This is a genomic window from Pseudomonas sp. GYB4201, assembly GCF_056312595.1.
Map to the genome: position 1 here is coordinate 1 of NZ_JBWGIG010000036.1, position 55,913 is coordinate 55,913.

Genomic DNA, 55,913 nt, shown 5'->3' on the forward strand with positions numbered 1-55,913 from the left:
CGTTCAAGGCGCGCTACGAGGGGCTGCGCGATAAAGGCAAGAGCGCAAAAGTGGCGCTGGTGGCGTGCATGCGCGTGCTGCTGGTCCGGCTTAACGCCATGCTGCGCGACGGCACAGCATGGCGGACGTCATTAACTTGGCAAGACAGTTGCTAGGCGAATCTGTAGCCGCTGCCGCAGGCTGCGCAGGCCTTCACCCTCGCTGGAGATCTTCAGTGCACTCAGGGGCCAGCGCAGCCTGGCGGCAGCGGCTACGCGAAGTCCTGCGCACGGCGCACCTGTAGCAACGGCGGGGCGGCCATCCGCCGCAGGCCGCGTCCTGGAGCAACGCAGGACCGCCGCCGGACGCAGCCTTCGGCAGCTGCTACGCGAATGCGGATACCCCATAGACCGCGATGCAGACGACGCCATTTTCCAGACAGTTGCTGCTACGCGGGCCCCGTAGCAGCGGCCAAAGGCCGCGTCCGCAGGCGCCGCGGGACGCCAGCCATACCGCATCAAGGCCGGACGCCGCCTTCGGCAGCTGCTACGCGGGTCCCGTAGCAGCGGCTACAGGCCGCGTCCGCAGGCGCCGCGGGACGCCATCCCGACCGTGCCGGGGCCGGCCGCGTCAGTTGGCGCCCACGCCCAGGCGGATGCCGGGGCCGTAGGCGGCGGCGAAGGCCGGGCGGTCCTGCAGGCGGGCGTACCACTGGGCGACGTTGGGGCGTTGGTCCCACAGGCGGGCCAGGCCCAGGTCTTCCAGGCGCACGATGCTCGGCATCATGGCAATGTCGGCCAGGGTCAGCTGTTCATGGGCGATCCATGGCGTGTCGGCCAGCGCCTGTTCCATGCGGTCCAGGGACTGCACGATACGCTCCATGGCGGCGTCCAGCTTCTCCTGGGCGAAACCATCGGGCCCCACTTCCAGGGCAAAATGCTTGCGCAGCGGCAGGCGGTTGGCAAACCCCTGGCGCTGCTCGGCGCTCATGTTGCGCAAGCCACCGCCAAAGAACTGCTGGAACGAGGGGTAGCGAATGGCCGGGGTCATCACCTCGTCCAGGTACTGCACCCAGGCGCGCATGTGCGCCCGCTGCAGCGGGTTGGCGGGCACCAGCCGCGGCGCGGGGAACACCTCGTCGAGGTATTCGTTGATCACGCTGGAGTCCACCACCACCTGGCCGTCGTGGGTCAGCGCCGGCAACAGGCCGTTGGGGTTGATGGCCAGGTATTCGGGGGTCAGGTGCTGGCCCTGGTCCAGGCGCAGGCGCTGGTCGGTGTAGGCCAGGCCCTTTTCCGCCAGCACGAAGCGCACGCGCTGGCTGCAGGTGGACACGCCGGCGTTGAACAGTACGAGTTCAGTCATGGGAAATACTCAGTCAGTGATGATGGCCACGGCGCGGACGAAACCGGCCGAAGCGTGTTTGATCTTGTAGGGGAAGCACGACACCTCGAAGCCGCTGGCCGGCAGTTGCTCAAGGTTCGCCAGCTTTTCCATCTGCCCGTAACCGATGTCGCGGCCCGCCTTGTGCCCTTCCCAGATCAGCGCCGCATCGCCGTTGGCGGCGAAGCGCTCGCGGGTGTACTTGAACGGCGCGTCCCAGCTCCAGGCATCGGTGCCCACCACCCGCACGCCGCGGTCCAGCAGGTACAGGGTGGCCTCGCGGCCCATGCCCACACCGGCGTCCAGGTAGCCGGGCTGGCCGAACAGGCTGCCGGCGCGGGTGTTCACCAGCACGATGTCCAGCGGTTGCAGCACATGGCCGATGCGCGCCAGCTCGGCCTCGACCTCGGCGGCGGTGATCACGTGGCCATCGGCAAAGCCGCGAAAGTCCAGCTTCACCCCCGGCCGCAGGCACCATTCCAGCGGCAGCTCGTCGATGCCCCAGGCCGGCTTGCCGCCGTCGGTGGTGGAGGCGTAGTGCCAGGGCGCGTCCATGTGCGTGCCGCTGTGGGTGGTGATGAACAGCCGCTCGGCGGCCCAGGCCTCCTGGCCGGGCATGTCCTCAAGCGTCAGCCCCGGGAACATTGCGGCCATTTCCGGCCAGCCCTGCTGGTGGTCGGTGTACTCGATGCGCGGCAGCAACGGCGGCGGGTCGGTGTAGGGGTTGTTCTCCAGGGTCACGGACAGGTCGATCAGGCGGCGTTCAGGCTTCATGGCAGGGGCTTCCTTGTGCGGGGCGGCGCACCGCAGTGGTCAGTTCCAGGGCATTGCGCACCAGGGCGGTGGCGCTGCCGTCATGGCGCAGGCCCAGGGCCCGCGCCTGTGGGGTTTTAAGCGGTGGCTGGCGGCCGAACTGGGCCTCCAACTGAGGGTCGGGGTGGTAGCTGACCAGCGCGCGGCTGGCTTCGCCGAAGCGCTCGGCCAGGGCATCCACCACCTGGCCGATGGACAGGTGCAGCACCGGCAGCTGCCACACCCGGGGCGCGTCAGGGGCCAGGGGCAGCTCGGCGGCGCGCAGCAGGTTGTTGACGCAGCAGCGCGCCGACATCCACCAGGCCGTGGCCGCCGCCGACACCGGGCACTGGTACGCCTGGCCGGCCGCCACGCAGCGCATCAGCTCGCTCATGAACGCCGAGCGCAGGCCCTGGCCCGCCTGGGGCCGGGCGACAATGCCGGGCAGGCGCAGGGCGCGGCCGTCCACCTCGCCGCGGCGGGCCAGGTCGCTCAGGGCAATCTCGACCATGCGCTTGTGCGCGCCGTAGGACAGTTGCGGCTGCGCGGGCGCCTGCTCGTCCAGCCGCGGCGGCAGGTCCGCGCCGTACACCGCCACGCTGCTGGCGAACACCAGCACCGGCGGCCGCGCGCGGTTGCGCAGCTGCTGCAGCAACTCCAGGCTGGCTTGCAGGTTCACCTCGTAGCCCAGCTCGTACTGGCGCTCGGCGGCGCCCCCGGCGATGCTCACCAGGTGGAACACCACGTCGATGCCATCGGCCAGCACCCGCCGCAGCAGCGCCGGATCGGTGACACTACCGGGGTGCAGACGCAGGCGCGGATCCGCGGCGATGCCCTCCAGGTTCATGTCCAGCAACAGCAACGTGCCGATGGCCTGCCCGCGCAGGCTGCCCGCCGCCAGCAGGCGCTTGACCAGCAGTTGCCCCAGGAAGCCATTGGCGCCGGTGACCAGCACGCGCAGGCCGTTGCCGTCACTCATGGGCCGCTACCACGCGCTGGTCGATGGCGCCGAACACCGACTGGCCGTCCAGGCCGATGACGTCCATGCGCACCCGCTCGCCAAAGCGCAGGAAACCGGTGCGGGGGCTGCCGTGCTCGATCATCTCGATGGCCCGGCGCTCGGCGATGCAGGCCGAACCGACCGATCGGTCTTTATTCGACACGGTGCCCGATCCTACCAGGGTGCCCGCCCCCAGCCGGCGGGTCAGCGCAGCATGGGCGATCAACTGGCCGAAGCTGAAATTCATCTCGCCGCCATGGGGGTGGCCGAACCACTCGCCGTTGCGCTGCACCTGCAACGGCAGCTGCACCCGCCCTTGGGCCCAGGCGTCGCCGAGTTCATCGGGGGTGACCGCCACCGGGGCGAAGCTGGAGGATGGCTTGGCCTGCAGGAAACCAAACCCGGTAAGCATCTCCCGTGGCGCCAACGCCCGCAGGCTGACGTCGTTGACCTGCAGCACCAGCTTGATATGCGCTTCTGCCTGCTCGGCCGGGCAACCCAGCGGTACGTCGTCCACCAGCACCACGAACTCGCCTTCGAAGTCGATGCCCTGGGCTTCAGTGGGCAGGCGCAGGTCATCGCGCGCGCCGTGGAAGTCGTCCCCGGAACCTTGGTACATCAAGGGGATATGCTCCACACCTTCGATGGGGTCGAGGTTGAACGCTTTCTGCATCAGCGTGCCGTGGTTGAGGAACGCCGAGGCGTCGCACCACTGGTACGCACGCGGCAACGGCGCCATGGCCTGGCCCGGGTCGAACGGCTGCGCGCCAGGCGCGCGGCCCTCCTCCAGCAGCCAGGCCAGCGCTTGCAACTGCGGCGCGCAGCTGGCCCAGGCGTCCACCGCCTGCTGCAGGGTGGCGGCAATGGCGCTGGCGCACACGTAGCGGCTCAGGTCGCGGGACACCACCACCAGGCGGCCGTCGCGGCTGCCATTTTTCAGGGTTGCCAGCTTCATGGTGCGATTCCTTGTGCAAATTGCCCGTCCAACAGGATGAACACCATGCGCGCCATCTGCTCGGTGCGGTTGCTCCAGGCGTGGTTCGTGCCGCGCTGCACCACCACGTCGCCGCGGCTCAGGTGCACGTCCTGGTCATCGAGCACCAGCCACACCTCGCCCTCGGTGACGATGCCGTAGTCGACGGTTTCAGTGCGGTGCATCAGCCGGTGGCGGCTGTCGCCGTTGCCGGTACCTGCGTGGGCCTGGCCGATCTCGGCGAAGGCCTGGGCGGCGGCTTCGGCCGTCACGGCGTTCTGCACGCTGTCGGGCGGGATATCCACCACCCGGATCAGGCTGCCCAGGCCGCTGGGGCTCAGTTGCAGGGGCTTGAGGGTGGCGTCATCGCCGTTGTCGATCGGCGCGGGCGCAGCGCCGGTGTTCCAGATTTCATGGAACACCGTGCCGGGCACCGCCTGCAGCGCGAACACGCTGGGCGTAGGGCCGCTGATGGCCACGGTGGCCTTGCCGCTGGCGTCGTGGCCGGTGACCACGCGCTTGAAGGTGGGAAGCGTCTGCATGCACAAATTCCTTGTTCAGTTGCCGTCGCCGATGGTGGTGCCACCGTCGACAATCAGGTTCTGGCCGGTAATGAAGGCGCCGCCGGGGGCGGCCAGCAGCAGCGCCACAGCGGCAACTTCCTCGGGCCGGCCTACGCGGCGCAGGGGCGTCAGCGCCAGGCGCTTGTCCATCACCGCCGGCTGGTCGGTGAGCGGCCGGGCAAACGCGGTCTGCACCACCCCGGGACTGATGGCGTTGACCCGCACATTGCTTGGCCCCCACTCCACCGCCAGGTTGCGCGCCAGCTGGGCCAGCGCCGCCTTCGACAGGCCGTACAGGCCCAGGCCCCGGTTGCCGCGCACGCCGGCGATGCTGGCCATCAGCACCACGCTGCCACCGCCACGGGCCACCAGCGCCGGGATCAACGCCGAGGTGAGCCACACGGCGCTCTGCAGGTTCACCGTCAGGGTGGCCTGCCATTGGGCTTCGCTGGCACTGGCCAGCGGCCCCATGTGCGGGGCGATGCCGGCGTTGCACACGAGGATGTCCAACTGGCCGAAATGCTCCAGCACCGCCTCAGCCAAGGCCAGCACCTGGGCCTGTTGGCCCATGTCGGCGGGCAGGGGCCAGGCGTCGATGCCCTCCTCGGCCAGTTGCGCTGCCACCTGGCGGCAGTCCTCGGGGTTTTCGCTGCTGATGGCCAGCCGCGCGCCCGCCTGCCCATAGGCGCGGGCAACGGCCAGGCCAATGCCACGGGTGGCGCCGGTAATCAGGGCCACCTGGCCGCTGAGGTCGAACAGGTTCATGCATGCTCTCCTTGCAAACGCGCACCACTGAACCGCGGCACCGCCAGGCAGCCCAGCGCCACCAGCCCTTGCAGCAGCCCCACCAGCAGCACCGCCTGGGGCACCGCCGCCAGGTTGCCGCCACTGATGGCCAGCACCAGCAAGGGGCTGACGAACTCGCCGGCGAAGATCGCCGCCGTGAACAAGCCCGTCGCCCGCCCGCGCTGGCTGAAGCCCACCTGGGCCATGATCCAGGTGATCAGGGTGGGCAGCATCAGGCCGATGCCCAGGCCATTAATGACCACCGCCACCACCACGTGCAGGTGGCTGTTGGCGCTGCCCATCAACACGCCGCCGCAGCCGGCCAGCACGAACGCCAGCAGCAACAGCCGCGCCGGGGCAATACGACCGATCAGTCGGAAACTCAAGGCGCCGGCCACCACGCCCAGCTGGTTGCCGCCCATGGTCAGGCCGATCTGCTGCGGGGCGTCGATGCCCAGCAGGCTGAGGATGAAGCCGGCCTGCACCGGCACGATGAACAGGCTGGCACCGGCCAGCAGCGCCAGCAGGTACAACGGGCCCAGGGCGCGCCACGGCAGGCGCGCGGCGGTGCGCTGGGCCTGCGCCGGGGCCACGGGCTCCCACAGCAGCCTGGCCATCAGCGGCAGGAATACCAGCCCCACTGCGTACAGGGCGAACGGCGCGCGCCAGTTGTCCTGGCCCAGCTGCCCGCCCAGGCCCATGAACAGCGCCGCCGACAGCGAGGTGGCAACCATCTGCAAGGCGAACAGCCGCTCGCGGCGGGCGCCGCTGTAGTAGTCGCCCATCAGCGTGGTGCAGCCGGTCATGATCGCCGCTTCGGCCAGGCCGATGCCGGCGCGGCTGGCGACGATGGCCGGCAGCGACTGCAGCCATAGCGGCAGCGTGCCGCACAGCGTGTACAGGGCCATGGCCCACAGCAGCAGCGGCTTGCGCCCTACCCGGTCGGCAATGACCCCGGCGAACGGCGCCAGCAACGCCACCACCAGCGCCGGCAGGGTCAAGGCGATGGGCACCAGCACCGCAACCCCCGGGGTGTCGACGAAATGCGCCTGCATGCGCGGCAGCACCGGCGCCAGCAGCACCGCGCCCAGCACCGGCAGGCAACTGCCCAGCAGCAATAGCAGCGACTGCGGCAGACGCGGTTGGCGATCAGCGTTCATGCACCACCTCCAGGCTCAACGGGCGGGGTTTCTCGGCGCTTTCAGGCACCGGCCGGGGCACGGCCAGGGCTTGTGGCTGGCGCTTGTGGGGCAACAGGAAGTAGGCCAGCGCCGGCAGCAGGATCAACGCACCGGCCATGTTCCAGACGAACATGAACGCCAGCAGCACGCCCATGTCGGCCTGGAACTTGATGGGCGAGAACATCCAGGTACCCACGCCAATGGCCAGGGTCACGCCCGTGAGCATCACCACCTTGCCGGTGAACTGCAGGGCCTGGTAATAGGCCTGGGACAGGCTGGCGCCGGCGCGCATCTGCGCCAGCACGATGCTCATCACGTACAGCGCGTAGTCGACGCCGATGCCCACGCCCAGGGCAATCACCGGCAAGGTCGCGACCTTGACGCCGATGCCCAGGGCCACCATCAGCGCCTCGCACAGGATCGAGGTCAGCATCAGCGGCAGCACCGCACAGAGCACCGCGCGCCAGGAACGGAAGGTGATCAGGCACAGCAGCACCACGGCGCCGTACACCCACCAGAGCATTTCATGGCTGGCCTGCTTGACGACGATGTTGGTGGCCGCCTCGATACCGGCGCTGCCGGCCGCCAGCAGGAACTGCGCCTGGTCGCTGTCGTTGGCCTTGGCGAAGGCCTGCACGCTGTCCACCACGCGGCCGAGGGTGTCGGCCTTGTGGTCGGTGAGGTAGGCGTAGACGGTCAGCAGGCTGCAATCTTCGTTGTACAGGCCACGCGGCGCACCGGCGGTGACCATGTTCAGGGTGGCCTGGTTGTGCAGCAGCTCGTACCAGCGCGGGTTGCCTTCCGACAGGCCCACCAGCACCCGGCGGTTAAGCAACGCCAGGGAATTGGTCGAGTCCACACCCGCCAGGCCGCGCAGCTGCCAGTCGAGGTTGTCCACGCGCTGCAAGGTGTCGTAGCTGGAGCAGCCGCCCGGCGGCGTCTTGACCATCACCGCGAACACGTCGCTGCTGGCGCCGTAGTGCGCCGTCAGGTAGGCGTTGTCCTGGTTGTAGCGCGAGTCGGCGCGCAGCTCCGGCGCACCGGCGTCGAGGTCGCCGACCTTCAGGTGCAGGCTGACCAGGTAGCCGCCCACCGCCAGCACCGCGGCCATCAGCACGCAGGCGCTGGCCCAGCGGCGCTGGGTGAACAGGTCGAGGAAACGCCAGGCCGGGTGGCGCACCGCCCCCGCCGCATCGGCGGCTTCACCGCGCAGGCTGCGCGTGGCCGCCGTGGCGCTGACGCCCACATACGAGAGCAGCACCGGCAACAGGATCAGGTTGGTGAAGATCAGCACCGCCACGCCCAGGCTGGCGATCAGCGCCAGGTCCTGGATGACCTGGATCTTGATGATCATCAGCACCGCAAAGCCCACCGCGTCGCACAGCAGCGCCGTCAACCCGGCCATGAACAGCCGGCGGAAGGTGAAGCGCGCCGCCACCAGCCGGTGCATGCCGCGGCCGATGTCCTGCATGATGCCGTTCATCTTCTGCGCGCCGTGGCTCATGCCGATGGCGAACACCAGGAACGGCACCAGCACCGAGTAGGGGTCCAGCTCGAAGCCCAGCAGCGGCAGCAGCCCCAGCTGCCACACCACCGCCACCAGCGAACAGCTCATCACCAGCGCGGTGCTGCGCAAGCAGCGGGTGTAGCCATAGAGCACCACGGCGGTGATGACGATGGCGGCAGCGAAGAACAGCAGGATCTGGCGCAGGCCGTCGATCAGGTCACCCACCACCTTGGCAAAACCGGTGATGCGAATCTCGATGCCCTGGCCCTGGTACTTGGCGCGCAGGGCCTCCAGGCGCTTGGCCAGGGCGCTGTAGTCCAGGGCCTTGCCGTCGGCGGTGGTGGCCAGCAGCGGCACGTAGAGGATGCTCGACTGCTGGTCGAACGCCACCAGCTGGCCGATCTCGTTGCTGCGCTCGACGTTGCGCTTCAGCGCCTCGAGGCTGGCGGCGCTGCCGTCATAGTTGTCGGGAATCACCGGGCCGCCTTCCAGGCCTTCCTCGGTGACGCCCACCCAGCGCGTGGCCGGGGTCCACAGCGACTTCATGTAGGCGCGGTCGACGCCGGGCAGCAGGTACACCTCGTCGTTGAGCTGCTGCAGGGTGTGCAGGTAGTCCTTGTCGTACACACTGCCGCGGCGGTTGATCACCGCGATGCGCACGGCGTTGCCCAGCCCGGACAGCTCCTGGCGGTGGGCCAGGTAGTTGGCAATGAAGGGCTGGTCACTGGGGATCATCTTCTCGAAGCTGGCGTTCAGGGTCAGGCGCGTGGCCTGCCAGCCCAGCACAATGGTGGCCAGCAGGCACAACAGCAGCACGATGCGCCGGTGGTTGAACAGCGCGCGTTCCAGCAGCGAGCCGGAACGGCTGTCGAAATCGGCCAGGCGCCCGCTGTGCGGCGCCGCCTGGGAAGAGCTGGGGGCATGCATGGGCTTACTCCGCTAAAGACTGGGGGGGCGCTGCGCTCAGGCGCAACGGGCCGGCGAAACCAACGCCCACCAGGCTGCCGTCGCTGGCCTCGGCCACTGCCGCCAACGGCGCGCCGGCCGCCAGTGGCAAGGGCGCAAGGCCGCTGCCGTCGAGCTGGCCCTGCAGCACCGCGCCGGCCTGGTTGACCAGCAGCAGGCGCCGGTGACTGACCCAGGCAGCGTTGATGGACACCGGCAGCGGGTTGCTGATTGCGCTGAAGCTGTCGCCCTTGAGGCTGAACAGGTGGCCGCGCAGGCCGCCCAGCAACACCTCGCCACCGGGCAGCAGCGCCAGGCTGAAGAAGCTGCCGTCGTAGGGGCTGGGCAGCGCCGCGAAGCGCTCGCCGCCGTCGCCCGAGTGCAGCACCAGGCCCTGCTCACCGGCCAGCCACAGCTCGCCGCCGCGCTGGGCCACGGCGTACAGGTGCAGGCCTTGCGGGTTGGGCAGGCGCCCGGCCCAGCTGCTCCAGGTGGCGCCGCCGTCATCGGTGGCCAGGGCCAGGCCGTAGGCACCGACCACCAGGCCATGGCGCGCGTCGCTGAAGCTCAGGGCCAGCAGCGGCTTGTCGGCGCCGTCGGCCACCAGCCGTTGCGCGGCGGCCAGGCGCTGGGGGTTGCCGTCCTGCTGCGCCGCGGCCAGTTCCAGCGCCGCGGCCTTGTGGCCATCGAGCTGCAACTGCCAGTGCTCGCCGCCGTCCTGGCTGTGCAGCACCACGCCGCCGTGGCCCACGGCCCAGCCCTGCTGGCCGTCGACAAACTGCACGGCAGCCAGGCTGGTGCTCACCGGCACCTGGGCCTGGCGCCAGCTGGCGCCGTTGTTGTCCGACAGCAGCACGGTGCCGCGTTCGCCCACCGCCACCAGCCGCGCACCGGCCCGGGCGATGCCCAGCAGCACCGCGTGCAGCGCCTGCGCCGACTGCACGGCCGGCTGGGCCAGCACGTCGGCGGCGTGGGCGCCCTGCCCGGCCAGCGCCAGGCACATTGCGCTGATCAACAAGGTGCGGTTCATCTCAGCGCACACCTTCGCCGGCCAGGGCATCGGGGGTGAACACCGAGTCCTTGTAGGCCTGCACCACCCGGTACTGCTCGTTCTTGCCGGCGAAGATGTCACCGGTGAACCAGGCCCCGGACAGCAGGTCGTAGAAGCCGTTGGTCAGGGTCACCACGCCGGGCATGTCGGGCAGCACCACCGGGGTGGTCCACAGCGCCTTGGCCAGCTGGTTCTGGGCGTCGTAGCGCTCGCCGAGCACGGCGGCCCAGGTGTCCTCGTCCAGGTAGTAGGTGCTGCGTGGCATCACGTGGCGCTTGCCGGGCTTGAGCGTGGCTTCCACCACCCACACGCGGTGCAGTTCCCAGCGGATGTCCGCCGGGTTGAGGTGGTGCTCGCCCAGCAGGTCAGTGGGCTTGGCGGCGGTGAACACCTTGTTCGAGTTGTAGGGGATGTACAGCTCTTTCTTGCCCACCAGCTTCCAGTCGAAGCCGTCGATGCGGCCGTTGAACACATACAGCTCGTCAAAGCTCATGACGCCAGCGGTGGCCGGCGTCGGCGTGTCGCAGCAGGCGTTGGGCAGGCGCCGCACCCGGCGCTGGCCCGGCAGGTAGGTCCACACGCCGGCGTTGTTGGCGTTGAGGTTCTCGCGGCCGGTGATGGCCTCGCCGGCGCGCAGCGGTGGGCCGTCGTTGGTCATGCGGATGGTCCAGAACACCCCGTCCTTCTGGCCGCCGTCAGGCAGGTACCAGGGCATCTGCAGGTCGGCCTTGGAATCGTTGGTGAGCACATGCTTGCCGTCGGCGGTGGTCAGGTACTGGGTGAAGTCGGCGTGCCAGGACGCCCCGCGCCAGCGCAGCAGGTGGTTCCAGATGGCCTCGGCGCCGTTCTTGGGAATCGGGAACGGAATGCCGCCCGAGGCGTCCTGGGGCATGGGGCCGGCAGCGCCGTCCACCAGCTTGCCGTTGATGGCGTTCTTGTAGGTGGCGTCGTACACCGCTTGTGGCGCGGCGGCGGTGCGGTGGGTGGGGTACACGTCGAGGTGGTAGCTGTCAGGGTACTTCTTCAACATCGCCAGGGTGCCGGCCGAGAGCTTGTCGGCGTACTGGGCGGCGTTCTGCGCGGTGATGGTGAACAGCGGCTTTTCGGTGGCGAAGGGGTCGCCGCGCTTGCCGCCGTCCTTGTAGGCCGGGTCGGCCTGGGTCAGGCCGCCGTTCCAGGCCGGGATGCTGTTGTCGGCGTTGCCGGCGCGGGTGGCGCCCAGGGGCGTGAGGGTGGTCTTCAGGGTGTCGGCTTCGCTGGCGGGAACGGCGGCCATCACGCCCTGGGCCAGCAGCAACGACGACGCCAGGGCAGTAAGCAGCAAGGTCATGGGTTTCATCGACTGATCCTCGGTTCAGAAAGTACGGCTGACGCTGAAGGCCACGAAATCCCGGTCCTTGAGCGACTGTTCGAAGGTGTAGTTGTTGTTTTCATCGAGAAAGGTGTTGGCCGGCCCGTAGTAGTGGGTGTAGGTCAGGCCCAGGTTCCAGGTGTTGAGGTAGTTGCCCTTGATGCCGATGTTCATGTCGCCACCGCGGTTGGTGCCAAACTGCGTGCCCAGGGCCTCGGAGGCGCCGTGGGTGTAGCTGATGCCCACGGGGATGCTCACGTCCATGCCGGGGAAGAACTGCCGGTACATGGGCTCGTACACGGTGCGCAGGCTCCAGGCGTCGCGGGTGGCGTTGGGGTCCACGGCGTCGGGGTTGCGGGTGACGCTCAAGGTACGGTTCCACGCCAGCTCGCCGATGAAACTCGACTCCTGGGCCACCACGGTGGGCCCGAAGCTGGCCAGCCACGACAGGTTGGCGTGCAGGGTGTGGCCGGTGGCGTACAGGGCGTCGTCGGCGTCGTTGGAGATGCTTTCGCCGGCCAGCAGCGTGCGCTGGTTGGTGGACGCCAGCGGCTGATGCCAGCGGGTGGACAGTTCGCCGGCGATGTTGAACTGGTCGACGGTGGTGGAGAAGCTCGCGCCCAACGCCTCGATGCCTTCGGGGTACACCCAGTAGTACTCGCCGGCCTGGCCGGTGACCGGGTTGAGGTTGGCGAAGTCGGGGCGCACCAACAGCTGCGGGCTCTTGTCGTGGTAGCGGATGGCATAAAGGCCATAGTCCACGGTCTCGGTGCGCCACTTGATCTGCACGCCACCCTGCCCCGAGTCCTGGGCGTTCTTGTTGCCGCCGCTGTAGAACGCCAGCGGCTGGCCGCCGGGTATCACCGCGTCGCCTGCGAACAGGCGCTCGTTGCCGTTGCCGATGCTGTCGAAGCTGGAGAAGTAGCTACCGGCCGCCGGCAGGCGGTTGGCCTCCCACTCGAACTGGTAGTAGGCGCCCACCGACACGTCCGGGGTCAGCTGGAACTGCCCGGACATCTGCCGCACCGGGCGGATCAGCTCCTTGAACTGGGTATTGGGCACCGACAGGCCCTTGACCACGTCGATGGGCGCCATGCCGCCGGCGATGCCGTTCATGCCGTAGAACAGGCTTTCGCCCCACTGCATGGCGTACTGGCCGATGCGCCCGGACACCGGCATGTCGCCCCAGTCGGCCTTGCCGTAGATGAAGGCGTCGAGAATCTCGCCCTCGCGGCCGTGCAGCTTGCGGGTCTGGTCGGTGAAGTGGTCGTAGTCCACCGAGGTGCTGTTATTGGTGCCCGGCGAGTTGTTGTCGTTGCTCTTGTTGTAGACGTCGTCGTACCAGGCCGCGCCGCTCACCCGGGCGCCGACGTTCTGGTAGCTGATGTCGAACTCGGACAGCAGGTCTAGGCGGTCGGAGATCATGCCGCCGCTGAAGTTGCGGTCGCCGTCGTCGCCGTTCACCGCGGCGGTGCCGGTGGTGAGGCGGTCGCTGCGGCCCTCGGTGCGCCAGGCGGCGCTGTACTTCAGGGTGTTGTCCCAGCGGGTGGTGATGTCGGGGTTGCCGGTGTCGAACTGAAAGGCCTGGGCGTTGCCCGCCAGCAGGCCGAACATCATCAGGCTCAAGGCGAACGGCGGGTGCGCGCCGCGCGGCACGGTGAAGTGCAGACGTACCATGGGAAAACCTCATCTGTTGTTCTTGTTATCAGGTTCGCCGCGCCCAGCGTGGGGCGCGGTCGTGTCACAAGGCGGCGCTCAGATCTCTTCGGCGGTCAACGCCAGCATCGTGCGCACCAGGCCCACGCGGTCGAAGCCGTGGTCGTGCTCGATTTCCTTGTCGCCGGCCAGAATCGAGCTTTCGCTGATGAACTTGCAGCGCTCGTAGCGGCGCGCCATGAACTGCTGCAGCAAGGCCTCGACGCCCTGCCCGCCCTGGGCGCCCAGCAGCTCGCCCAGCACCACGGCGTCCTCGATGGCCATGCCGGCGCCCTGGCCCAGGTGCGGGGTGGTGGCGTGGGCGGCGTCGCCGATCAGCAGCACGCGGCCGCGGTACCAGGGCTCGCTGACGAACACCACCTCCATGGGCTTGTACACCACCTGGCTGCTGTCGGTGATCTGCTCGCGCAGCTCGCCGATCAGGCCATTGAAACCGGCCAGGCGCTTGCGCATCTCGGCGGCCAGGGTGGCGTTGTCCATCCACGGGTTGCCCGGCTCGTAGCTGGTCAGGTACAGGTACATCAGGTCATCGGCCAGCGGGCACAGGCCGGCGTTGCCGTCCGGGCCCAGGTAGTTGGCCAGGTGGTCGATGGCCGGGTCGCGCTTGAAGTTGTGGCGCCAGACCGACTGGCCGGTGTGGCGCGGCGTGTAGGTGTCGCCGAACAGCAGGGTACGCACCTTGGAGAACAGGCCGTCGGCGCCCACCACCAGGTCGTAGCGGCCCTGGCTTGCATCGGTGAACGTCACGTCGACGCCGCTGGCGTCCTGCACCAGCGCCTCGACGCTGGTGCCCAGGCGAATGCGCGTGCCCAGCTCCAGCGCGGTGCTGCTCAGCACCTGGTGCAGGGCCAGGCGCGAGATGCCGACGTTGGCCGGGTACTGCGGGCCCGCCAGGCGCTGGCCGGGGATGCGTGCCAGGGTGTGGCCGTCGGCGTTGTACAGGGCCACGTCCTCGAACGGGAACGCCGCGCCCAGGTAGCCGTCGAGCACGCCCAGGCGGGCCATCTCGCGCACCACGTTGCACTGCTGGATGATGCCCACGCCGTACACCGTCCACTCGGCCTTCAGCTCCACCAGGTCGACGTCGATGCCCTTGCGGCGCAGGGCGATGGCCGCGCACAGGCCGCCGATGCCACCGCCCACTATCAGGACCTTGCTCACTGCTGTCATGGTTATGCTCCGTCTTATTCTTATGGGGGGGTATCAGCGTTCGTCGACGCAGGGGTTGCGCTGGGTGCCCAGCTTGGCGATGGTGCCTTCCATCAGGTCGCCGGCTTGCAGGAAGCGGTTGTAGTGGGTGCCGTTGCCCGAGGGCGAGCCGCTGCAGATCAGGTCGCCGGGCAGCAGTTGCACGCTCTGGGAGATGAATTCGATGATGCGCGCCACGTCGAAGATCATGTCGGCGGTGCTTTCGTCCTGCATGACCTGGCCGTTCAGGCGCAGGGTCAGCTGCAGCTCCTGGGGGTTGCCGACGTAGGCGGCAGGCACCAGGTACGGGCCCATGGGCAGGAAGGTCGGCGCGTTCTTGCTGCTCAGCCAGTCCATGCCCATCTGCGGGATGTCGGGGCGGAACACCTTGGTGCGCTCGGTAAGGTCGTTGACCACCACATAGCCGGCCACGTAGTCCAGGGCGTTTTCACGGCTGACCCGGCGCGCCGGCTTGCCGATGACCACGCCCAGCTCCAGCTCCCAGTCAGGCTTCTTGCTGCCGGCCGGAATGATGATCGGGTTGAACGGCCCGGTGACGCTGGAGGCCACCTTGTTGAACACGAACGGCTTGCCTTCGCGGGCACGCTTGTTCATCAGCTCCACGGCGTAGGCGCGGCGCTGGGTGTTGTCCATGCCGTCGGTTTCGAACTGCGGGTCGTCGACGATCAGGTCCACCACGTGCTTGTGGTAGTTGGCACCCGAGCAGAAGATCTGCCGCGGCAGGTCCACCGGGGCGTGGTAGTGCACCTGGTCGAGCCCCAGGAACGGCAGGCCCTGCTTGTCCGCCGCCAGCTGGCGCGCCAGGCGGTCGAGCTGGACGAAGTTGTGCTCCCAGTGTTCCAGCAGGCCCAGCACGCTGTGGGCGCCGCGCAGTTCGGCCAGGTGCGCCAGGGCGGCCACGGCGACCACCTGGTCGGCGATTACCAGGCCGGCGAAGCGCGGGCTGCCGGCAGCGGAAAAGGTACCCAGGGCAAACGGTGTTTCGATCGATGGATGAGTCATTATTGTCTCCAAGGTCGTGCAATCAGGTTCGGGGCTGGGCAGGGATTTGACTAATCGCATGTTCGGATGCGATGTATCGCCAATCGCGATACCTCCCTGCCCGCCTGTTCAATGGTGTTCCAGCACCAGCCAGCCGTCTTCGATACGGTGCGCCAGGGCCTCCAGGTGCTCGCCGCGGCACGGCCCATGCAGGCATTCGCCGCTGTGCGGGGCGAACTGCGCGCCGTGGGCGTAGCAGATGATTCGCTGGCCATCGGCGGACAGGTAACGGTCCTTGCGGTACTCCAGCGGCACGTCCAGGTGCGGGCAGCTATTGCGGTACACCCGCACCTGGCCTGCGTGGCGCAGGGCGAACACCGTGTCGCTGCCCACCCCGTGGGGGTCGAAGCCGCGGGCCTGGCCCTCCAGCAACTGGCCGGCCGGGCACAGGGCGATGGCCATGGCTCAGGCCTGCTTGGCCGGCGGGCCGCCGGGCGCCCACTTTTCGCGGCCGGCGAACAGGAACAGCTGCGAGTTGTCGGCCGACATCGGCGCCTGGCGCGCGGCCCACGCGTCGTCGTGCTTGTCCATGTCGGCGTCGTACTCGATATGGCAGCCCAGCGGGCTGTTGAAGTACCAGAACCAGTTGGAACCCAGCAGGTGGCGCCCCGGGCCCCAGAAGCTGGTCCAGCCCTTGGCGGCGAAGCGGGTGCCGGCCAGCAGCACTTCGGTGCCGCTGCCCAGGTGGAAGGTGAAGTGCTCGCAGCCCTTCATGTGCGGCGGGGTCTGGATCATGAACAGGCTGTGGTGGTCGTCCGAGCCTGCCGGGCGCATGAACGGCCCCACGCCGACGAAGCGGTCGGTGGTGCGGAAGCCCAGGCGCTGGTAGAACGCCTCGGCCTTGGCGGAGTCGGGCACGAAGTACACCACGTGGGACAGGCTGCGCGGCACGGCGGGCATGTCCGGGCTGATGCCGATCTGGTTCAGCGGCCGCTGCGGCGTGCTGCCGGGGGCGTTGGTGAGGTCGGCGCTGGCGCTGTAGGGGCGGCGCACGCTGAGCTGGAAGGCAATGGCAAAGCCCATGTCGTCGACGCTGTGCAGACTGCCGTCGGCGTCCTTGCGTACGGCGCGGTCGCGGCCCAGTTCGTCCTCGATGGCATCCAGGTCGGCGGCGCTGGCCACCCCGTACACGGTTTCGCGCAGCGACGGCGCCGGGCCGATGGCCGCCGGCAGCGTCGGGTCGTCAAAGCGGCGGATCACCACCGCCGTGCCGTCCAGCGCTTCAAACCGCCCGCCCTGCTCGCTGACGCCCACCGGCGCCAGGCCGTAGTCGGTGAGGCAAGCGGTGCAGGCGGGCACGTCGTCGACGCCAAAAACCACGGCATCAAGGCCAAGGATATTCATGCAGACCACTCCATTGAAATTATGATTGGGCCGCGCTCGGCGGCCGGTGGCATGCCCGGCAGACCGGGATGCGGCACAGAGTGGCGCCCGCCTTGGCAGCTGACTAATCGTGTGTGGGGATGGCATGTATCGGCGTTCGCGATACCTGTGGCCAGGCTTGACGCGCTGATGGTTTGCCGCGAAGGTATCGAGAAAACAACTACAAGAAACCGTGAGCACAAGCCATGCGCTTCAACCACCTGGACTTGAACCTGTTGGTCGCCCTCGACATCCTGCTCGAGGAGCAGAACATCACCCGCGCCGCCGAGCGCCTGCACATGACCCAGTCCGCCACCAGCGGCGTGCTGGGGCGCCTGCGCAGCTATTTCGAAGACGAACTGCTGGTGCAGGTGGGGCGCAAGATGCAGCCCACACCCTATGCCCTGGAACTGATGGAGCCAGTACGCGACGTGCTGCTGAAAATTCGCTCGTCCATCACCAGCAAGCCGGCGTTCGACCCGTCCACCAGCAAGCGCCACTTCCGCCTGGTGACCTCCGACTACCTGATCAGCGTGCTGCTGGCCCAGGTGATCGAGAAAATCAGCCAGGAAGCGCCATTCATCACCTTCGAAATGCTCGGCCCCGGCGACAACTCCAGCGAACTGCTGGTGCGCGGCGAGGTGGACCTGATGATCGTGCCCGAGCGCTACGTGCTCGAAGACCACCCTTCCCAGCTGCTGTTCGAGGAAGAACACGTGTGCGCCGTGTGGAACGGCAACACCCAGGTCGGCGACAGCCTGACCCTGGAGCAGTACATCAACCTGGGCCACGTGTCGGTGGGCTTCGGCCGCACCCGGCACATGAGCATCGAAGAATGGTTCATGAACCAGTACGGCGTCAGCCGCCGCCTGGAAGTCATCACCAACGACTTCAACACCCTGCCCCAGCTGATCATCGGCACCCAGCGCGTGGCCACCATGCACGGCCGGCTGGCGCGGCTGTACGCCAAGCACCTGCCGCTGCGCATCTTGCCCACCCCGGTAAAAATCCCGCTGATGCGCGAGTTCATGCTGTGGCACCGCACCATGGACGGCGACCCGATGCACCGCTGGTTGCGCGAGCAGATCGGCGGGATTATCCAGGGCCTGGAGCAGCCGCTGGCGGCGTGAAATCATGCGCCCACCGCCCCCGTAGCAGCGGGCGCCAGGCCGCGTCCCGCCGCCCCCCCCCCCGTCCCCGCGCCCGCCCGCCCGCGTCCCCCACCCCCCCGGTCCCCCTGAAAAACCGCGGGGCGGCGGGCCGCGGCCGGGCGCCCGCTGCTACAGGCGTATCCGCACACCACGGCAGGGGTGGTATTGAACCGCTCAATACCTGGCCATCAACCCAATCTGTTTCCCTACGCCCCCCAGGCTCGCTAGCCTCGCCCCATACTCATAACAACAGCGAGCCGCCCCGATGAGCGCCCTTCACCTGCACTGCAAGACCCTGTTCGACAGCACCAGCCTGGCCCCGCGCCCCCAGCAGACGCTGATCGCCAAAGACGGCGTGCTGACCTACGTCGGCCCCACCAGCCAGGCCCCCGCGCCGCAGCCGGGCGATACCCTGGTGGACGCTGGCACGCACTTCGTCATGCCGGGCCTGGTGGACGTGCACACCCACCTGGCGTTCGGCAACGCGCAAAGCGAGGAAGACATCGACCTGTGGACCAGCGACGAATTCCGCGCCCTGCGCGGCATGTTCTTCGCCCAGCACGTGCTGGCCGCCGGCGTCACCAGCATGGTCTGCCCCGGTGACAGCGGCCAGCTGAGCATCTCGGTGCGCAACGCCATCAACGCCGGGCTGTTCGAAGGCCCGCGCGTGGCCGCCAGCAGCCGGGTCATCACCAACCGCCAGAGCCTCAACGACTGGTTCCCCAGCCGCGTCGGCGCCCCGGAGTTCTTCACCGCGCGCCTGGTCACCAGCCGCAGCGAAGCCATCGCCGAGATCCGCACCCAGGCCAAGGACGGCGTCGACCTGATCAAGATCGCCATGGACGGCACCCACCGCCGCCCCGACGGCTCGATCATCGCCGCCTTCACCGCCGATGAAACCCGGGAGATGGTCGACGAAGCCCACCGCCTGGGCTGCAAGGTGGCCACCCACGCCTACGGCCGCGAAGCCGTGCTGTACGCCGCCAAGGCCGGGGTGGACCTGGTGTTCCACGCCTTCTACATGGACGACGACTGCATCGAGGCGCTGCTGCAATCGGGCAGCATCCTGGCGCCGACCATGACCTTCCCGCAGAACACCGTGGACTTCTGCCAGCCCCACGACCCGGCCATTACCACCGGTTACGCCGGCTACTGCGCGCGCACCCTGGAGGTGGGCTCGGCGGTGCTCAAGCGCGCCAAGGCGGCGGGCATCCCGTTCGCCTGCGGCAGCGACTCGGGCTTTGCCGTCACGCCTTACGGCGAGTGGCACGCGCGCGAGCTGGAGCTGCTGGTCACGCGCCTGGGCTTCACCCCCGCCGAGGCGCTGTTCGCCGCCACCAACGTGGGCGCGCGCTGCATGCCCAAGGCCAACACCCTGGGCACCCTTGAGGTGGGCAAGCAGGCCGACTTCCTGGTGCTGGACGGCTCGCCGCTGGACGACATCCGCCTGCTGCAGGACCGCAGCCGCTTCAAGGCGGTGTACAAGGGTGGCCAGCCGGTGAACCTGGCGCGCAGCCCCTACAACCCCAAGCAGGTCTCGGACTTCAACTCGCTGAAGTGGACCGACCTGTACACCCGTGACCGCGTCGCTCAACTGGGGAAATGGACTGTATGAACCACCTCGACCTGCACACCGCCACCCTTATCGCCAGCCAGGCCATTGCCAGCGGCCGCGAACTGGGCTTGCGCCCCCTGGCCGCTGCCGTGCTGGACGCCGCCGGCCACCCACTGGCCGTGCTGCGCCACGAACAGGCCAGCTTCCTGCGCCCGCAAATCGCCACCGGCAAGGCCCGCGGCTGCCTGGGCATGGGCCTGGGCGGGCGCGAACTGGCGCGCCGCGCCCAGGCCATGCCGGCGTTCTTCGACGCCATCAACAGCCTCACCGACGGCCAGGTGATTCCGGTGCCCGGCGGCGTGCTGATCCGCAACGCCCAGGGCGTGCTACTGGGCGCCATCGGCATCAGCGGCGACACCTCCGACAACGACGAACGCTGCGCCCTGGCCGCCATCGACAGCGCGGGCCTTGCGGCCGACACCGGCGACGCTCAGGCCTGACCCAGCGCCGCGGCCTGCGCCACCAGCAGGCCGCGGAACCAGGCCAGCGCCGGGTCGTCCTGCTGATAAGGGTGCCACTGCAGCACCTGCAACGCCTGGGGAAACGCCAACGGCGCCGGCACCACCTTCACCCCGTGGGCGGCGGCAAACGGCTCGGCCTGGCGCCGGAACAGCGTGGCCACCCGCAGGCTGCCGGCCACGAACGCCGGCATCAGCGCAAAGCTTTCCACGGTGATGCCCACCTTGCGTTCGATACCCTGCTCGGCCAGGAACGCCGCGTCCATGCCCAGAGTGCGGCCGTCGGCGAACTCGCGCACCACGTGTTCCGCCTGGCGGTAGGCGTCAAGGCTCAAGCCCTGGGCGTGCACCGACTGGGCGCAGACAATGCAGCACCACTGGTCCACCAGCAGCGGCGCATGGGGGTAGTCACTGTTGAGCCGGCGCTGGGGCACGATCACACAGTCGCTGCGGCGGTAGTCCAGCGCCTCGCTGACCACGTCACCGCCGCGCGGCAGCGGCAGGTCGCGCAGGGCCAGGCGCACCTGCGGCGCCACCTGCGCCAGCACCCGGCTGACCGCCGGCATCAGCACCGCCGCCACGTAATCCGAGGCCACCACGGTGAAGCGCCGCTGGCAGCTGCCGGGGTCGAACGCGGCCGGCGCTTCAATCACCTCGCGCGTCAGCGCCAGCGCCTCGCGCACCTTGGGCAACAAGGCCTGCGCCCGCGCCGTGGGCTCCAGCCGCCGGCCCACGGCCACCAGCAGCGGGTCGTTGAAGTGTTCACGCAACCGCCCCAAGGCCGAACTGGTGGCCGACTGCCCCAGGTTCAGCCGCTCCGCGGCGCGGGTGACGTTGCATTCGCTGAGCAGGGCTTCGAGCGCCACCAGCAGGTTGAGGTCGAGACGTTGGTAGCGCATGGGGCATCCTGGGTGTTAGGCCAGTGGATACCTTAGCGAAGGGGTGTGGTAGCGAACCAATCGAGATGGGCGCAGGCCAGGTATTGCCAACATCGATACCCCATTGACACGCCCCGTAGCCGCTGCCGCCAGGCTGCGCTGGCCCCTGAGTACACTGAAAATCTTCAGCGTGGCTCAAGGCCAGCGCAGCCTTCGGCAGCGGCTACGAGAGTTGCGCATGGCCGGGGGAATGGGGTCAGGCCCACACCCGCCACCACGGCCCCTTCTGCGGGCGGTTGATGGGCAGCACCTCCGGCATATCGCGCAGGCGAATCCACGGCTCATCCTGCCAATACAGCACCTTCACCTGCCCGCCGTGGGCGCACATGGCCGTTACCGCCGGCACCTCGCCGGGGCCCATGCGCCGCAGCGTCGGCACCACCTCCAGCGTCAGCCACTGGCGCAACGCGCGGTTCTCCGGCATCTGGCTGTGCATGATCAAGGTCACCGCGCCGGTCTCGCTCACCAGCAAGTGCCGGCCCCATTCCCCATCCAGCTGCACCCACGCCTCGCGGTGTTGGTCGGCGTCCAGGCTGCGGATGCGCCGTTCCACAAAATGCACGCCCATCAGCCGGCCCAGGTCGTGCAGGCACAGCCAGGCCTGGTCCTCGATCATCAGCGCGCGCAAGGGCAGTTGGTGGCGGAAAAAGGTGGTGGCGACGAAGGTGGCCATGGCGGAAGCTCCTTGCGGGTGAAGGGCTGCCACGGTGGTTGGGATTGGGGTGGCAGCTGCGTGCAGGTTGACGAACCGGGCGGAACCGGCAGACCCGAAGGTCTCCCACACGCAGCTGCCATAACACTTATCTCAGGCGAAGGGGCCTGAAACAAGCGGTATGGTGCTGCAGTGTTCCGCGCAGGTCGTCAAACCTGATCCCCGAGGCTTCGGAGACGGTGCGCAGGGTAAGGGCGTACCTGGGAAGTGGCAATCAAAGGAGTGTTAAGGGTTGTGTCGAGCCCGGCGTAGCAGCTGCCGAAGGCTGCGTCAGCGGTGTGACAGGTGGAACGCGGGGCTCCGGACGCGGCCTGCGGCCGCTGCTACGGGGTTTGCGGGGGACCCAATTGGGCTGCGAGCGTGCATAATGGGCGCCCCGACCCACCGCCCTACACGGACCCCCATGAAGGCACTGCGCCCCAGCCGCTTACCGTTCCTGCGCCCCCTGCTCGACCCGCACCGCCGCTACCTGTACGCCCGCTACATCCACGCCGGCCGCGTGGCGGTGGGCCTGCTGGCGTCCATCTTGCTGACCACAGGGCTGACCCTGCCCCATGGCGAATGGGCGTCGGTGACGCTGCTGATCGTGATCGGCGGCCTGCAGCACCAGGGCAACATTGGCCGCAAGTCGCTGGAGCGCGCCTACGGCACGCTGATCGGCGCAGCCATCGGCCTGGCGCTGGTGTTGCAGCAAAGCTACCTGCACGAGCAGTGGCTGACGTACGTGGCCATGTCCACGGTGTGTGGATTCTTTGCCTACCACGCCATCGGCAAGGGCGGGTATATCGCGCTGCTGTCGGCCATCACGGTGTTCATCGTCGCCGGGCACGGCGACAACCCCATCAGCGATGGCCTGTGGCGGCTGGTGGACATTCTGATCGGCATCGCCCTGGCGCTGACGTTTTCCTTCGCCATCCCGCTGTACGCGGTGTACTCGTGGCGTTTCAGCCTGGCCAAGGGCCTGCGCGGCTGCGCCAAGGCCTACGGGCGCATTCTCAACGGCCATTCGGTGACCGACGACGAGCACGTGAAGCTGGCCGCGCAGCTCAACAGCATCATGGTGCAGTTGCGCTCGCTGATGCCGTCGGTGTCCAAGGAGGTGCGTATTCCGCTCACCGAGCTTGAGGTGATCCAGGGCCAGTTCCGCCTGTGCCTCAGCACCCTGGAGCTGCTGTCCAACCTGCGCCCCAAGGACCACGGCGACTGGCACGCCTGGCTGCACCCCGAGCACCGGCAGATCAACCGCCAGCTGATTGCCATGGCCCGTGCCCTGGAGACCGGCGCCACCGACCGCCTGGCGCGCCAGGCCGAGCGCGGCGCCGAGATCGAGCACGCCGTGGTGCCGGCCAGCCAGGACGCCCAGGGCTTCCGCCTGCTGACCCTGCAATTGGCCAGCAACCTGGAAGCCATGCGCCTGCGCCTGCACAAGACGTCCAAGCGCTGGAATCTTTGACTCAGGCCTGCTGAGGCACCCGGGCCGGCGCGCGGAAGTGGCCGTAGCCCACCAGCACCAGCCCCGCCAGCGCCAGCACGCCACCCGCCGGGGCTACCCATTGGTAGCCCAGGCCCAGGGCCAACACGCCGCCACCCAGCGCCGCGCCCAGGCCGTTGCCGAGGTTGAAGGCGCCAATGTTGACCGACGACGCCAGCCCCGGCGCGTCGTGGGCGGACTGCATCACCCGCGCCTGCACCAGCGGCACCAGCCCGAAGGCCGACGCGCCCCACACCACCATCACCAGCACCGCACTCACCTGCCCTTGCAGCAGCGCCGGCATGCCCAGCATCAGCGCCGCCATCACCAGCAGAACGCCGATCAGCGTGCCTTCCAGCGAACGGTGGGCGAGCTTGCCGGCGATATAATTACCAGCGGTGAAACCGATCCCAATCATGACCAGCAAAAGCGTGACGAAGGTCGGTGTGGCGTGAATCAGGTCCTGCATCACCGCGGCGATGTAGGTGTACAGGGTGAACATCGCGCCGGCGCCCAGCACCGTGGTCAGTAAAGCCCGCAGCACGTCGCCACGCACCAGCACCTGCAGCTCGCGGCGCACGTCGGGTTTCTGCCCGCTCTCACCGCGTGGCAGCCACAGCGCCAGGCCCAGCATGGACAAGGCGCCCAGCCCGGCGGTAGCGGCAAACGCCATGCGCCAGCCGATGTTCTGCCCCAGCCACGTGGCTGCCGGCACCCCGCCGATGTTGGCGATGGTCAGGCCCAGGAACATGGTGGCCACGGCGCTGGCGCGCTGCTCGGCCGGCACCAGGCTGGCCGCCACCACCGAACCAATGCCGAAGAACGCCCCGTGCGCCAGGCTGGTGACCACCCGCGACAGCACCAGGGTGTCGTAGCCCGGCGCCAGCGCCGACAGCAGGTTGCCCACGGTGAAAATCGCCATCAGCAGCAACAGCGCGGCCTTGCGCCGGTACGGTGCCAGCAGCAGGGTCATCAGCGGCGCCCCCACCATCACGCCAATGGCGTAGGCGCTGATCAGCAGCCCGGCGGTGGGGATGGACACGTGCACGCCATCGGCGATCACCGGCAGCAGGCCCATGGGCGCAAACTCCGTGGTGCCGATGGCGAAGGCCGCCAGGGCCAGGGCGAACAGGATCAACTTCATGGGTGGACCTCCAGGTCACAGGGGCGAAAACATACTCGCCAGTAGCATTTGATCAAAAAGGCTACTCTTGAGTAACATTACTCACAAGTAAAATTTCCCTGCCGGAACCGCCATGTCCACCCCTACCCTCACCAAGGGCGAACAGACCCACGCCCGCCTGCGCAGCGCCGCCGCCGCCGAGTTCGCCCGGCGGGGTTTCCACGAGACCAAGGTCAGCGACATCGTCAAGGCCAGCGGCCTGACCCAGCCCACCTTCTATAGCTACTTCGACAGCAAGGAAGCCGCCTACGAAGAACTGGTGGGCGAGTTCCGCCGCCGCCTGGAGGCGCTGATCAGCACCCTGCTGATCAAGACCGCCCTGCACCCCGCCGAGCTGCTGGACAGCGTGGCCACCAGCTTCCTGCGCTTCTTCGACTTCCTGGCCCAGGACCCCGACCTGACCCAGATCGGCTTCTTCCAGCCGCCCGGCTGCACCCAGACCAAGGCCGGCATGGCCAGCTGGATCGGCAGCAACATCGCCAAGGAGCAGCAGATAGGCCTGTTCCGCACCGATATTCCGGCGGACATGATCGGCAAGTGTTTTGTCGGCATGGTCGACCAGATGGCGCGGGAGACGGTGGACGCTGATACGCGCCGGGCCAATGCGCGGTATTGCGCGGGGTTGCTGTGTGAGGGGTTGTGGGTGAAGGGGTAACGCCTATTCATGGGCGAACCACCAAGGCTGGCAACGCCGCTCTTTCAGGCCATGGCACGGTGCAACAAATGTAGCACCGGCCCATAGGCCGGGTCGCGCCGCGCGGGCGGCGCTCGATCTCAAGAACGCCAAACCTCTCCAGCCATGCGCCCCCATGCCCCGACGCTATCCCGCGCCGAACCCATCGAATTCACCCCTCAATCCCCGTAGCCGCTGCCGCAAGGCTGCGCTGGCCCGGGTGTGCGCTGGAGATCCTCGGTGTGGATGCGAGGTGCACGGCCGGGGATTGTGGCGTGGCTTGCAGGTGCATGTCGGGCGTCTTTCGGCGCGTCCGAAATCGAGCGCCGCCCGCGCGGCGCGACCCGGCCTATGGGCCGGTGCTACATTGGTTGCACCGTGCCATGGCCTGAGGAATTCGCGTCGCCTGGTCTGCAGCACGGCAACAACAAGCTGTATATCCATACAGATTTTGCTTGCCTGGCGCGCAGGGTTTCCTCATCCTATGCAACTCGACCGCCACTGAAGACCCCCACGGCCATGCGCCTCTACCTCTGCGAAAAACCCTCCCAGGCCAAGGATATCGCCAAGGTGCTCGGCGCCAACCGGCGCGGGGATGGCTGCTGGGTGGGCACGGACGTGACGGTGACCTGGTGCATCGGCCACCTGCTGGAAACCGCGCCGCCCGACGCCTATGACGAGCGCTACAAGCGCTGGGTGCTGGCCGACCTGCCCATCGTGCCGGAAAAGTGGAAGATGCTGGTCAAGCCCAAGACCGCCAGCCAGTTCAAGGCGGTCAAGCGCCTGCTGGGTGAGGCGCGCGAGCTGGTCATTGCCACCGACGCCGACCGCGAGGGCGAGATGATCGCCCGCGAGCTGCTGGAGCACTGCCGCTACCGCGGCCCGGTGCAGCGCCTGTGGCTGTCGGCGCTGGACGACGCGTCCATTCGCAAGGCCCTGGCGGCGCTGAAGCCGGGCGCCGAGACCTTCAGCCTGTACCATTCGGCCCTGGGCCGCTCGCGCGCCGACTGGCTGATCGGCATGAACATGAGCCGGCTGTTCACCCTGCTAGGCCGGCAGTCCGGCTACCAGGGCGTGCTGCCGGTGGGCCGGGTGCAAACCCCTACCCTGCGGCTGGTGGTGGACCGCGACCGCAGCATCGCCGCGTTCGTGCCGGCGCCGTTCTGGGCCATCGACGTGCAGCTCGACCCGCGCGGCCTGCCCTTCACCGCCCAGTGGTGCCCGCCTGAAGACGCCTGCGACGACCAGGGCCGCTGCCTGCAACAGCCCCTGGCCCAGGCGGCGGCCCAGGCGCTGCGCAGCGGTGCCCCGGCGCGGCTGGTTAAGCTGCGCACCGAGCGCATGCGCGAGGTGGCGCCCCTGCCCTTCGACCTCGGCACGCTGCAGGAGGTGTGTTCGAAAAAACTCGGCCTGGGCGCCCAGGAGACCCTGGACATCGCCCAGGCGCTGTATGAGCAGTACAAGGTCATCACCTACCCGCGCAGCGACTGCGGCTACCTGCCCAACAGCCAGCATGGCGAAGCACCGGGCATCATCGCCGCCCTGGGCCGCGCCGACCCGGCCCTGGCCGAGCTGATGCCGCACATCGACCCCAGCCGCCGCTCGCGGGCCTGGAACGACGCCAAGGTCAGCGCCCACCACGGCATCATCCCCACGGCCGCCGGCACCGACCTGGGCCGCCTGGCCGGCAAGCAGCGCGCGGTGTACACGCTGATTCGCGCGCGCTACCTGGCGCAGTTCCTGCCCAACCACGAGTTCGACCGTACCCAGGCCGACTTCGACTGCGCCGGCCAGCGCCTGCGCGCGGTGGGCAAGCGCATCGTCGAGCCGGGCTGGCGCCGCGCCCTGCCCGAGGCGCTTACGCCCGCCAAAGGCCGCGAGGCGCCAGCGCCCCAGGCCTTGCCGGCGCTGCGCGAAGGCGCCGACTACGAGGTGGGTGACGTCACCCTCAAGGACCTGTGGACCCAGCCGCCCAAGCCGTTCACCGAAGGCGACCTGATCAAGGCCATGAAGAACGTCGCCAAGCTGGTGGAAGACCCGCGCCTGAAGCAGAAGCTCAAGGACACCACCGGCATCGGCACCGAGGCCACCCGCGCCGGCATCATCCAGGGCCTGATCGACCGCGGCTACCTGAACAAGAACGGCAAGGCGCTGAACGCCACGCCCGCCGCTTTCAGCCTGATCGACGCGGTGCCGCGGGCCATCGCCGACCCCGGCACCACGGCCATCTGGGAGCAGGCCCTGGACATGGTGCAGAGCGGCGAGATGAGCCTGGAGGAGTTCGTGGCCAAGCAGTCGGCCTGGATGAGCCGCCAGGTAGAGCGCTGCGCCGGGTTGAGCCTGACCATCAGCGGCCCGGCCAGCCCACCGGGGCGCGGCGCGCCGTGGAAGAAAAAGCGCAAGGGCGCACCGCGCAAGCCAGCGGCCAAGGGCGCGGCGCCGCGCGCGCGCAAACCCAAGGCCGCAGCCACCTGAAACGGCGCAAAACTGCTATTGTCGCAGGCCTTCGACTCTTGGAAAGGATACCCCCAGATGCTCGCTTTTCTCGCGCTGTCGGTGGTCATCGGCGCCGGCGCCACCGCCCTGCTGGACCTGTGGAACCTGCTGCTGAACAGAACCCTGGGCCTGCCGATCCCGGCCTGGCATTTCGTGGGCCGCTGGTTCGCCGGCCTGCCGCGCGGCCACTTCGTGCACCGCCAGGGCATCGGCAAATCCGCGCCCGTGCCCAATGAACTGGCCATCGGCTGGGCCATGCACTACGTCACCGGCATGGTCTTCGCCGCCACGCTGCTGCTGATCTGGGGGCTGGACTGGGCGGCGCAACCACGCTTCGCCCCGGCGCTGATCGTCGGCCTGGTCACCGTGGGCGCCGGCTGGTTCATCCTGCAACCGGGCATGGGCGTGGGCATCGCCTGCTCCGGCGCGCCGAAGCCGGCGCTGGCGCGGCTGCTGAACGTGGTGGGGCATGTGGTGTTCGCCATCGGCCTGTATGGCACGGCGCTGATACTGGCCTGAAGCCCCACTCCGTAGCCGCTGCCGCCAGGCTGCGCTGGCCCTGATTCACGCTGAAGATCCAAGGTGTGCTCCAGGGCCAGCGCAGCCTAGCGGCAGCGGCTACACGACCGAGTCAGCTGCAGGAAACCCCATGAAAACCACCGTACTCGCCTGCCCTCCGCCCCCCGCTTCCGCCATCAGCCAGTACGTGCCCGGCGCCGATTTCATCGACTGCCACCAGGTGCAGGTGCACGACACCGAGCGCACCGCCCTGCGTCACTTCCTCACGCTGATGGCCGCCACGCCTGGGTGGCTGGACAACCTGATGAAACTGCGCAACACGCTGGTGCAAAGCGTGGGTTTGAAAGACCTGGGCACCTTGGCCCGGGTGGACCTGGCCACGCCGGATGATGCCTACCAGCCCGGCGACCGGGTGGGGATCTTCACCCTGTTGGGCAACCACCCCGACGAGGTGCTGGTGGCCGACCAGGACAAGCACCTGGACGTGTTCCTGGCCCTCACCCGCCTGCCGCTGGCGGCCGACGGCACGCGCACCGTGGTGCTGTCCACCGTGGTGCGCACGCACAACGCGTTGGGCAAGTTGTACATGCTGCCGGTGGCGCCTTTCCACCGGCGCATAGCGCCGATGACCCTGCGCGGCATCAATCGTCGTTAGGCGCTTAAAGCCACCAACGCAATGCAAAGAAGAACGCCATGCTGAGGATCATGCTCAGCAAGGTGTTGCGGGTAAACAGCACCAGCCCCACCGCCACCACCGAGCTGATCAGGTAGGGGTTGTCCCAGTGCAGGTTCAGTTGCTTGTCGGGCATGAACACAATCGGCCCGCAGATGGCCGTGAGCATGCCCGGCACCGCAAAACCGAGGAACTGCCGCGCGTTGCTGCTCAGGCGCACCGGCAGGCGCGGTTCCAGGAACACGTAGCGGTTGAGAAACACCAGCACGCCCATGCCGATAATGACGACCCAGATCATGAACGGCTCCCCCACAGTTTGTTGCAGACAAAGCCGGCGCTCATGCCTGCCAGCCCCGACAGCACCAGCGCCGAGCCCCAGTGCCAGTAGCTGAACAGCACCGAGCAGCACAGCGACACCGCCACGCACACCAGCGTCGGCACGTTGCGCACCACCGGGGTAATCAGGGCGATGAAGGTGGCGGCGATGGAAAAGTCCAGGCCCAGGTGTTCGATGCCCGGAATGCTGCTGCCCAGCAAGATACCGGCCAGGGTAAAGAGGTTCCACGCCACGTAGAAGGTCAGGCCCACGCCCAGGGCGTACCAGCGGCTGAAGGTCTGCTGGTCGTAGCGGCTGGTCAGGGCGAACAGTTCATCGGTGAGCAGGAAGCCCAGGCCCACGCGCCAGCGCCCGGGCAGGCCGGCGATCATCGGGCGCATGCTCATGCCGTACAGCAGGTGCTGGGAGGTCAGCAGCAAGGTGGTCAGCAGGATCGACACCACCCCGGCGCCGCCCTTGAGCATGCCGATGGCCACCAGTTGCGCGGCGCCGGCGAAGACGATGGTCGACAGGCCCTGGCCTTGCCAGGGAGTGAGGTTGGCCTCGATGGCCATGGAACCGGCCAGCAGCCCCCAGGGCGCGGTGGCCAGGGACAGCGGCATGATGGCAGCGGCGCCGCGCAGGAACGCCTGGCGCGGCAAAAGGGTATTGGGCATGTTCTTATTGAAGGCTTGCGGAAACGGACAGCGACTGTGCCAGAGCGCGGCGGGCCTGTCTTGAACGATATTGCGCAGTTGCCATCGCCTCACCCCCGTAGCAGCGGCCGACGGCCGCGTCCAAACGCAACGCGGATCCCCAGCCATACCGCGCCGGGTCCGGAATCGGTGTGTATACATGTTTCTTTGCACTGTGTTTGGGCGGGTATGCACTCATGCGTGGCATTGCACTCCCGCCAAAGCCCTGAACCCCGCAATCCAGAGCCATCAACCGCTTTGGCACACATTCTGCCTTCAACCTCGTATACAAAAAACCAGAACGAGGGAGACAAGGCATGTCGGACAACCACCCTACCCACTACAGCCCCAGGCTTTACAACCACGACCTGGGCCCCACGGCGCAAACCTGGAGCTGGTACAACATCTTCGCGTTCTGGATGAGCGACGTGCACAGCGTCGGCGGCTATGTGTTCGCCGCCAGCCTGTTCGCCCTGGGGCTGGCCAGCTGGCAGGTGCTGATCGCGCTGCTGGCAGGCATCTGCATCGTCCAGGTGATCGCCAACCTGGTGGCCCGGCCCAGCCAGCAGGCGGCCGTGCCCTACCCGGTGATCTGCCGCCTGGCGTTCGGGGTGTTCGGCGCCAACATTCCCGCGGTGATTCGCGGGTTGATCGCCGTGGCCTGGTACGGAGTGCAGACGTACCTGGCATCCAGCGCCTTGGTCATCGTGGTGCTGCGCTTTTTCCCCGAACTGGCCCCTTACCAGCAAGTGACCTTCGCCGGCCTGTCGTACCTGGGCTGGTTCGGTTTCCTGGCCTTGTGGGTGGTGCAGGCGCTGGTGTTCTGGACCGGCATGGAGTCCATCCGCCGCTTCATCGACTGGGCCGGCCCCGCCGTCTACGCGGTGATGTTCGCCCTGGCCGGCTGGATTGTCTGGCGCGCCGGCTGGAGCAACATCAGTTTCACCCTGGCCGAGAAACACCTGGCCGGCTGGGAGGCCGTGGGCCAGGTGATCATGGCCACCGCCCTGGTGGTCTCGTATTTCTCTGGCCCAACATTGAATTTCGGTGACTTCAGCCGCTACTGCCGCAGCATGGCCGAGGTGCGGCGCGGCAACTTCTGGGGCCTGCCGATCAACTTCCTGGCGTTCTCCCTGGTGACCGTGGTGATTGTCTCGGGCACCCTGCCGATCTTCGGCGAAATGATCCACGACCCCATCGCCACCGTGGCGCGCATCGACAACACCACCGCCGTGCTGCTGGGCGCCTTCACCTTTGTCACCGCCACCGTGGGCATCAACATCGTCGCCAACTTCGTCTCGCCGGCCTTTGACTTCGCCAACGTCTCGCCCAGCCGCATCAGCTGGCGCATGGGCGGCATGATCGCCGCGGTGCTGTCGGTGTTCATCACGCCTTGGAACCTGTTCAACAACCCCCAGGTCATCCACTACACCCTGGACGTGCTGGCCGCCTGCATCGGGCCGTTGTTCGGCATCCTGCTGGTGGACTACTACCTGATCAAGCGCCAGCAGATCGACGTCGACGCGCTGTTCAACGACGGCCCCAGCGGCCGCTACTGGTACAGCAACGGCGTCAACTGGGTGGCGGTGAAAGCCCTGGTGCTGGCGGCCGGCGCGGGCCTGTGCATTACCTTCGTGCCGTGGCTGCAGCCCATGGCCAACTTCGCCTGGTTCACCGGCTGCGCGCTGGGCGGCGCGGTGTTCTATGGCCTGAGCCTGGCGGCCCGCCGCACGCCGGCCGGCGCTGCCCAGCCCGCGCCGCTGTAACGCGCACCCGGCTCAGCGAAAATCGCGGCTGCGAATGTCCAGCCCTGCCAGCATCGGGGTCAGGTCGGTGAGTTTGCCGGCGATCAGGTGGCGCACGCCGCTTTCGGATTCCAGCCGCCCATGCACCTGCAGCAGCCGCGCGCTCACCAGCGGCTTGCGTTGGCGTTCGGCCAGGTCGTTCCAGACCACCACGTTGATCATGCCGAACTCATCTTCCAGGGTGACGAAGATCACCCCGCTGGCGGTCTGCGGGCGCTGGCGGCCGGTGACCAGGCCGGCGACGCTGATGTGCCGGCCATGGTCGATGCCAGCCAGCTCCCGCGAGCTGCGGCAACGCAGGCGCTGCAAGCCGGGGCGCAACAGGGTCAGGGGGTGCGGGCCCAGGGTGGTGCCGACGGTGGCGTAGTCGGCCACCAGGTTTTCGCCAACGCTGGGCACCGGCAACGCCACCGGCGTGTCGCGGCGGCTGGGCAGGTCGGCGAACAGCGGCAGCTGCGCCTCGACGCTGGCCACCTCCCAGCGCGCACGGAAGCGGTCGCCCGCCAGGCCCTGCAAGGCATCGGCGTCGGCCAGCAGCGCGCGGGCGCGGTGGTCGAGGCCGGCGCGCAGGCACAGGTCGCTGACGTCGGTGAAGGGTTGCAGCGCCCGCACCTGTTCGATGCGCAGGGCGTCTTCCTGGCGAAAGCCGCGAATCATCCGCAGGCCCAGGCGAATGGCCGGCTGCCCTGCCCCGCACGGCTCCAGGGTGCAGTCCCAGTCGCTGTGGCGCACGTCCACCGCGCGGGTCTGCAGTTGGTGACGACGGGCGTCCTGCAGCAGTTGGTCGGGGCTGTAGAAGCCCATGGGCCAGCTGTTGATCAGCGCGCAGGTGAAGGCCGCCGGTTCGTGGCACTTGAGCCAGCAGCTGGCGTAAGTCAGCAGCGCGAAGCTGGCCGCGTGGGACTCGGGAAAGCCGTAGCTGCCGAAGCCCTTGATCTGCTCGAAGATCTTCTGCGCGAACTCCAGGCTGTAGCCGTTGCGCAGCATGCCTTCGGTGAGGCGCAGCTGGTGCGGCTCCAGGCCGCCGTGGCGCTTCCAGGCGGCCATGGAGCGGCGCAGCTGGTCGGCCTCGCCGGGGCTGTAGTCGGCGGCGACGATGGCCAGCTCCATCACCTGTTCCTGGAACAGCGGCACGCCCAGGGTGCGCTCGAATACCTTCTTCAGCGCCTCGGACGGGTACACCACCGGCTCCTCCTTGTTGCGCCGGCGCAGGTAGGGGTGAACCATGTCGCCCTGGATGGGCCCCGGGCGCACGATGGCCACCTGGATGACCAGGTCATAGAACTTCGTCGGCCGCAGGCGCGGCAGCATGGCCATTTGCGCGCGCGATTCGATCTGGAACACGCCCACGGTGTCGGCGCGGCTGATCATTTCATAGGTGCGCGCGCACTCCGCCGGAATGCTCGCCAGGCTCAGGTCGCGGCCCCGGTAGCGGCGCAGCAGGTCGAAGCTGCGGCGCAAGGCGCTGAGCATGCCCAGGGCCAGCACGTCGACTTTCAGCAGACCCACCGCGTCGAGGTCGTCCTTGTCCCACTGGATGATGGTGCGCTCGGCCATGGCCGCGTTTTCCACCGGCACCAGGGTGTCCAGCGGGTGCTCGCTGATGACGAAACCGCCGGGGTGCTGGGACAGGTGCCGGGGGAAGCCCATCAGATCGGCGGTGAGCGTCAGCACCCGGCGCAGCACCAGGCTGTCGACGTCGAAGCCGGCCTCGCCCAGGCGCCCCACCGGCGGCACGCGGTCGCTGTAGCGGCCCACGCAGTCGGCCAGGCTGTTGACCTGGTCCGGCGGCAGGCCCAGGGCCTTGGCCACGTCGCGTATGGCGCCCGCGCCACGGTAACTGCTGGCCACGGCGGTGAGCGCGGCGCGGCGGCGGCCGTAGCGGTTGAACACGTATTGCAGCACTTCTTCGCGGCGGTCGTGCTCGAAGTCGACGTCGATGTCCGGCGGCTCGTTGCGTTCCTTGGAGATGAAGCGTTCGAACAGCATGTTCATGCGCCCCGGGTCCAGCTCGGTGATGCCCAGGGCGAAGCACACGGCGGAGTTGGCCGCCGAGCCGCGGCCCTGACATAAGATGTGCTTGCTGCGGGCGAAGCGGACGATGTCGTGCACGGTGAGGAAATAGCTTTCGTAGCCCAGCTCGCTGATCAGCGCCAGTTCCTTGTCGATCTGCGCCCGCGCCGCGGGCGTGGCGCCCTGGGGCCAGCGCCAGTGCATGCCCTGCTCGGTGAGCGTGCGCAGCCACTGGCTGGCCGTGTGGCCCTCGGGCACCAGCTCGCGGGGGTACTGGTATTGCAACTGGTCGAGGCTGAAGGTGCAGCGCCGGGCAATATAGACCGTTTCGTCCAGCAGCGCCTGGGGGTAGAGTTCGGCCAGCATCGGCAAGGGCCGCAGGTGCCGCTCGCCGTTGGCGAACAGGTGGTGGCCGGCGTCGGCCACGGTGGTGTGATGGCGGATGGCGGTCATGGTGTCCTGCAGCGCCCGGCGCCCACGGGCGTGCATGTGCACGTCGCCGCTGGCCACGGCGCGCAGGCCCAGTTGCGCCGCCAGTGCCTGCAGCTGCGTCAGGCGCGTGTGGTCATCGGCGCCCCGGTGCAGCTGCACCGCCAGCCACAGCTGCTGGCTGCCGAACACCCCGCGCAGCCAATGGCCGGGCGCCAGGTCGTGGGTGTTGTCGGGCACCCACAGGGCCACCAGGCCGTGCAACGGCACTTGGGCGAAATCCTCGCGCAGCACCTGGTAGTCGCCCTTGGCGGCCCGGCGCCGGGCCAGGGTAATCAGCTGGCAGAGGCTCTGGTAGCCGGCCAGGTTCTCCACCAGCAGCACCACCTTGGGGCCCTCGTGGATGCGCATCTCGCTGCCGACGATCAGCGGCAGCTCGCAAGCCTTGGCCGCCTGCCAGGCGCGGACGATGCCGGCCAGGGTGCATTCGTCGGTGATCGCCAGGGCCTGGTAGCCATGGCGCCTGGCGCGCTCGAACAACTCCTGGGCGCTGGAGGCGCCGCGCTGGAAGCTGAAGTTGGACAGGCAGTGCAGCTCGGCGTAGCCGTTCATGCGAACCAGCCCTGCAGCCACAGCCGCCCCCGCTCGCCGACGGTTTCATAGGCCCAGGCGCGCTGGCCGCTGGTGGTTTCCACCAGGTAGTAGTCGCGGCGGATGTCGCCGCCGTCCCACCAGCCCGACTCGATGCGTTCGGGCCCGGCCAGCACGCGCAGGTCGCAGTCGGTCCAGGCCTGGGGCTCGGCCAGCAGCCAGCCGGGGCGCGGCGCCAGGCCGGGCGCCAGCAGCGCCTTGGGCACGCTGGCCGCCAGCCAGGCGCGCTCGGGGCGGTGGTCGGCACGGGCGGCGATGCCGCTGATGGCGTCGTCGCCCAGGCGCGCGCGCAGGCGTTCGCGCAGCTGTTCCCAGGGCTGGGACTGCTGCGGACGCTGGTCGAACAACGTCTGGTGGGTGGGCACGAAGCGCGGCAGGTCGCGCGCCACCAGGCGCACGTTGCGCACCGGGCGCTTGACCTGCACCGGCTCCAGGCGCCCGCGGGCCAGCTCGAAGAGCATGCCGGCGTCGCGCTCGGCGCCCAGCAGGCCCACCGGCACCAGGGTGTCCTCGCCCTCGGCATGTTCCAGGTGCAGGGTGAAGCGCTGCACGCCGCTGTCGCGCCCGCCCAGGTAGGCGGCCAGGTCGTTGATCAGCCGGCGCAGGGGGAACAGCAGGGCCTGGTGCGACTCGACGTCGAAGTTCAGCTCGATGCGCTGCTCGAAGAAGTCCGGCGGCAGGTAGAACGACAGGGCCAGGGGGCGCAGGCCGGCGAGCGTGTCCAGGTGCTGCAGGTCGCTGGCGGCAAAGCGCCGGGCCACGGTGTCACGCGGCAGCGCCTGCACCTGGCCCAGCTGCCGCAGGCCCATGCGCGTGAACGCGGTGGAGGTTTCCCGTGGCAGGCCCACCCGCTCGATGGACAGCGGCGCCAGGGCCGCTGGCAGCTGCGCAGGCGCCAGCACCGCCAGGCCGTCATGGGCGTTGGCGAGCATGCGCGCGGCCGCCGGGTTGGGCGCCAGGGTGATGCGGTGGCTGAAACCCAGGCCTTGCAGCTCGGCGCGCAGCCGCGCCTCGAACTGCGGCCAGGGGCCGAACAGGCCCAGGCTCGATTGCACCTCCAGCAGCAGCGCGCGGGGGTAATGCAGGCTGACCTGGGAGCTGAAGCGGTAGGCCCAGGCGGCCAGAAATTGCTGGCAGTGCTCGATGTCGGTTGGGTCGTGCTCCTGGGTGGCGAAGTCGCGCGTCAGGGCATGGGCCGCGGTCAGGGTCTGCCCGGGGCGCAGGCCCAGGGCCCGGGCAGCCGGGTTGACCGCCTGCAGCACGCGGCGCTGGGTGGGGCCGCTGATCAGCGCCAGGGGCGCGTCGGGGTCTTCGCGACGACGGCGGGCGCTGTCCAGCGCCAGTTGCGGGAATAGGATGCAGGCCCAGAGCATGACAACCTCAGGCGCTCTCGCTGAAGGCCAGCGGCGCGGCCGGGGCCAGCCCGCCGCGGCACTTGAGCACGCGCACCTGGGCCGGGCGCAGGTCGATGGCCAGGCGCAGGGCTGCTGGCGACGGGTTGTGCGCGGCCTGCTGCGGGCGGCAGGCGAACGCCAGGGTCTGGCCGGTTTCGGCGGCCACCTGCAGGCGCCGCAGGGCACGGTCGTCGGCGCTCTGCGGCCAGCACAGCACCGCCGCGCAGCTGCCCGAGCGCAGGCACTGTTCGGCGGCCCACAGGGCTTCGGTGCCTTGGGCGTCGACCAGCGCCAGCTGGCGCAAATCGACGCCTGCCGCCTCCCAGGCCGCCGGGTACGGAATGAACGGCGGCGTTACCAGTACCACGCGCTCGCCGGCCTGGGTCAGGCGTGCCAGGGTGGGCCACAGCAGGCGCAGCTCGCCACTGCCGGCGCAGGGAATGAGGATTTCGCTGAGCGCCGACGGCGGCCAGCCGCCAGTGGGCAAGGCGCGGTCGAGCCAGCCATGGCCGGTAGGCTGGGCGGCCACGGGTTGGGCCTGGGCACGGCCCTTCCACACCCGTCGCTCGTCGAGCAGGCCTTCGAGGCTGACCACCGCGCCCATCAGCGGCGTACCAGGCCGCAGAAGATGCCTTCGATCACCAGTTCCTGCTCGGCGTCCACCACGATGGGTTCATAGTCGGGGTTGCGCGGCATCAGCCGCACGCCGTTGCTCTTGAGTTCCAGGCGCTTGATGGTGACCTCGCCGTCCAGGCGCGCCACCACGATCTGGCCGTTGCGCGCGTCGTGCTGGCGCTTGACGCCCACCAGGTCGCCGTCGAGGATGCCGTCGCCGATCATCGAGTCACCGGCCACCTGCAGCAGGAAGTCGGGCGTGCGGGCGAACATGCGCGCGTCGAACACCATGTGGTCGTGCACACCCACGTCGGGGTCGATGGGCCGCCCCGCCGCCACCCGGCCCAGCACCGGTATTTCCAGCAGCTCGGGCCGCCGCTGGCTGCGCGCCAGGCGAATGCCGCGCGCCTGGTTGGGCGTGACTTCAATGAAACCGGCCTCGGTCAGGGCCACGATATGCTTGCGCGCCACGCTGCGCGAGGCAAACCCGAAGGCCTCGCTGATTTCCGCCAGGCTCGGCGGCTGGCCGTGATCGGCAATGCGATCGCGGATAAAGGTGAGGATGGCGCTGCGTTTGGGAGATAGAGTAGTCATGGAGTACATTTGTACTCTATGCGCGAGGTGGCTGCAAGCGTGGGCCGGCGAATGGTGGGGGGGATGCGACGCCTATCCTTCAGGCGAACGCACAAAGGCTGGCAACGCCTATCCATCAGGCAAACGCACAAAGGCTGGCGACGCCTATCCATCAGGCCATGGCACGGTGCAACAAATGTAGCACCGGCCGTTAGGCCGGGTCGCGCCGCGCGGGCGGCGCTCGATTTCGGAAACGCTGCAAGACTCGAGGCATGCACCTGCAAGCCACGCCGAAGATCTTCAGCGCACGTTCGGGCCAGCGCAGCCTGGCGGCAGCGGCTACGCGGGTTGCGGGTTGCGGGTTTCGGGTTTCGGGTTTCGGGTTTCGGGTTTCGGGTTTCGGGTTTCGGGTTTCGGGTTGGATTCGGTGGGTTCGATGGGTTCGGTGGGTTCGTCTGAAGATTGCGTCACGGCGCGCAGGTGCATGTCAGGAGAGGTGTGGCGCCCTTGAGATCGAGCGCCGTCCGCACGGCGCGACCCGGCCTAACGGCCGGTGCTACATTTGTTGCACCGTGCCATGGCCTGATGGATAGGCGTTGCCGGCCTTTGTGCGTTTGCCTGATGGATAGGCGTTGCCGGCCTTTGTGCGTTTGCCTGATTGAGAGGCGTTGCCAGCCTTTGTGCGTTTACCTGATGGATTGGGGTTGCCAGCCTTGGTGGTATGGCACAACACCGTAGCCCTCCTTCCTAAACCCCCACGCACACCCGATTCCGCCCTTCCCGCTTGGCCTTGTACATCGCCTGGTCCGCGCGCTGGTACAGCTCGTCCGGGTCGCAGCCGGGGATGCCCAGGGCCACGCCGACGCTGACGGTCAGCGGCGTGCCGTCGCTGTCGATGGCAATGCCCAGGGCCTGGACGGCGGCGCGGACTTCGTCGCCGATGCGCGCGGCGAAGTCGCGGTCGACGCCGGCGAACAGCAGCACGAATTCCTCGCCGCCCAGGCGCGCGGCCAGGTCCAGCGGCCGGCGCGGGAAACGCCCCAGGCGGCTGGCGATGGCCTGCAGCGCGCGGTCGCCGGCCGGGTGGCCGTGCAGGTCGTTGTAGCGCTTGAAGTGGTCGACATCCACCAGCATCAGCGCGCACAGCTGCGCCTCCCGGGTGGCCTGGGCCAGGGCGCGGCGGCCGAGCATCTCGAAGGCGCGGCGGTTGTAGAGGCCGGTCAGGGCGTCGGTGCTGGCCATGGCGTGCAGCGAGCCGCGCAGCAGGAACAGCGTGCGGAACGAGCGCTCGTGGTAGTAGCGCAACGCCAACAGCGCCACCAGCGACGACACCTGGAACGGCATGAACGCGGCGAACTGCTGGTCCAGCAAGTCACCCGCCACCCAGGGCGTCAGGCTCCAGCTGGCCAGGGCAATCAGCAGCGCCATGGCCATGGCCACGTGCACGCTGAGCCCCACCGGGAACAGCACGGTGATGAACAGCAGAATCACCGCGTCCAGCAGCAACGGCAGCTGGAACTCGCTGTGGTAGCGGGCATACAGCAGCATCATGGTGATGGAGCTGACACAGGTCACGCCCAGCACCGCCACCACCCAGCGCTGCCCCGCCGCCACCTGGGACTGCTGGCGCACCTTGCGGTAGCCCAGGCAGGTGAACAGCACCGTGGCCAGCCGCGCGCCAATGGCGAAGAACGACGCGGGCGGGAAATGCGCGGTGTAGCCGTACCACACGTCCAGGGCCAGGAAGCCCAGCAACGCCACCATCAGCAACAGCGCCGAGCCGTTGCGGGTACGCTGGAAGCCCTGGTAGTTGAGCTCGCGGTATTCCTGCTCCAGCGCCGGCTCGAAGCGCAACCAGGGAAACCCGCGCAGCCGTTGCCGGGTGTAGACGTTGTCATTGTTGTCGACCAGTTGGGTCAAGCTTTCAAACCGGTTCACACGTACCTCGATGGGGATCCCTCACCGACAGATAGCAAGAAGCCATCACGCTTGCAAGCACTTAGCTAACTGTAGCCGCTGCCGCCAGGCTGCGCTGGCCGGTGTGAACCATGAAAATCTTCAGTGCGGCGCAGGGCCAGCGCAGCCTGCGGCAGCGGCTACACCGCAGGATCAGGCAAAAGCGCAGGAGTTTTGGCGCTACGCAGGCCGCGCCCGCGGGGCTAGGCTGTGACAACCCCCTGAAGGAGCCTTGCCATGAGCCATAAAACCTTTCTGATCACCGGCGTCAGTTCCGGCTTCGGCCGTGCCTTCGCCCAGGCCGCACTGGCCGCCGGGCACACCGTGATCGGCACCTTGCGCCGCGCCGACGCGGTGGCCGATTTCGAGCGCCTGCATGCGCACAACGCCCACGGCGTAGTGCTGGACGTGAGCGACTTCGCCGCCATCGAGCCCACCGTCGACGGCCTGCTGGCCCGCCACGGCGCCATCGACGTGCTGGTCAACAACGCCGGCTACGGCCACGAGGGCACGCTGGAGGAATCGCCGCTGAGCGAGCTGCAACGCCAGTTCGACGTCAACGTCTACGGCGCGGTGGCGATGATCAAGGCGGTGCTGCCGGGCATGCGCGAGCGGCGCAGCGGGCACATCATCAACGTCACGTCCATGGGCGGCATGATGACCCTGCCGGGCATCTCCTATTACCACGGCAGCAAGTTCGCCCTGGAGGGCATCTCCGAATCCCTGGCCCAGGAAGTGGAGCCGCTGGGGGTGAAGGTGACGGCCGTGGCGCCGGGCTCGTTCCGTACCGACTGGGCGGGCCGTTCCATGGTGCGCACGCACCGCAGCATTGCCGACTATGACGCCCTGTTCGACCCCATCCGCCAGACCCGCGAAGCGCGCAGCGGCCACCAGCCGGGCGACCCGGACAAGGCCGCGCAGGCGCTGCTGGCCCTGGTGAACGCCGACAAGCCGCCGCGCCACCTGCTACTGGGTGCGGACGCGCTGCAACTGGTGCGCGCCAAGCTCAAGGCGTTGCAGGCGGAGATCGATGAGTGGGAAAGCCTGTCAGCCAGCACCGGCTACTGAGGCAACTGCTGGAAGGCCTTGACCGCCTGCGCCACCACCGGCAGGCGGTCGCGCTCGGCCAGCCAGGCCAGCACCAGGCGCTCGTCGCTGGCAAGACCACTGACCCGCCGCTGGCGCAGCCCTTCCAGCGCCTGGTCACCCGGCCACACCGGCAGCAGCGCCACCCCTGCCCCGGCCTTGGCCAGGGCCAGGGCGGCGGAAATGTCGGAGCATTCAAAGGCCACTTCGGGCCGCAGTTTTGCCTCGCTGAACGCTTGTTGCACGCGCTCGTAGAAACCGTGGCCCTGACGCCGGCGCACCACGATCAGCGGCACCTTGGCCAGGTCTGCAAGGGTGCAGGCGTCAGCGTCCGGCAACAGGCCCGGCGTGGCTTCCACGGCGGCCAGGGTCAGGGCCTGCAAGGCTTCGGTGTGCAGCAGCGGGTTGGTCACCGGCCATTGGCTGAGGGCGAAGTCCAGCTGGCGGGTCTGCAGCATGTCTTCGAGCACCGCAGGCTCGGCGTGGTAAATCGAGAACAGCACGCCCGGCAGTTGCACCCGCAACTGGCCCACCACCCGTGCCAGGAAGGCAGCGCCCGAGGTCACCGTGCCGATGCTGACCTTGCCGCTGACGCCCTGGGCCAGGCCACGCATTTCGCCATCGATCTCATCTGCCAGGTTCAGCAGCTCGCAGGCGCGCCGGTACAGGTGCTGCCCGGCTTCGGTCACCAGCAACCCACGCCCCTGGCGCTCGAACAGTTGCAGGCCGTAGTCGGCCTCCAGGGCCTTGAGGTGTTGGCTGAGCGGCGGCTGGGCGATGTGCAGCGCCTCGGAGGCGGCGGCAATGGATTTACGCTCGACGATGGTCTTGAAATACAGCAGGTGGCGTAAATTCATGCAGGGCTCGGCGCAAGGGGAATGCGCCAAGAATAACGGAAGCGCTGGCTTAGTTGGAGCAGCCTTTGCCCATCACGCGGTACACCAGCGAGTGGCGTTGGCCCTGGCTGTCTTCGTAAGTCATGGTCACCGGCACCACGGCGCACACGTCGGGAATGTCACCGGCATCGATGACCTTGGCGATGTCCAACTGTTGGCCGTAGCGGTAGGTTTGCGCGGGGTCGGCGTGGGCAGCGCTGGCGGCGAAGCCCAGGGTCAGGGCGGCGAGGGTCAGCAGCTTGTTCATGATTGTTCTCCAAGTGGTTTTTCCTTGGAGACAGAGTAAGCAGCGGGCCGGGCTGCGAATATGACCGAAAAAGTCATGACCCATACACAAACCCTGACGACCGTTGGCAAACCCTCCATGTGGGAGCGGGCTCTGCCCGCGAAAAGACCACCGCGTAATACCTGACGCTGCGCGGTGCCCTTTTCGCGGGCAGAGCCCACTCCCACAGGTGGCAATTGTCGGGGCGGGTGGGTTACTTCGGCAGCGCGTACGCCATCACGTAGTCACCCTGTTTGGTGCCCAGCGAGCCATGGCCGCCGGCGACCACCAGCACGTACTGGCGGCCATCCTTGCCGGTGTAGGTCATGGGCGTGGTCTGGGCGCCGGCGGGCAGGCGCGCTTCCCACAGTTGCCGGCCGTTGCGCACGTCATAGGCGCGCAGGTACTGGTCCAGGGTGGCGCTCAGGAACGCCACGCCGCCCTTGGTCATGAAGGTGCCGCCCAGCGCGGGCACGCCCATGGTCAACGGCAGCGGCACTGGCGAATTGTCACGCACGGTGCCGTTCTTGTGTTTCCAGATCACCTGGTGGGTGGTCATGTCCACCGCCGCCACGTAGCCCCAGGCGGGTGCCTGGCACGGCAGGCCCAGGGGCGACAGGAAGGCGTTCATGATCACGCCATAGGGCGCGCCCTTGTTGGCCTGGATGCCCTCGGTCTCGCTCTTGCGCGCGGGCATGGCGGCCACGTCCGCGGCCGGTACCAGCTTGTCGACGAAGGCCATGTAGTTGGGGTTGACGAACATGATCTGGCGCTCGGGGTCTACCGACACGCCGCCCCAGTCGAACACGCCGAAGTTGCCCGGGTATACCAGCGAGCCCTGCAGCGATGGCGGCGTGAACGGGCCGTCGTAGCGCAGCTTCTTGAAGTCGATGCGGCACAGCATCTGGTCGAACGGCGTCACGCCCCACATGTCACGCTCGGTCATCACCGGCGGCATGAAGTTGAGCTGCGACTTGGGCTGGGTCGGCGCGGCGTGGTCATCCGGCACGGTGCCGCCCGGTACCGGCAGCTCGTCGATGGGCACGATGGGCCTGCGGGGTTTCTGGGACGCGGCCTGGCGGCCGCTGCTACAGGTGCGGTGCGGCGCCGGTGACGCGGCCTGTGGCCGCTGCTACGGGTCAGCCGCGCCCCAACGCCCACACCCGCGCGATATCCCGCGCGCGGTCGCGCAGCAGTGGCGCGGCGTGGCGGCAGGCGTGGTCCAGGGTCATGGGGCCACTGGTGACAGCGAAGGCGGCGGTGACGCCGTGGGTGTACATCTGCTCGTAGCCCTCGCCCAGGGTGCCGGCGATCACCAGCACCGGCACCTGGTGCGCCGCCGCCACGCGGGCGACGCCGAAGGGGGTCTTGCCGCGCAGGGTCTGGGCGTCGAAGCGCCCTTCCCCGGTGATCACCAGGTCGGCGCCAATCACCGCCTGCTCAAGGCCGGTCAATTCAGCCACCACTTCCACGCCCGGGCGGAAGGTGGCGCCCAGGTACGCCTTGGCGGCGAAGCCCATGCCGCCGGCTGCACCCGCGCCCGGGGATTCGCGCAGGTCCTGGCCGAGCACCGCCGCGCTGTGCTCGGCGAAGTGGCCCAGGGCGGCGTCCAGTTGCAGCACCTGCGCGGGGCTGGCGCCCTTCTGCGGGCCGAAGATGTGCGAGGCGCCATGGGGGCCGCACAGGGGGTTGTCGACGTCGGCCGCCACCTCGAAGCGCACCTGGGCCAGGCGCGGGTCCAGGCCGTGCAACGACAGCCGCGCCAACTGCGCCAGGGCCAGGCCGCCCTTGGCCAGCGGTTGCTCATCCTCACCGAACAGCTGCAGGCCCAAGGCGCGCAGCATGCCGGTGCCGGCGTCGTTGGTGGCGCTGCCGCCGATGGCCAGGATCACCCGCCGAGCGCCGGCGTCCAGCGCCGCGCCAATCAGCTGGCCGGTGCCGTAGGTGCTGCTGGTGCAGGCGTCGCGCTGGTCCACCGGCACCAACTGCAGGCCGCTGGCCTCGGCCATCTCGATGATGGCCGTGGCGCTGTCGGCCAGCCAGCCCCAGCGGGCCTGCACCGGGCTGCCCAGCGGGCCTTCCACGGTGAGGCTGCGCAACTCGCCGGCGCACGCCGCCAAAATCGCCTCCATGGTGCCCTCGCCGCCATCGGCCATGGGGCACTGCACCAGTTCGGCGTTGGGCAAGGCCTGGGCCAGGCCTTCGGCGATGGCGGCGGCGACGCCAGCAGCGCTGAGGCTGTCCTTGAACGAGTCGGGGGCGATGACGATTTTCATGAGGGCTACTCCGGTTTTCTTGTAGGGCCCATGCTGCCAGTTGCCCGAGGCGCCTGCGCCGGGCTGCTGCACAAGCGCAGGCGACCGTTGTTGTTCAAATGGACAAATCGCCGGGCAACAGCTGCACCCCCAGGTACAGGGTGAGCATGCCTTCCAGGCGGTTGGGGTCGATGCCGCTCAGCTCGGCGATGCGCTCCATGCGGTAGCGCAGGCTGTTGCGGTGGATGCCCAGGGCGTCGGCGCAGGCCTGGCTCTGGCCATCGTGCTCGCACCAGGCGCGCAGGGTCGCCAGCAACTGGCCGCTGGCGTCCTTGGCGATGACCTTGTGCAGCGGCCCCAGCCATTCGTCCAGGCTGTCATCGCTGCGGTGGCGCCACAGCATCGCCGGCAGGCGGTAGCGCGCCAGCGGCAGGCTGCGGCGCTGGGGCACGATGTCACGGCCGTAGGCCAGCAGGTCGCGCACCCAGCGGTAGCCACGGCGCAGGCCGGCCAGGTCGTCGGCCGGTTCGCCCAGCGCCAGGCGCTGCACCGGCCAGCCCTGGGCCTCGAGCTTGTCCAGCAGCCGCACCTCATCCAGGCTGACGCTGGCCGGGCGGCACCACAGCAACGAGCCGGCCGCGGGGCTCACGCACCAGCTGTCCGGGTAACGGCTCTGCAGCCAGGCCGCCAGCGCCTCGGTGCTTTGCGCCGCCTTGAGTTCGAACAGGCAGGGGGTGCGCGGCAGCTGCGGCTTGAGGCCCATCTGCCGGGCCTCGTCCAGCAGCCGCGGCGACTCGCCCGTGCCGCCCAGCAGCAAGGCCAGCAGGTCGTCGCAGCGCTGGCGGCGCCAGTGCTGTTCCACCTGCAGGCGGCGCTGGCCCAGGAGCATTTCAGCGGTCATGCGCACCAGCTCGCCGAAGGTGCGCAGCTGCGCCGGGTCGCCGGTCAGGCCCAGCACGCCGATCAGCCGGCCGTCCAGCAGCAGCGGCAGGTTCACCCCTGGCTGCACGCCCTTGAGGCACTGCGCCGCCTGGGCGTCCAACTCCACCACGCGGCCGTTGGCCAACACCAGCTGCGCGCCCTCGTGGCGGGTGTTGATGCGCTCGGGCTCGCCACTGCCCAAAATCAGCCCCTGGCTGTCCATGACGTTGACGTTGCACGGCAGAATGGCCATCGCGCGGTCGACAATGTCTTGCGCCAGGTCATGATCAAGTTCGAACATAGGGAAAAAAGTCCTGTTCACATCTGTAGAGTCGCACAGCCCGGGCGGCGCGGCGCTGTGCAAACGCACAAAGACACTGCCACGCGCCTCGCCGACACTCAAGGGTGGCTCACGATAGCCGCAAATAACATAAAAACAGAGAGAAACCCCATGTCTACAACCATCGCCCTTGACCAAGGCACCCCAGGCGTCAGGGACGCTGTGTACCGGCGCATCACCCTGCGGCTGATCCCCTTCATCTTCATCTGCTACCTGTTCAACTACCTGGACCGGGTCAACGTCGGCTTCGCCAAGTTGCAGATGCTCGATGCCCTGAAGTTCAGCGAAACCATCTACGGCCTTGGCGCCGGCATCTTCTTCATCGGCTACGTGCTATGCGGCCTGCCGAGCAACCTGGCCCTCACCCGCTTCGGCCCACGGCGCTGGATCGCGCTGATGATGCTGGCCTGGGGCGGCCTGTCGACCTGCCTGCTGTTCGTCACCACGCCAATGGAGTTCTACGTGCTGCGCCTGTTCACCGGCGCCGCCGAGGCCGGGTTCTTCCCCGGCATCGTGCTGTACCTCTCGCAGTGGTTCCCGGACGCGCGCCGCGGGCGGATCATGGCGCTGTTCATGTCGGCCATCCCGGTGTCGGGCCTGCTGGGCAGCCCGTTCTCGGGCTGGATTCTCAACCACTTCGCCGTCGGCCAGCAGGGCCTGGCCGCCTGGCAGTGGATGTTCCTGATCCAGGGCATCCCAACCATGGTGCTGGGCGCCATGGCCTACTTCCTGCTCAGCGACAGCTTCGCCAAGGCCACCTGGCTCACGCCCCAGCAGCGCGCCGTGGTGGAAGCCGACCTCGCCGAGGACGCCCGCAGCAAGCCGGCGCAGCAGCGCGAATCCCTGGGCGCGGTGTTCGCCACGCCGTTGATCTGGGTGCTGGGCTTCATCTACTTCTGCATCCAGAGCGGCGTGTACGCGATCAACTTCTGGCTGCCGTCGATCATCAAGAACCTGGGCTTCAGCGACGCCCTGGTGATTGGCTGGCTGAGCGCCATTCCGTACCTGCTGGCGGGTATCTTCATGCTGCTGGTGGGCCGCTCGGCCGACCTGCGCAACGAGCGCCGTTGGCACTTGGTGGTGCCGATGCTGATGGGCGCCATCGGCCTGGTCATCGCCGTGAACTTCGCCGCCACCCCGGCCATCGCCATCGTCGGCCTGAGCCTGGCCACCATGGGCGCCCTCACCGGCCTGCCAATGTTCTGGCCGCTGCCCACCGCCTTCCTCAGCGCCGGCGTGGCCGCCGGTGGCCTGGCGATCATCAACTCCGTGGGCCAGATGGCCGGGTTCTTGAGCCCCTACATCGTCGGCTTCATCAAGGACCAGACCGGTTCGACCGACGCGGCGCTGTATGCGCTGGCGGGGTTGATCGTGGTGGGTAGTGGGGTGGCGTGGAAGGTGGCGGGCAAGCGCTGAGGCGAACCCGTTCCTGACAACATCAACGATGGGCAGCGCTCGATCTCACGGGCGCCGCTGCTGTCACCAAGCCTCAGTCCCGCTGAATGTCTTTAGCGTACTTGGGGACCAGCGCAGCCTACCGGCAGCGGCTACAGGGACCGTCGTGAATGGGTGTTGTAGCAGCGGCCGCCAGGCCGCGTCATGGGCGCCCCGCCGTGCCTGACACAACGCATGCGCCAGGACGCAGCCTGGCGGCAGCTGCTACGGGGTGCATTATCGAGTACGTTGAGCGCCGCCTTGAATGAGGGCGTCGGCCAAGGCCTTGGCCGACGCTATCGAATGCAACGCGGACCACAGCAAGCCGCTGCGTTCGATGCCGTAATCCCCTAGCTCCTCCGCAGAGGCAGTCGCACACTTGAGCAGATGGGATATTTGCACAAGTACGTCATCCATGGGGATGCCCGCGCGCACGGTGTAGAAAGGCAAGGCGTGTGAGTCAACGTCGCCGAAGGCGGTAGTGGCAGTTTCGCGAAAATCGGAGGGTGTTCCTGAGTCGAATGTCATGGCAGCGTCCTGGATGAAACATGGACCGCCGCATCGCTACCAAACGATGGGTGGCGGCTGTAAGCAGGTTGGTAGACCGGTCACCAGGCTTCCGGCGCACACGAATGTGCCCTGCGTACAGCCGCCATGTCGCGCGGTGCTGTACGCCTGATGAACGGGCTACCAAACCCGATCGCTGTCCTTCAGCGATGGCAGCAGGGTATGCGCGCCCATCAGGCACCACAAGACGCTAAGGACCTTACCCGAGCAAATCAGAAATGTCCTACGTCGGGGACTACAGAAGCTGTAGCAGCATGTGTCGTAGCAGCGGCCGCCAGGCCGCGTCAGGGCATACACACAGGTTTCAGGTGCGTACCCTCCCCCCCTTGCAGTACCTTTGCCCTCACACCATCGCAAAGGGATGCCACCGATGATTTACCGCGCACTGGGCCACAGTGGCCTGAAAGTCTCCGCCCTGACGCTGGGCACCATGATGTTCGGCGAGCAGACGGCCACCGAGGACGCCCTGCATATCATCGACAAGGCCTGGGACCAGGGCATCAACTTCATCGACAGCGCCGACGTCTACAACAACGGCCGCAGCGAGGAGATCGTCGGCGAGGCGATTGCCCGCAACCGCCACGACTGGGTGCTGGCCACCAAGGTCGGCTTTGGCCCGGCCGATGGAGTGCCCAACCGCAGTGGCCTGAGCCGCAAGCATATCTTCAACGGCGTGGAAGCCAGCCTGACCCGCCTGGGCACCGACTACATCGACCTCTACTACCTGCACCGCGATGACCTGAACACGCCGCTGGAGGTGACCGTCAGCGCCATCGGCGACCTGCTGCGCCAGGGCAAGATCCGCCACTGGGGCGTGTCCAACTTCCGTGGCTGGCGCCTGGCCGAGATCGTCAACGTCGCCCAGCGCCTGGGGGTGGACAAGCCGGTGGCCAGCCAGCCGCTGTACAACATCGTCAACCGCCAGGTGGAAACCGAGCAGCTCACCGCCGCGGCCTACCATGGCCTGGGCGTGGTGCCGTTCAGCCCCCTGGCCCGTGGCGTGCTCAGCGGCAAATACACGCCGGGCAAGGCGCCCGAGGCCGGCAGCCGCGCCGCGCGCCAGGACAAGCGCATCCTGGAGACCGAATGGCGCGACGAGTCGCTGCACATTGCCCGCACCATTCAGGAATACACGGCCGCCAAGGGCGTGGGGATTGTCGAGTTTGCGATTGCCTGGGTGCTGAACAACCAGCTGGTCAGCTCGGCCATCGTCGGGCCGCGCACCGAGGCGCAGTGGGATACCTACAGCGGCGCGCTGGAGGTGAAGATCACGGCGGAAGATGAAGCGTTCATCGACAGCCTGGTCACGCCGGGGCATCCGTCGACGCCGGGCTACAACGACCCCGGCCATTTCGTCACCGGCCGGGTCACCGCGTAACCCCGTAGCAGCGGCCGCCAGGCCGCGTCCGGCGCCAGCGCGAAGTTGGCCCCGGACGCGGCCGGGTGGCCGCTGCTACGGGTTTTCATCAGGCCGTGTCGATCCAGCCCGCAGGGGCTTCAACGTCGCCGTGCTGGATGCCGGTCAGCTCGTTGTAGAGCTTGACGGTCACCGGGCCCACGCTTTCCAGGCTGTGGAACACGTGCAGCTTGTCGTTGTACTGGATGCCGCCGATCGGCGAGATGACCGCAGCTGTACCGCAGGCGCCGGCTTCCTTGAACTGGTCCAGCTGGTCGACGAACACGTCGCCTTCCACCACTTTCAGGCCCAGGCGGGTTTCGGCCAGTTCCATCAGCGACAGGCGGGTGATGCCTGGCAGTACCGAAGGCGACTTGGGCGTGACGAATTCGTTGTGCTCGGTGATGGCGAAGAAGTTGGCCGAACCGACTTCCTCGATTTTCGAGTGGGTCAGCGGGTCCAGGTAGATGCAGTCGGCGAAGTTGTGCTTCTTGGCATCGGCACCCGGCAGCAGGCTGGCGGCGTAGTTGCCACCCACCTTGGCGGCGCCGGTGCCTTGTGGGGCGGCGCGGTCGTAGGTGGAGATGGAGAAGTTGTGCGGCTTCAGGCCGCCCTTGAAGTAGGCACCCACCGGCACGGCGAACACCGAGAAGATGAACTCGGGGGCGGTGCGCACGCCGATGTTGTCACCCACGCCGATGACGAACGGGCGCAGGTACAGGGCGCCGCCCGAACCGTATGGCGGGATGAACTTCTCGTTGGCACGCACGACCTGCTTGCAGGCCTCGATGAACATGTCGGTTGGCACGTGCGGCATCAGCAGGCGCGAGCAGCTGCGCTGCATGCGGGCGGCGTTCTGGTCCGGGCGGAACAGGTTGATCGAGCCGTCCTTGCAGCGGTAGGCCTTGAGGCCCTCGAAGCACTGCTGGCCGTAGTGAATGGCGGTCGAACCTTCGGCAATGTGCAGGACGTTGTCTTCGGTCAGGGTGCCTTCCTGCCAGGCGCCGTCGCGCCAGGTGGCCAGGAAGCGCAGATCAGTCTTGATGTAGTCGAAACCCAGGGTGTCCCAGTTTATGCCAGCGCCGCTCATGATGCCCTCTACAGATGATCGCAAGGATTCAATTCGTTGATCAGGCGACAAAGATACGGCGCCAGATGGCCTGCGGCAAGCGTGTCTTGGCGCCTTTGCTGCCTAGGAGGCCGAAGGTGCGGCAAGCCGCCGCAGGATCGGCTCGAATTCCGCGGTGGGCTGGCGCGGCAGCGGGTCGGGTTCGCCCTTGTCGATGGCCTGCCAGTAGCGCCACGGCACCTTGGCGCTGCCCAGCTCGTAGTCCATGCCGTCCCAGCTGTCCTCGCGGAAGCTGTAGAAGGCCCAGTGCACCTGCTGGCGGTCGAGCACCGTGAGCACGTCTTCCAGGTACTGGCGGCAACCGGGCAGCTGGCGCATGCAGCCGAACTCACCCACCACCAGGCGCTGGCGCGGCACCCCTGCCCGCTCGGCCCAGGCCAGCGGCCGTTGTAGGTAGCTGGCCACGCGCTGGGCGTTCCAGGTCAGTGACTGGCCAGCGAAGGGCGCTGGGCCGGGATAGGCATAGGGCGTGGCGCGCTTGATGTTCGGCGCGCTGGTGGCCTCGTAGGGCTCGTACATGTGCACGCTGTACAGCAGCCGGCTGTCGTTCAGGGCCTTGGGCCAGTATTCGAAGCTGTCGGCGGCGGCGTACCAGCCGGCGTCGAGCATGATCGGCGTGTGCGGGTCGACCTCGCGCACGGCGGCCACCAACTGTTCATAGAAGGCCGGCAGGTCGCGGGCAGTGCCTTGGGCCTTGGCGTACCAGGCGTGCATCGCGGCGGCGCCGGCGTGCTCCAGCAGGCCGCCGCGTTTTTCCGGGGCCGGCTCGTTGATCAGGTTGTAGCCGGCCACCGCCGGGTGGTCCTTGAGGGCGGCGGCCAGGTCGCGCCAATAGGCGGCGCTTTGCGCCCACCAGGCCTTGTCCTGCCACAGGCGGTCGTCGAAACGGTCGCCGTTGTTCTGCGACCAGCGCATGCCCGGCAGGGACAGCGGCGTGATCACCACCTTGAGGCCCGCCGCGTGGGCGCGGTCGAGACTGGTGATGAGGGTGTGCAGGTCATTTTCGACCAGGCCGTCGTAATGGTCGGCGCTGCCCAGCAGGAAGTCGCGCTGGGCGGTCTGCCATTTGTCCCACGACAGCCGCACCCAACCGGCGCCATAGCCGCCCAGGGCCTGATAATACTCGGGGGTGGGCGGCAGGCGGTTGAAGCTGTTGCCGCCATGGCGGGGGGCGGTGTCCCAGAAGCCGATCAGGTCGGCGGCGCTGGCCGGCAACGCCAGGCCAGCCAGCAGCCCGGCGATCAAGGGGAAGATTCTCACAAGTGCTTACCTTTGTTCTTATGTGCAAAGAACAGCAAGCCTACGTGAACCGTCCCCTCCAGACCGCCGTCAAAGTGTGACCTGAATTGTCAGGAGCAGTAGGACGCGCGCTGGTCCTCGATCAGGGTCAAGGCCGCCGCCCATGCCATGTCGATGATCTGCTCGACGCCGTCGCTTTCGAACTGTTTCGCCGTGTGTGCGCACACCTCCGGCGACGGGTAGATCAGTTTGCTGCCGCCCGCCAAGGCCTGCACCTGCGCCTGGCAAGCGCGCTCCAGGAAGTGAATTTCGTGGAACGCCTCGGCGACGCTGCCGCCACCGGCCAGCAGGCCGTGGTTGCGCAAAATCATGGCGCGGTGCGGGCCCAGGTCGGCGATCAGCCGCTCGCGCTCGTCCAGGGACAGGGCGATGCCTTCGTAGGTGTGGTACGCCAGCTTGCCGTAGAACTTCAGCGCGTGCTGGCTGATGGGCAGCAGGCCTTGCTCCTGGGCCGACACGGCGATGCCGGCGGCGGTGTGGGTGTGGATCACGCAGGCCAGGTCCGGGCGGGCCATATGGATGGCCGAGTGGATGACGAAGCCTGCGGCGTTCACCGGCACCTGCGCACAGGCCGGGTCCACGGCCTTACCGTGCTGGTCGATGAGCACCAGGTCGCTGGCGCGCATGCGGTCGAACAGCACGCCGTAGCGGTTGATCAGGAAATGATGCTCGGGGCCTGGCACGCGCAGGGTCAGGTGCGTGTCGATCAGGTCGGTCATGCGGAAATGGGCGATCATGCGGTACAGCGCGGCAAGCTCGCAGCGGGCGTGCCATTCGGTGTCGCTGACGGTGAGGGGCTGGGCCATGGGAGTCCTCCTGGGGCGGTGGCATTTCCCATAGTAACGCCGTTTGCCGGGGGTGCCAGGAGGATTGATACCGCTGTTGATGCCTTATACATACCCGTAGCAGCTGCCGCAGGCTGCGTCCGGCGGTGTGCCTGACGGCCGGGACGCGGCCGGCGGCCGCTGCTACGGGGGAACTAGCGTGGGTTGCGGGGGATGGTCAGGCCCAGGTTCTCGCGCAGGGTGGTGCCAGGGTATTCGCGCCGGTACACGCCGCGTTCCTGCAGCAATGGCACCACCTCCTGGGTAAAGCGGCGGAACTGGCCGGGATGGCCGATGTAGATGTTGAACCCATCCACCGCCCGTGCCTCGAACCATTCGGCCATTGTCGCCGCCACGGTCTCGGCGCTGCCCACGAAAGCGCCGGGGCGCAGTTGGCGCGAGGCCTGCACGGCCTGGCGCAGGGTGAGCTTGGCGGCCACGGCGTTGTCGGTGATGCGCTTGGCCACGGTGAAGAAGCTGCTGCGGGCAAACTCCAGGGCCTGGGCCGGGAACGGCGCGTCGAGGTCGTACTGGTTGAAGTCATGCCAGCCAAACGAGCGGCCGAACTCCAGCAGCGCCTGCTCGAAACTGTGGTCGCTCTCGTGGTAGTGGCGCTCCAGGGCCCGCGCCTGCTCATCGGTATCGCCGACGAACACCTCGGCGCCCGGCAGTACCAGCACCTGCTCGGGGTCGCGGCCCTGGCGCACGGCGCGCTCCTTGATCTCGCGGTAGAACGCCTGGCCTTGTTCCAGGCTGGGCGCGTGGGTGAACACCACGTCGGCAATGGCCGCGCCCAACTCCCTGCCCTGCTCCGAGTCGCCGGCCTGGAAAATCACCGGCTGGCCCTGGGGCGAGCGCTGCAGGTTGAGCGGCCCGACCACGGCAAAATGCTCGCCCTTGTGGTTCAGCGCGTGCAGCTTGGCCGGGTCGAAATAGCGGCCGGTGCCGCGGTCGCGCACGAAGGCGTCGTCTTCCCAGCTTTGCCACAGGCCCTGCACCACCTGCACATGCTCCTTGGCGCGGCTGTAGCGGGTGTCGTAGTCGTAGTGCTCGTCGCGGCCATAGTTGCCGGCCGTGCCGGCGTCGCCACTGGTGACCACGTTCCAGCCGGCGCGGCCCTTGCTGATCAAGTCCAGCGAGGCCAGGCGCCGGGCCACGTTGAACGGCTCGTTGTAGGAGGTGGTCAGGGTGCCCACCAGGCCGATATGGCGGGTGGTCACGGCCAGCGCCGACAGCAGCGTCAGCGGCTCCAGGCGGTTGAGGTAATGGGGCGGCGAGCCGGGGGTGATGAACTGGCTGTCGACGATGAAAATCAGGTCGAACAGCGCGGCTTCCGCCTGGCGGGCGATGTCGATGTACCAGTCGATGTTGACGCTGGCGTCGACCGGCAGCTCGGGGTCCAGCCACAGGTTGTGGCGGCCGGGGCCGCCGACGCCCATGGTCAGGGCGCCGAGTTTCAGGGTGCGGGTGCTCATGGCAACGATCCTTGCAGGGTTATGGCGCGGCCTGGGCCGTGGCGGGTGGCTGCACGGCAGCGTTGAAGGAGCTGTCGAACAGGCTGGCGGCCGGGTAGGACTTGATCAGCCCCAGGCCGCTGAAGAAGTCGATGGTCTGCTGGGCAGCGGCGATGTTCTGCGCGGTCACCGGGCCGACGTCGGTCTTGGCGCGGCCGAACCAGGCACGGGCAATGTCCTTGTCGGCGCGGGTGCGCTCGGCCCAGGCGTCGGCGTAGGCCTCGTTGTGGGCCGGGTCGCTGACGCTCCATTCCCGGGCCTTTTTCAGGCGTTGCAGGAAGTCGCTGATGGCGGCGCGTTTCTCTTCGCGGGAATGCTCGTTGGCGACCACGAAGCTCTGGGCCGGAATCAACCCCTGTGCGGTGGCGATCACGCGGCCACCGGCACGCTCCTGCTGGGTGACGTAGGGCTCCCAGGTGGCGATCACGTCGACGCTGCCGCCGTCCAGCGCGTGGGAGGCGTCGAGGGCGCTGAGGTAGCGGATGTCGACGGCGTCACGCGGCACGCCGGCCTTGTCCAGGGCGCTGAACAGCAGTTGCTGGCTCCACGAGCCCTTCCAGATGGCCACGCGCTTGCCGCGAATGTCGGCGATGGTCTTGATGGGCGAATTTTTGCCGACCACGATGGCCACGCCGTCGAGGCTCTGCTGGGTTACTGCAATCACCTTGATGGGCGCGCCCAGGGCGCCGAGGAACAGCGGCGGCGCGTCGCCCAGCAGGCCCAGGTCCAGGCTGCCGGCGTTCAACGCCTCGGCCACCGGCGAACCGGCGGTGAACTGCTTCCACTCCAGGGTATAGGGCAGGTCGTCGAGCACGCCGGCGGCGTCCATCACGGCGCGGGTGTTGTAGCTCTGGTCACCCACGGTCAGGGTCAGGGCCGAGGCGCCCAGGCTGATGGACGCGGCCAGCGCGGCGGCGGCCAGTTTGACGAATGTGCGCAAGGCAATCTCCTGGGCAGCGGTTATATGGAAAGGCTCTGTAGAAACCAATGCTTATAAGCTAGCCACCTGGACGTCATTTGTGAAATTCATTTTAGACATAACCTAATATGATTATTTTGCAGCTAATGCTAGCCATCCCCGGGGCTGCTCTACACTGAAGAGGTTGTTCCTGCTCATTCACTGCCGCGCCATGGGCCGGCACAGGAGGAAGGAAATGGCCGTCAAAGCAATCCCAGATGGACAACACAGCATCACCGCCTACCTCGCCCTGGACGGCGCGGCCAAGGCCATCGCGTTCTATCAAAAGGCCTTCGGCGCTACCGAGGTGTTCCGCCTGGAGGCCCCCGGCGGCCGCGTGGGCCATGCCGAGCTGCGCATCGGCGACTGCGCGCTGATGCTGGCCGACACCTGCGACCAGGGCCCGCTGGGGCCGATTGCCGGCGAACACAAGGCGCCGGTGGGCCTGCACCTGTACGTCGAAGACGCCGACGCGGTGTTCGCCCAGGCCCTGGCCGCAGGCGCTACCCTGGTGTATGAGGTGAAGGATCAGTTCTATGGCGACCGCTCAGGTACACTGCGCGATCCGTTCGGCAATGTCTGGTTCGTGGCCACCCACAAGGAAGACCTGACGCCCGAGCAAATCCATCAACGTGCAGCGGCCATGTTTGGCCAGGGACCTGCCTGACCCGTTATGCGAATCATTGAAAAAAACGGCGCACTGGTGCGCACCCTCACCCCCGCCGAGCAGGTATTGGTAGAAGGTTTTGTGCAAGGCAGCCTCGACGGGCACCGCCTGTTGCAGGCCAACCAGTGGCTGATGAAGGTGCGCGGCCAGGGCCAATGGCTGGCCTGCGACTGCCGCCAGGACGCGATGCCGGTGATGAACGTGACCCTCAACAGCAGCACCGGCACGCTGTTCCTGAAGAACAACCCGGGCACCCCGGAGCATCTTCCCGAATGCCCGTTCATCAAGGATGACCGCGAGCCGGGCAGCAGCGCCGAGCGCGACGAGCCGCCAGCGGCCTGGCTGGCACCGGACGTGCCGCTGCGGCTGATCGGCGAGTTCCGCCCCGCCGGCAGCGCCGAAACCGCCGGCACGGCCAACGGTGCCAGCACCCGCAAGGAGCAGCACCGCCTGCTGTCGCTGCTGGTGACGCTGATCGAGGCCTCGGGCCTCAACGTCTACGCCACCCACCTGAAGAAGGATTTGACCCAGCAGTTCGCCGACCTGCGCGGGGTGGCGGCGCGCTACCCGCTGGTGGAGCGGGTGCCGGCCAGCAACTACCTGGAAACGCGCATCGACATGAAGCACATGATGATGCTCAAGGCGCGCCTCAAGGACTCCTCGGCGTTCGGTAGCCAGCGCCGCTACGGGCTGCTGCTGGACTGCGTCAATGAGGTGCGTACGCGCAAGGTGTTCAACGGTCGTAGCGACAATGGCTTCGATTTCCAGGGCCACCATTGGCTGTGGGGCGGCGAACGCACCAGCGGGCCGTTGCTGGCCCTGGCGTTGTACTCGCCCACCACGGCGGGCAGCCAGTATTACGAGATGATCCACGTGGCCACGGTGCCAGTGTTGTCGCGGGCGCAGCTGTTCCCGGTGCTGCGCGAGGAAGAGCGCGAGCCGTTGAAGCTGCTGGTGGGGCTGATCGACTGGATGGCCGGCAAGGGTGTGCAGGTCATCATGCGCCGGCCGGTGATTGGCGGCGACGTGATGGATGAGCTGGTGCTGACCTCGGACCTGGACCGGGTGCTGTCGGTGTCGCTGATGAAACAGCCGCTGGGCCCGGAGCCCAGCAGCGAGACCTTCAAGCGCCTGGCCGACTTCAAGAGCCTGGACACCTTCCGCAAGTACGTGGCCGGCTTCTTCAT

General features: G+C 68.1%; 49 protein-coding genes and 2 pseudogenes (1 of these 51 running past the window's edge). 15 read left to right on the top strand and 36 right to left on the bottom strand.

Annotated features, from left to right (window positions below):
• Positions 1 to 155: pseudogene (locus AC0Z2B_RS25695) on the top strand (IS110 family transposase); the annotation flags it as partial.
• A gap of 454 nt (positions 156 to 609) precedes the next feature.
• On the opposite strand, the gene AC0Z2B_RS25700 reads toward AC0Z2B_RS25695, so the two are convergent.
• The 15 genes from AC0Z2B_RS25700 to AC0Z2B_RS25770 form a co-directional block, all read right to left on the bottom strand.
• Positions 610 to 1,344 carry a glutathione S-transferase family protein gene (locus AC0Z2B_RS25700; RefSeq protein WP_476300386.1) on the bottom strand — a complete coding sequence of 245 codons (735 nt, stop codon included), beginning with the start codon at positions 1,342 to 1,344 and terminating at the stop codon, positions 610 to 612.
• 9 nt (positions 1,345 to 1,353) lie between these two features.
• Positions 1,354 to 2,136 (bottom strand): cyclase family protein, encoded by a 783-nt coding sequence (locus AC0Z2B_RS25705; protein WP_476300388.1) that lies wholly within the window; start codon positions 2,134 to 2,136, stop codon positions 1,354 to 1,356.
• Positions 2,126 to 3,115, bottom strand: a complete 990-nt coding sequence (locus AC0Z2B_RS25710; RefSeq protein ID WP_476300512.1) for an NAD-dependent epimerase/dehydratase family protein — start codon at positions 3,113 to 3,115, stop codon at positions 2,126 to 2,128. The genes AC0Z2B_RS25705 and AC0Z2B_RS25710 overlap by 11 nt, the downstream gene beginning before the upstream one ends.
• A gap of 10 nt (positions 3,116 to 3,125) precedes the next feature.
• On the bottom strand, positions 3,126 to 4,109 hold the full coding sequence (locus AC0Z2B_RS25715) for a fumarylacetoacetate hydrolase family protein (protein ID WP_476300390.1): 984 nt from the start codon (positions 4,107 to 4,109) through the stop codon (positions 3,126 to 3,128).
• The gene (locus tag AC0Z2B_RS25720) at positions 4,106 to 4,669 is read right to left on the bottom strand and encodes a cupin domain-containing protein (protein WP_476300392.1); all 564 of its coding nucleotides are present in this window, start codon (positions 4,667 to 4,669) and stop codon (positions 4,106 to 4,108) included. Before AC0Z2B_RS25720 ends, AC0Z2B_RS25715 begins: the two co-directional genes overlap by 4 nt.
• A 15-nt stretch (positions 4,670 to 4,684) precedes the next feature.
• The gene (locus AC0Z2B_RS25725; protein ID WP_476300395.1) at positions 4,685 to 5,455 is read right to left on the bottom strand and encodes an SDR family NAD(P)-dependent oxidoreductase; all 771 of its coding nucleotides are present in this window, start codon (positions 5,453 to 5,455) and stop codon (positions 4,685 to 4,687) included.
• Complete coding sequence (locus AC0Z2B_RS25730; protein WP_476300396.1) at positions 5,452 to 6,636, bottom strand: MFS transporter; 1,185 nt, start codon at positions 6,634 to 6,636, stop codon at positions 5,452 to 5,454. The genes AC0Z2B_RS25725 and AC0Z2B_RS25730 overlap by 4 nt, the downstream gene beginning before the upstream one ends.
• Complete coding sequence (locus AC0Z2B_RS25735) at positions 6,626 to 9,091, bottom strand: efflux RND transporter permease subunit (protein WP_476300399.1); 2,466 nt, start codon at positions 9,089 to 9,091, stop codon at positions 6,626 to 6,628. Before AC0Z2B_RS25735 ends, AC0Z2B_RS25730 begins: the two co-directional genes overlap by 11 nt.
• 4 nt (positions 9,092 to 9,095) lie before the next feature.
• Positions 9,096 to 10,139, bottom strand: coding sequence for a WD40/YVTN/BNR-like repeat-containing protein (locus tag AC0Z2B_RS25740; RefSeq protein ID WP_476300402.1), 1,044 nt, complete (start codon positions 10,137 to 10,139; stop codon positions 9,096 to 9,098).
• Position 10,140: 1 nt separating this feature from the next.
• Positions 10,141 to 11,490: a DUF1329 domain-containing protein gene (locus AC0Z2B_RS25745; protein ID WP_416427396.1), complete on the bottom strand. Its 1,350-nt coding sequence runs from the start codon at positions 11,488 to 11,490 to the stop codon at positions 10,141 to 10,143.
• 24 nt (positions 11,491 to 11,514) lie between these two features.
• A complete protein-coding gene (locus tag AC0Z2B_RS25750) occupies positions 11,515 to 13,188 on the bottom strand; it encodes a DUF1302 domain-containing protein (RefSeq protein ID WP_476300405.1) in 1,674 nt (557 codons plus the stop codon).
• 78 nt (positions 13,189 to 13,266) lie between these two features.
• Complete coding sequence (locus AC0Z2B_RS25755; RefSeq protein ID WP_476300408.1) at positions 13,267 to 14,397, bottom strand: FAD-dependent oxidoreductase; 1,131 nt, start codon at positions 14,395 to 14,397, stop codon at positions 13,267 to 13,269.
• A 33-nt stretch (positions 14,398 to 14,430) separates the two neighbouring features.
• Positions 14,431 to 15,438, bottom strand: a complete 1,008-nt coding sequence (locus AC0Z2B_RS25760) for a fumarylacetoacetate hydrolase family protein (protein ID WP_476300411.1) — start codon at positions 15,436 to 15,438, stop codon at positions 14,431 to 14,433.
• Between the two features lie 108 nt (positions 15,439 to 15,546).
• The gene (locus AC0Z2B_RS25765; protein ID WP_476300414.1) at positions 15,547 to 15,879 is read right to left on the bottom strand and encodes a Rieske (2Fe-2S) protein; all 333 of its coding nucleotides are present in this window, start codon (positions 15,877 to 15,879) and stop codon (positions 15,547 to 15,549) included.
• A 3-nt stretch (positions 15,880 to 15,882) separates the two neighbouring features.
• Positions 15,883 to 16,821: a VOC family protein gene (locus AC0Z2B_RS25770; RefSeq protein WP_476300416.1), complete on the bottom strand. Its 939-nt coding sequence runs from the start codon at positions 16,819 to 16,821 to the stop codon at positions 15,883 to 15,885.
• A gap of 224 nt (positions 16,822 to 17,045) precedes the next feature.
• Between AC0Z2B_RS25770 and AC0Z2B_RS25775 the strand changes: the two genes are divergently transcribed.
• The 3 genes from AC0Z2B_RS25775 to AC0Z2B_RS25785 all read left to right on the top strand — a co-directional run bounded on the left by AC0Z2B_RS25775 (position 17,046) and on the right by AC0Z2B_RS25785 (position 20,045).
• Entirely contained in the window at positions 17,046 to 17,969 is a 924-nt protein-coding gene (locus tag AC0Z2B_RS25775; RefSeq protein ID WP_473002340.1) for a LysR substrate-binding domain-containing protein, read from the top strand.
• A gap of 286 nt (positions 17,970 to 18,255) precedes the next feature.
• On the top strand, positions 18,256 to 19,605 hold the full coding sequence (locus tag AC0Z2B_RS25780; RefSeq protein ID WP_476300419.1) for a metal-dependent hydrolase family protein: 1,350 nt from the start codon (positions 18,256 to 18,258) through the stop codon (positions 19,603 to 19,605).
• Complete coding sequence (locus AC0Z2B_RS25785; protein ID WP_473002342.1) at positions 19,602 to 20,045, top strand: heme-binding protein; 444 nt, start codon at positions 19,602 to 19,604, stop codon at positions 20,043 to 20,045. Before AC0Z2B_RS25780 ends, AC0Z2B_RS25785 begins: the two co-directional genes overlap by 4 nt.
• On the opposite strand, the gene AC0Z2B_RS25790 is transcribed toward AC0Z2B_RS25785, so the two are convergent.
• Positions 20,036 to 20,962: a LysR family transcriptional regulator gene (locus AC0Z2B_RS25790; RefSeq protein ID WP_476300422.1), complete on the bottom strand. Its 927-nt coding sequence runs from the start codon at positions 20,960 to 20,962 to the stop codon at positions 20,036 to 20,038. The two genes, AC0Z2B_RS25785 and AC0Z2B_RS25790, sit on opposite strands and share 10 nt — an antisense overlap.
• 235 nt (positions 20,963 to 21,197) lie before the next feature.
• Entirely contained in the window at positions 21,198 to 21,674 is a 477-nt protein-coding gene (locus AC0Z2B_RS25795; RefSeq protein ID WP_476300425.1) for a BRO-N domain-containing protein, read from the bottom strand.
• Between the two features lie 442 nt (positions 21,675 to 22,116).
• On the opposite strand from AC0Z2B_RS25795, the gene AC0Z2B_RS25800 reads away from it, so the two are divergent.
• Positions 22,117 to 23,166, top strand: coding sequence for an FUSC family protein (locus AC0Z2B_RS25800; RefSeq protein ID WP_476300427.1), 1,050 nt, complete (start codon positions 22,117 to 22,119; stop codon positions 23,164 to 23,166).
• 1 nt (position 23,167) lies between these two features.
• Here the strand turns inward: AC0Z2B_RS25800 and AC0Z2B_RS25805 are convergent, their stop codons facing one another.
• Positions 23,168 to 24,328, bottom strand: coding sequence for an MFS transporter (locus tag AC0Z2B_RS25805; RefSeq protein WP_476300430.1), 1,161 nt, complete (start codon positions 24,326 to 24,328; stop codon positions 23,168 to 23,170).
• A 112-nt stretch (positions 24,329 to 24,440) separates the two neighbouring features.
• Here AC0Z2B_RS25805 and AC0Z2B_RS25810 point away from each other — a divergent pair, with 112 nt between their 5' ends.
• From AC0Z2B_RS25810 to AC0Z2B_RS25825, 4 genes are all read left to right on the top strand, one after another.
• Entirely contained in the window at positions 24,441 to 25,022 is a 582-nt protein-coding gene (locus AC0Z2B_RS25810) for a TetR/AcrR family transcriptional regulator (protein ID WP_476300434.1), read from the top strand.
• 537 nt (positions 25,023 to 25,559) lie between these two features.
• Entirely contained in the window at positions 25,560 to 27,515 is a 1,956-nt protein-coding gene (locus AC0Z2B_RS25815; protein WP_476300437.1) for a DNA topoisomerase III, read from the top strand.
• Between the two features lie 57 nt (positions 27,516 to 27,572).
• Entirely contained in the window at positions 27,573 to 28,055 is a 483-nt protein-coding gene (locus tag AC0Z2B_RS25820; RefSeq protein WP_476300440.1) for a DUF2938 family protein, read from the top strand.
• A 130-nt stretch (positions 28,056 to 28,185) separates the two neighbouring features.
• Positions 28,186 to 28,710, top strand: coding sequence for a DUF2867 domain-containing protein (locus AC0Z2B_RS25825; protein WP_476300443.1), 525 nt, complete (start codon positions 28,186 to 28,188; stop codon positions 28,708 to 28,710).
• Between the two features lie 4 nt (positions 28,711 to 28,714).
• Here AC0Z2B_RS25825 and AC0Z2B_RS25830 read toward each other — a convergent pair whose 3' ends face one another.
• Together AC0Z2B_RS25830 and AC0Z2B_RS25835 are read right to left on the bottom strand one after the other, a co-directional pair.
• Positions 28,715 to 29,026, bottom strand: coding sequence for an AzlD domain-containing protein (locus AC0Z2B_RS25830; protein WP_416424510.1), 312 nt, complete (start codon positions 29,024 to 29,026; stop codon positions 28,715 to 28,717).
• Complete coding sequence (locus AC0Z2B_RS25835; RefSeq protein WP_416424511.1) at positions 29,023 to 29,721, bottom strand: AzlC family ABC transporter permease; 699 nt, start codon at positions 29,719 to 29,721, stop codon at positions 29,023 to 29,025. Before AC0Z2B_RS25835 ends, AC0Z2B_RS25830 begins: the two co-directional genes overlap by 4 nt.
• 335 nt (positions 29,722 to 30,056) lie before the next feature.
• On the opposite strand from AC0Z2B_RS25835, the gene AC0Z2B_RS25840 reads away from it, so the two are divergent.
• Positions 30,057 to 31,505 carry an NCS1 family nucleobase:cation symporter-1 gene (locus AC0Z2B_RS25840; RefSeq protein ID WP_476300446.1) on the top strand — a complete coding sequence of 483 codons (1,449 nt, stop codon included), beginning with the start codon at positions 30,057 to 30,059 and terminating at the stop codon, positions 31,503 to 31,505.
• Positions 31,506 to 31,517: 12 nt separating this feature from the next.
• Here AC0Z2B_RS25840 and AC0Z2B_RS25845 read toward each other — a convergent pair whose 3' ends face one another.
• From AC0Z2B_RS25845 to AC0Z2B_RS25865, 5 genes are all read right to left on the bottom strand, one after another.
• The gene (locus AC0Z2B_RS25845) at positions 31,518 to 34,619 is read right to left on the bottom strand and encodes an error-prone DNA polymerase (RefSeq protein WP_476300449.1); all 3,102 of its coding nucleotides are present in this window, start codon (positions 34,617 to 34,619) and stop codon (positions 31,518 to 31,520) included.
• Positions 34,595 to 36,010 (bottom strand): Y-family DNA polymerase, encoded by a 1,416-nt coding sequence (locus AC0Z2B_RS25850; RefSeq protein ID WP_476300452.1) that lies wholly within the window; start codon positions 36,008 to 36,010, stop codon positions 34,595 to 34,597. The genes AC0Z2B_RS25845 and AC0Z2B_RS25850 overlap by 25 nt, the downstream gene beginning before the upstream one ends.
• Before the next feature lie 7 nt (positions 36,011 to 36,017).
• Positions 36,018 to 36,635 carry a translesion DNA synthesis-associated protein ImuA gene (gene imuA / locus AC0Z2B_RS25855; RefSeq protein WP_476300455.1) on the bottom strand — a complete coding sequence of 206 codons (618 nt, stop codon included), beginning with the start codon at positions 36,633 to 36,635 and terminating at the stop codon, positions 36,018 to 36,020.
• Complete coding sequence (gene lexA, locus AC0Z2B_RS25860) at positions 36,635 to 37,249, bottom strand: transcriptional repressor LexA (RefSeq protein ID WP_476300458.1); 615 nt, start codon at positions 37,247 to 37,249, stop codon at positions 36,635 to 36,637. Before lexA ends, imuA begins: the two co-directional genes overlap by 1 nt.
• A 717-nt stretch (positions 37,250 to 37,966) precedes the next feature.
• Positions 37,967 to 39,157, bottom strand: a complete 1,191-nt coding sequence (locus AC0Z2B_RS25865) for a GGDEF domain-containing protein (protein ID WP_476300461.1) — start codon at positions 39,155 to 39,157, stop codon at positions 37,967 to 37,969.
• A gap of 255 nt (positions 39,158 to 39,412) precedes the next feature.
• Between AC0Z2B_RS25865 and AC0Z2B_RS25870 the strand changes: the two genes are divergently transcribed.
• Complete coding sequence (locus AC0Z2B_RS25870; protein ID WP_476300464.1) at positions 39,413 to 40,243, top strand: oxidoreductase; 831 nt, start codon at positions 39,413 to 39,415, stop codon at positions 40,241 to 40,243.
• Here AC0Z2B_RS25870 and AC0Z2B_RS25875 read toward each other — a convergent pair.
• From AC0Z2B_RS25875 to AC0Z2B_RS25895, 5 genes and pseudogenes are all read right to left on the bottom strand, one after another.
• The gene (locus AC0Z2B_RS25875) at positions 40,237 to 41,118 is read right to left on the bottom strand and encodes a LysR family transcriptional regulator (RefSeq protein ID WP_476300466.1); all 882 of its coding nucleotides are present in this window, start codon (positions 41,116 to 41,118) and stop codon (positions 40,237 to 40,239) included. The genes AC0Z2B_RS25870 and AC0Z2B_RS25875 overlap by 7 nt on opposite strands.
• Before the next feature lie 49 nt (positions 41,119 to 41,167).
• The gene (locus tag AC0Z2B_RS25880) at positions 41,168 to 41,404 is read right to left on the bottom strand and encodes a DUF2790 domain-containing protein (protein ID WP_476300469.1); all 237 of its coding nucleotides are present in this window, start codon (positions 41,402 to 41,404) and stop codon (positions 41,168 to 41,170) included.
• A gap of 232 nt (positions 41,405 to 41,636) precedes the next feature.
• Positions 41,637 to 42,476: pseudogene (locus tag AC0Z2B_RS25885) on the bottom strand (PQQ-binding-like beta-propeller repeat protein); the annotation flags it as partial.
• An 85-nt stretch (positions 42,477 to 42,561) separates the two neighbouring features.
• Positions 42,562 to 43,698: a glycerate kinase gene (locus tag AC0Z2B_RS25890; RefSeq protein ID WP_476300472.1), complete on the bottom strand. Its 1,137-nt coding sequence runs from the start codon at positions 43,696 to 43,698 to the stop codon at positions 42,562 to 42,564.
• 94 nt (positions 43,699 to 43,792) lie between these two features.
• Positions 43,793 to 44,899 (bottom strand): sugar diacid recognition domain-containing protein, encoded by a 1,107-nt coding sequence (locus tag AC0Z2B_RS25895; protein ID WP_476300475.1) that lies wholly within the window; start codon positions 44,897 to 44,899, stop codon positions 43,793 to 43,795.
• A gap of 150 nt (positions 44,900 to 45,049) precedes the next feature.
• Between AC0Z2B_RS25895 and AC0Z2B_RS25900 the strand changes: the two genes are divergently transcribed.
• Positions 45,050 to 46,354, top strand: a complete 1,305-nt coding sequence (locus AC0Z2B_RS25900) for an MFS transporter (protein ID WP_476300477.1) — start codon at positions 45,050 to 45,052, stop codon at positions 46,352 to 46,354.
• 255 nt (positions 46,355 to 46,609) lie between these two features.
• Here the strand turns inward: AC0Z2B_RS25900 and AC0Z2B_RS25905 are convergent, their stop codons facing one another.
• A complete protein-coding gene (locus AC0Z2B_RS25905; protein WP_476300480.1) occupies positions 46,610 to 46,900 on the bottom strand; it encodes a DUF3077 domain-containing protein in 291 nt (96 codons plus the stop codon).
• A gap of 409 nt (positions 46,901 to 47,309) precedes the next feature.
• Between AC0Z2B_RS25905 and AC0Z2B_RS25910 the strand changes: the two genes are divergently transcribed.
• Complete coding sequence (locus AC0Z2B_RS25910) at positions 47,310 to 48,317, top strand: aldo/keto reductase (RefSeq protein ID WP_476300483.1); 1,008 nt, start codon at positions 47,310 to 47,312, stop codon at positions 48,315 to 48,317.
• A gap of 88 nt (positions 48,318 to 48,405) precedes the next feature.
• On the opposite strand, the gene AC0Z2B_RS25915 is transcribed toward AC0Z2B_RS25910, so the two are convergent.
• From AC0Z2B_RS25915 to AC0Z2B_RS25935, 5 genes are all read right to left on the bottom strand, one after another.
• Positions 48,406 to 49,425 (bottom strand): branched-chain amino acid aminotransferase, encoded by a 1,020-nt coding sequence (locus tag AC0Z2B_RS25915; RefSeq protein ID WP_476300486.1) that lies wholly within the window; start codon positions 49,423 to 49,425, stop codon positions 48,406 to 48,408.
• A gap of 102 nt (positions 49,426 to 49,527) precedes the next feature.
• Positions 49,528 to 50,655, bottom strand: a complete 1,128-nt coding sequence (locus tag AC0Z2B_RS25920; RefSeq protein WP_476300514.1) for a glycoside hydrolase family 5 protein — start codon at positions 50,653 to 50,655, stop codon at positions 49,528 to 49,530.
• 158 nt (positions 50,656 to 50,813) lie between these two features.
• Positions 50,814 to 51,569 (bottom strand): class II aldolase/adducin family protein, encoded by a 756-nt coding sequence (locus tag AC0Z2B_RS25925; protein WP_476300489.1) that lies wholly within the window; start codon positions 51,567 to 51,569, stop codon positions 50,814 to 50,816.
• A gap of 173 nt (positions 51,570 to 51,742) precedes the next feature.
• A complete protein-coding gene (locus AC0Z2B_RS25930; RefSeq protein WP_476300491.1) occupies positions 51,743 to 53,062 on the bottom strand; it encodes an LLM class flavin-dependent oxidoreductase in 1,320 nt (439 codons plus the stop codon).
• A 19-nt stretch (positions 53,063 to 53,081) separates the two neighbouring features.
• Positions 53,082 to 54,041, bottom strand: a complete 960-nt coding sequence (locus AC0Z2B_RS25935) for an ABC transporter substrate-binding protein (RefSeq protein ID WP_476300494.1) — start codon at positions 54,039 to 54,041, stop codon at positions 53,082 to 53,084.
• 214 nt (positions 54,042 to 54,255) lie between these two features.
• Between AC0Z2B_RS25935 and AC0Z2B_RS25940 the strand changes: the two genes are divergently transcribed.
• Both AC0Z2B_RS25940 and AC0Z2B_RS25945 read left to right on the top strand, forming a co-directional pair.
• Positions 54,256 to 54,726, top strand: coding sequence for a VOC family protein (locus AC0Z2B_RS25940; RefSeq protein ID WP_476300495.1), 471 nt, complete (start codon positions 54,256 to 54,258; stop codon positions 54,724 to 54,726).
• Between the two features lie 6 nt (positions 54,727 to 54,732).
• Positions 54,733 to 55,913: the 5' portion of a hypothetical protein gene (locus AC0Z2B_RS25945; RefSeq protein ID WP_476300497.1), read on the top strand. The gene runs 16 nt beyond the window's last position; only the first 1,181 of its 1,197 coding nucleotides appear in the window; the start codon lies at positions 54,733 to 54,735; its stop codon lies beyond the right edge, outside the window.

Excerpts from the sequence above, each read along its gene's own strand:
- AC0Z2B_RS25720 (WP_476300392.1), bottom strand. The coding sequence starts at position 4,669 with ATGCAGACGCTTCCCACCTTCAAGCGCGTGGTCACCGGCCACGACGCC.
- AC0Z2B_RS25905 (WP_476300480.1), bottom strand. The coding sequence starts at position 46,900 with ATGACATTCGACTCAGGAACACCCTCCGATTTTCGCGAAACTGCCACT.
- AC0Z2B_RS25715 (WP_476300390.1), bottom strand. The coding sequence starts at position 4,109 with ATGAAGCTGGCAACCCTGAAAAATGGCAGCCGCGACGGCCGCCTGGTG.
- AC0Z2B_RS25910 (WP_476300483.1), top strand. The coding sequence starts at position 47,310 with ATGATTTACCGCGCACTGGGCCACAGTGGCCTGAAAGTCTCCGCCCTG.
- AC0Z2B_RS25825 (WP_476300443.1), top strand. The coding sequence starts at position 28,186 with ATGAAAACCACCGTACTCGCCTGCCCTCCGCCCCCCGCTTCCGCCATC.
- AC0Z2B_RS25835 (WP_416424511.1), bottom strand. The coding sequence starts at position 29,721 with ATGCCCAATACCCTTTTGCCGCGCCAGGCGTTCCTGCGCGGCGCCGCT.
- AC0Z2B_RS25750 (WP_476300405.1), bottom strand. The coding sequence starts at position 13,188 with ATGGTACGTCTGCACTTCACCGTGCCGCGCGGCGCGCACCCGCCGTTC.
- AC0Z2B_RS25850 (WP_476300452.1), bottom strand. The coding sequence starts at position 36,010 with ATGCTCTGGGCCTGCATCCTATTCCCGCAACTGGCGCTGGACAGCGCC.
- AC0Z2B_RS25780 (WP_476300419.1), top strand. The coding sequence starts at position 18,256 with ATGAGCGCCCTTCACCTGCACTGCAAGACCCTGTTCGACAGCACCAGC.
- AC0Z2B_RS25730 (WP_476300396.1), bottom strand. The coding sequence starts at position 6,636 with ATGAACGCTGATCGCCAACCGCGTCTGCCGCAGTCGCTGCTATTGCTG.
- imuA (WP_476300455.1), bottom strand. The coding sequence starts at position 36,635 with ATGGGCGCGGTGGTCAGCCTCGAAGGCCTGCTCGACGAGCGACGGGTG.
- AC0Z2B_RS25700 (WP_476300386.1), bottom strand. The coding sequence starts at position 1,344 with ATGACTGAACTCGTACTGTTCAACGCCGGCGTGTCCACCTGCAGCCAG.
- AC0Z2B_RS25840 (WP_476300446.1), top strand. The coding sequence starts at position 30,057 with ATGTCGGACAACCACCCTACCCACTACAGCCCCAGGCTTTACAACCAC.
- AC0Z2B_RS25815 (WP_476300437.1), top strand. The coding sequence starts at position 25,560 with ATGCGCCTCTACCTCTGCGAAAAACCCTCCCAGGCCAAGGATATCGCC.
- AC0Z2B_RS25740 (WP_476300402.1), bottom strand. The coding sequence starts at position 10,139 with ATGAACCGCACCTTGTTGATCAGCGCAATGTGCCTGGCGCTGGCCGGG.
- AC0Z2B_RS25725 (WP_476300395.1), bottom strand. The coding sequence starts at position 5,455 with ATGAACCTGTTCGACCTCAGCGGCCAGGTGGCCCTGATTACCGGCGCC.
- AC0Z2B_RS25940 (WP_476300495.1), top strand. The coding sequence starts at position 54,256 with ATGGCCGTCAAAGCAATCCCAGATGGACAACACAGCATCACCGCCTAC.
- AC0Z2B_RS25770 (WP_476300416.1), bottom strand. The coding sequence starts at position 16,821 with ATGAATATCCTTGGCCTTGATGCCGTGGTTTTTGGCGTCGACGACGTG.
- AC0Z2B_RS25705 (WP_476300388.1), bottom strand. The coding sequence starts at position 2,136 with ATGAAGCCTGAACGCCGCCTGATCGACCTGTCCGTGACCCTGGAGAAC.
- AC0Z2B_RS25870 (WP_476300464.1), top strand. The coding sequence starts at position 39,413 with ATGAGCCATAAAACCTTTCTGATCACCGGCGTCAGTTCCGGCTTCGGC.
- AC0Z2B_RS25820 (WP_476300440.1), top strand. The coding sequence starts at position 27,573 with ATGCTCGCTTTTCTCGCGCTGTCGGTGGTCATCGGCGCCGGCGCCACC.
- AC0Z2B_RS25800 (WP_476300427.1), top strand. The coding sequence starts at position 22,117 with ATGAAGGCACTGCGCCCCAGCCGCTTACCGTTCCTGCGCCCCCTGCTC.
- AC0Z2B_RS25930 (WP_476300491.1), bottom strand. The coding sequence starts at position 53,062 with ATGAGCACCCGCACCCTGAAACTCGGCGCCCTGACCATGGGCGTCGGC.
- AC0Z2B_RS25735 (WP_476300399.1), bottom strand. The coding sequence starts at position 9,091 with ATGCATGCCCCCAGCTCTTCCCAGGCGGCGCCGCACAGCGGGCGCCTG.
- AC0Z2B_RS25805 (WP_476300430.1), bottom strand. The coding sequence starts at position 24,328 with ATGAAGTTGATCCTGTTCGCCCTGGCCCTGGCGGCCTTCGCCATCGGC.
- lexA (WP_476300458.1), bottom strand. The coding sequence starts at position 37,249 with ATGTACTCCATGACTACTCTATCTCCCAAACGCAGCGCCATCCTCACC.
- AC0Z2B_RS25890 (WP_476300472.1), bottom strand. The coding sequence starts at position 43,698 with ATGAAAATCGTCATCGCCCCCGACTCGTTCAAGGACAGCCTCAGCGCT.
- AC0Z2B_RS25760 (WP_476300411.1), bottom strand. The coding sequence starts at position 15,438 with ATGACTCATCCATCGATCGAAACACCGTTTGCCCTGGGTACCTTTTCC.
- AC0Z2B_RS25880 (WP_476300469.1), bottom strand. The coding sequence starts at position 41,404 with ATGAACAAGCTGCTGACCCTCGCCGCCCTGACCCTGGGCTTCGCCGCC.
- AC0Z2B_RS25745 (WP_416427396.1), bottom strand. The coding sequence starts at position 11,490 with ATGACCTTGCTGCTTACTGCCCTGGCGTCGTCGTTGCTGCTGGCCCAG.
- AC0Z2B_RS25900 (WP_476300477.1), top strand. The coding sequence starts at position 45,050 with ATGTCTACAACCATCGCCCTTGACCAAGGCACCCCAGGCGTCAGGGAC.
- AC0Z2B_RS25775 (WP_473002340.1), top strand. The coding sequence starts at position 17,046 with ATGCGCTTCAACCACCTGGACTTGAACCTGTTGGTCGCCCTCGACATC.
- AC0Z2B_RS25755 (WP_476300408.1), bottom strand. The coding sequence starts at position 14,397 with ATGACAGCAGTGAGCAAGGTCCTGATAGTGGGCGGTGGCATCGGCGGC.
- AC0Z2B_RS25915 (WP_476300486.1), bottom strand. The coding sequence starts at position 49,425 with ATGAGCGGCGCTGGCATAAACTGGGACACCCTGGGTTTCGACTACATC.
- AC0Z2B_RS25895 (WP_476300475.1), bottom strand. The coding sequence starts at position 44,899 with ATGTTCGAACTTGATCATGACCTGGCGCAAGACATTGTCGACCGCGCG.
- AC0Z2B_RS25830 (WP_416424510.1), bottom strand. The coding sequence starts at position 29,026 with ATGATCTGGGTCGTCATTATCGGCATGGGCGTGCTGGTGTTTCTCAAC.
- AC0Z2B_RS25925 (WP_476300489.1), bottom strand. The coding sequence starts at position 51,569 with ATGGCCCAGCCCCTCACCGTCAGCGACACCGAATGGCACGCCCGCTGC.
- AC0Z2B_RS25875 (WP_476300466.1), bottom strand. The coding sequence starts at position 41,118 with ATGAATTTACGCCACCTGCTGTATTTCAAGACCATCGTCGAGCGTAAA.
- AC0Z2B_RS25795 (WP_476300425.1), bottom strand. The coding sequence starts at position 21,674 with ATGGCCACCTTCGTCGCCACCACCTTTTTCCGCCACCAACTGCCCTTG.
- AC0Z2B_RS25785 (WP_473002342.1), top strand. The coding sequence starts at position 19,602 with ATGAACCACCTCGACCTGCACACCGCCACCCTTATCGCCAGCCAGGCC.
- AC0Z2B_RS25810 (WP_476300434.1), top strand. The coding sequence starts at position 24,441 with ATGTCCACCCCTACCCTCACCAAGGGCGAACAGACCCACGCCCGCCTG.
- AC0Z2B_RS25765 (WP_476300414.1), bottom strand. The coding sequence starts at position 15,879 with ATGGCCATCGCCCTGTGCCCGGCCGGCCAGTTGCTGGAGGGCCAGGCC.
- AC0Z2B_RS25790 (WP_476300422.1), bottom strand. The coding sequence starts at position 20,962 with ATGCGCTACCAACGTCTCGACCTCAACCTGCTGGTGGCGCTCGAAGCC.